The organism is Devosia psychrophila, assembly GCF_000971275.1.
GTDB lineage: Bacteria > Pseudomonadota > Alphaproteobacteria > Rhizobiales > Devosiaceae > Devosia > Devosia psychrophila.
In genome coordinates, this window is the sequence record NZ_LAPV01000126.1 from 1 (window position 1) to 44,625 (window position 44,625).

Annotated in this window: 39 protein-coding genes and 2 pseudogenes; 13 read left to right on the top strand and 28 right to left on the bottom strand. The window is 61.3% G+C overall.

The genetic code is table 11. The features are described from left to right. The 5 genes from WH91_RS25105 to WH91_RS11705 form a co-directional block, all read left to right on the top strand. Positions 1–224 (top strand): hypothetical protein (locus WH91_RS25105; protein ID WP_210165776.1); only part of this gene is annotated, 224 nt, incomplete at its 5' end. Positions 225–285: 61 nt separating this feature from the next. Then, on the top strand, positions 286–1,380 hold the full coding sequence (locus WH91_RS11690) for a microcin C ABC transporter permease YejB (protein WP_046171196.1): 1,095 nt from the start codon (positions 286–288) through the stop codon (positions 1,378–1,380). Next, positions 1,377–2,519 carry an ABC transporter permease gene (locus WH91_RS11695; RefSeq protein ID WP_046171197.1) on the top strand — a complete coding sequence of 381 codons (1,143 nt, stop codon included), beginning with the start codon at positions 1,377–1,379 and terminating at the stop codon, positions 2,517–2,519. The genes WH91_RS11690 and WH91_RS11695 overlap by 4 nt, the downstream gene beginning before the upstream one ends. Then, positions 2,516–4,144 (top strand): ABC transporter ATP-binding protein, encoded by a 1,629-nt coding sequence (locus tag WH91_RS11700; RefSeq protein WP_046171198.1) that lies wholly within the window; start codon positions 2,516–2,518, stop codon positions 4,142–4,144. The genes WH91_RS11695 and WH91_RS11700 overlap by 4 nt, the downstream gene beginning before the upstream one ends. Before the next feature lie 46 nt (positions 4,145–4,190). Further along, positions 4,191–6,038 carry an extracellular solute-binding protein gene (locus WH91_RS11705; RefSeq protein ID WP_052952788.1) on the top strand — a complete coding sequence of 616 codons (1,848 nt, stop codon included), beginning with the start codon at positions 4,191–4,193 and terminating at the stop codon, positions 6,036–6,038. A gap of 183 nt (positions 6,039–6,221) precedes the next feature. Here WH91_RS11705 and WH91_RS11710 read toward each other — a convergent pair whose 3' ends face one another. The 4 genes from WH91_RS11710 to WH91_RS11725 all read right to left on the bottom strand — a co-directional run bounded on the left by WH91_RS11710 (position 6,222) and on the right by WH91_RS11725 (position 15,819). Next, on the bottom strand, positions 6,222–10,559 hold the full coding sequence (locus WH91_RS11710; RefSeq protein WP_052952790.1) for a translocation/assembly module TamB domain-containing protein: 4,338 nt from the start codon (positions 10,557–10,559) through the stop codon (positions 6,222–6,224). After that, positions 10,559–12,442: an autotransporter assembly complex protein TamA gene (locus WH91_RS11715; RefSeq protein ID WP_046171225.1), complete on the bottom strand. Its 1,884-nt coding sequence runs from the start codon at positions 12,440–12,442 to the stop codon at positions 10,559–10,561. Before WH91_RS11715 ends, WH91_RS11710 begins: the two co-directional genes overlap by 1 nt. A 219-nt stretch (positions 12,443–12,661) precedes the next feature. Then, positions 12,662–14,611, bottom strand: coding sequence for a MacB family efflux pump subunit (locus WH91_RS11720; RefSeq protein ID WP_046171199.1), 1,950 nt, complete (start codon positions 14,609–14,611; stop codon positions 12,662–12,664). Then, entirely contained in the window at positions 14,611–15,819 is a 1,209-nt protein-coding gene (locus tag WH91_RS11725) for an efflux RND transporter periplasmic adaptor subunit (protein WP_199533517.1), read from the bottom strand. Before WH91_RS11725 ends, WH91_RS11720 begins: the two co-directional genes overlap by 1 nt. Positions 15,820–15,978: 159 nt before the next feature. On the opposite strand from WH91_RS11725, the gene WH91_RS11730 reads away from it, so the two are divergent. The 4 genes from WH91_RS11730 (at position 15,979) to WH91_RS11745 (ending at position 20,167) form a co-directional block, all read left to right on the top strand. Beyond that, positions 15,979–16,752: an SDR family NAD(P)-dependent oxidoreductase gene (locus tag WH91_RS11730; protein WP_046171200.1), complete on the top strand. Its 774-nt coding sequence runs from the start codon at positions 15,979–15,981 to the stop codon at positions 16,750–16,752. 93 nt (positions 16,753–16,845) lie between these two features. Next, positions 16,846–17,739: an aromatic ring-hydroxylating oxygenase subunit alpha gene (locus WH91_RS11735; RefSeq protein ID WP_046171201.1), complete on the top strand. Its 894-nt coding sequence runs from the start codon at positions 16,846–16,848 to the stop codon at positions 17,737–17,739. Between the two features lie 85 nt (positions 17,740–17,824). Next, on the top strand, positions 17,825–19,522 hold the full coding sequence (locus WH91_RS11740; protein WP_046171202.1) for a Rieske 2Fe-2S domain-containing protein: 1,698 nt from the start codon (positions 17,825–17,827) through the stop codon (positions 19,520–19,522). Positions 19,523–19,525: 3 nt separating this feature from the next. Then, positions 19,526–20,167 (top strand): glutathione S-transferase family protein, encoded by a 642-nt coding sequence (locus WH91_RS11745; RefSeq protein ID WP_046171203.1) that lies wholly within the window; start codon positions 19,526–19,528, stop codon positions 20,165–20,167. Positions 20,168–20,172: 5 nt separating this feature from the next. On the opposite strand, the gene WH91_RS11750 is transcribed toward WH91_RS11745, so the two are convergent. Further along, entirely contained in the window at positions 20,173–21,216 is a 1,044-nt protein-coding gene (locus WH91_RS11750; protein WP_046171227.1) for a lysine-2,3-aminomutase-like protein, read from the bottom strand. After that, complete coding sequence (gene epmA / locus WH91_RS11755) at positions 21,213–22,268, bottom strand: EF-P lysine aminoacylase EpmA (protein ID WP_046171228.1); 1,056 nt, start codon at positions 22,266–22,268, stop codon at positions 21,213–21,215. Before epmA ends, WH91_RS11750 begins: the two co-directional genes overlap by 4 nt. A 127-nt stretch (positions 22,269–22,395) precedes the next feature. Between epmA and efp the strand changes: the two genes are divergently transcribed. After that, the gene (gene efp, locus WH91_RS11760; RefSeq protein WP_046171204.1) at positions 22,396–22,965 is read left to right on the top strand and encodes an elongation factor P; all 570 of its coding nucleotides are present in this window, start codon (positions 22,396–22,398) and stop codon (positions 22,963–22,965) included. Positions 22,966–23,014: 49 nt separating this feature from the next. Here efp and WH91_RS11765 read toward each other — a convergent pair whose 3' ends face one another. The 15 genes and pseudogenes from WH91_RS11765 to WH91_RS26115 all read right to left on the bottom strand — a co-directional run bounded on the left by WH91_RS11765 (position 23,015) and on the right by WH91_RS26115 (position 35,048). Then, positions 23,015–23,236 (bottom strand): DUF2934 domain-containing protein, encoded by a 222-nt coding sequence (locus WH91_RS11765; RefSeq protein ID WP_046171205.1) that lies wholly within the window; start codon positions 23,234–23,236, stop codon positions 23,015–23,017. 47 nt (positions 23,237–23,283) lie between these two features. Next, entirely contained in the window at positions 23,284–23,775 is a 492-nt protein-coding gene (locus tag WH91_RS11770) for a YciE/YciF ferroxidase family protein (RefSeq protein ID WP_046171206.1), read from the bottom strand. Positions 23,776–23,882: 107 nt separating this feature from the next. Further along, entirely contained in the window at positions 23,883–24,851 is a 969-nt protein-coding gene (locus WH91_RS11775) for an acetylxylan esterase (RefSeq protein WP_046171207.1), read from the bottom strand. A 112-nt stretch (positions 24,852–24,963) separates the two neighbouring features. Next, positions 24,964–25,887, bottom strand: coding sequence for a flagellar motor protein MotB (locus WH91_RS11780; protein ID WP_046171208.1), 924 nt, complete (start codon positions 25,885–25,887; stop codon positions 24,964–24,966). A 74-nt stretch (positions 25,888–25,961) separates the two neighbouring features. Beyond that, positions 25,962–26,825 carry a flagellar motor stator protein MotA gene (gene motA / locus WH91_RS11785; protein WP_046171209.1) on the bottom strand — a complete coding sequence of 288 codons (864 nt, stop codon included), beginning with the start codon at positions 26,823–26,825 and terminating at the stop codon, positions 25,962–25,964. A gap of 199 nt (positions 26,826–27,024) precedes the next feature. Further along, on the bottom strand, positions 27,025–27,801 hold the full coding sequence (locus tag WH91_RS11790) for an SDR family NAD(P)-dependent oxidoreductase (protein ID WP_046171210.1): 777 nt from the start codon (positions 27,799–27,801) through the stop codon (positions 27,025–27,027). Continuing rightward, entirely contained in the window at positions 27,798–28,793 is a 996-nt protein-coding gene (locus WH91_RS11795) for an ABC transporter permease (protein ID WP_046171211.1), read from the bottom strand. Before WH91_RS11795 ends, WH91_RS11790 begins: the two co-directional genes overlap by 4 nt. Before the next feature lie 67 nt (positions 28,794–28,860). Next, complete coding sequence (locus tag WH91_RS11800) at positions 28,861–29,901, bottom strand: sugar ABC transporter substrate-binding protein (protein ID WP_046171212.1); 1,041 nt, start codon at positions 29,899–29,901, stop codon at positions 28,861–28,863. 23 nt (positions 29,902–29,924) lie between these two features. After that, positions 29,925–30,701, bottom strand: coding sequence for an ATP-binding cassette domain-containing protein (locus WH91_RS11805; RefSeq protein ID WP_046171213.1), 777 nt, complete (start codon positions 30,699–30,701; stop codon positions 29,925–29,927). Further along, complete coding sequence (locus tag WH91_RS11810; protein ID WP_046171214.1) at positions 30,698–31,864, bottom strand: ROK family transcriptional regulator; 1,167 nt, start codon at positions 31,862–31,864, stop codon at positions 30,698–30,700. Before WH91_RS11810 ends, WH91_RS11805 begins: the two co-directional genes overlap by 4 nt. Before the next feature lie 459 nt (positions 31,865–32,323). After that, positions 32,324–32,914 (bottom strand): DJ-1/PfpI family protein, encoded by a 591-nt coding sequence (locus WH91_RS11815; protein WP_046171215.1) that lies wholly within the window; start codon positions 32,912–32,914, stop codon positions 32,324–32,326. A gap of 73 nt (positions 32,915–32,987) precedes the next feature. Continuing rightward, entirely contained in the window at positions 32,988–33,683 is a 696-nt protein-coding gene (locus WH91_RS26110) for a substrate-binding domain-containing protein (protein ID WP_082102126.1), read from the bottom strand. 85 nt (positions 33,684–33,768) lie between these two features. Then, entirely contained in the window at positions 33,769–34,113 is a 345-nt protein-coding gene (locus WH91_RS25385; RefSeq protein ID WP_082102127.1) for a TOBE domain-containing protein, read from the bottom strand. Continuing rightward, a pseudogene (locus WH91_RS24925) lies at positions 34,087–34,229 on the bottom strand (ThuA domain-containing protein); the annotation flags it as partial. The gene WH91_RS25385 and the pseudogene WH91_RS24925, both read right to left, overlap by 27 nt. Positions 34,230–34,278: 49 nt before the next feature. Further along, positions 34,279–35,048, bottom strand: a pseudogene (locus tag WH91_RS26115) (enolase C-terminal domain-like protein). Positions 35,049–35,133: 85 nt separating this feature from the next. On the opposite strand from WH91_RS26115, the gene WH91_RS11835 reads away from it, so the two are divergent. Beyond that, positions 35,134–35,871: a FadR/GntR family transcriptional regulator gene (locus tag WH91_RS11835; RefSeq protein ID WP_052952794.1), complete on the top strand. Its 738-nt coding sequence runs from the start codon at positions 35,134–35,136 to the stop codon at positions 35,869–35,871. Between the two features lie 6 nt (positions 35,872–35,877). Continuing rightward, complete coding sequence (locus WH91_RS11840; protein ID WP_046171217.1) at positions 35,878–36,795, top strand: phosphotriesterase family protein; 918 nt, start codon at positions 35,878–35,880, stop codon at positions 36,793–36,795. Positions 36,796–36,841: 46 nt separating this feature from the next. Here WH91_RS11840 and WH91_RS11845 read toward each other — a convergent pair whose 3' ends face one another. From WH91_RS11845 to WH91_RS11870, 6 genes are all read right to left on the bottom strand, one after another. Continuing rightward, on the bottom strand, positions 36,842–37,912 hold the full coding sequence (locus tag WH91_RS11845) for an ABC transporter ATP-binding protein (protein WP_244542332.1): 1,071 nt from the start codon (positions 37,910–37,912) through the stop codon (positions 36,842–36,844). Positions 37,913–37,955: 43 nt separating this feature from the next. Then, complete coding sequence (locus WH91_RS11850; protein ID WP_082102130.1) at positions 37,956–38,837, bottom strand: carbohydrate ABC transporter permease; 882 nt, start codon at positions 38,835–38,837, stop codon at positions 37,956–37,958. Between the two features lie 3 nt (positions 38,838–38,840). After that, positions 38,841–39,749 (bottom strand): carbohydrate ABC transporter permease, encoded by a 909-nt coding sequence (locus WH91_RS11855; RefSeq protein ID WP_046171219.1) that lies wholly within the window; start codon positions 39,747–39,749, stop codon positions 38,841–38,843. 62 nt (positions 39,750–39,811) lie between these two features. Next, positions 39,812–41,071, bottom strand: coding sequence for an ABC transporter substrate-binding protein (locus WH91_RS11860; protein ID WP_046171220.1), 1,260 nt, complete (start codon positions 41,069–41,071; stop codon positions 39,812–39,814). 90 nt (positions 41,072–41,161) lie between these two features. Beyond that, positions 41,162–42,055, bottom strand: a complete 894-nt coding sequence (locus WH91_RS11865) for a sugar phosphate isomerase/epimerase family protein (RefSeq protein ID WP_046171232.1) — start codon at positions 42,053–42,055, stop codon at positions 41,162–41,164. Positions 42,056–42,066: 11 nt separating this feature from the next. Beyond that, positions 42,067–43,101, bottom strand: coding sequence for a Gfo/Idh/MocA family protein (locus tag WH91_RS11870; RefSeq protein WP_046171221.1), 1,035 nt, complete (start codon positions 43,099–43,101; stop codon positions 42,067–42,069). A gap of 229 nt (positions 43,102–43,330) precedes the next feature. Between WH91_RS11870 and WH91_RS11875 the strand changes: the two genes are divergently transcribed. Next, on the top strand, positions 43,331–44,362 hold the full coding sequence (locus WH91_RS11875) for a LacI family DNA-binding transcriptional regulator (RefSeq protein ID WP_046171222.1): 1,032 nt from the start codon (positions 43,331–43,333) through the stop codon (positions 44,360–44,362). Positions 44,363–44,474: 112 nt separating this feature from the next. On the opposite strand, the gene WH91_RS23450 is transcribed toward WH91_RS11875, so the two are convergent. Next, the coding region (locus WH91_RS23450; protein ID WP_144408342.1) for an IS3 family transposase at positions 44,475–44,625 on the bottom strand (151 nt) is incomplete at its 5' end.

Sequence of the window (44,625 nt, forward strand, 5' to 3'; positions counted from 1 at the left end):
TATTTGTTCTATTGTTTTTTTTTTTCTTCATCCGTCGTCTCCCCGTATCTCCACTAGTTCGCTCTTCGGCAGCGTCAGATGTGTATAAGCGCCCGGCCATAGGCCTCATGGCCTTCTCACTTCAAATCGCTCCACCGGAGCGATTTGCCCTGCGGGACAGTTCGAAGTTGCAAACCTTCCATCAAAATGATCGAATCCATTTAAACTGTTTCACCGCTTGGTGATTTGCCAGCCGGAACAGCCGAGCGCTGAATTCCAGGCCCAACCCGCCTGCCCGGAGACCTGATGGGCGCCTACATCCTCCGCCGCCTGCTGCTGATGGTCCCAACAGTGTTCGGCATCATGGCGATTTCCTTTGTTATCACCCAGTTCGCGCCGGGCGGTCCGGTGGAGCAGGCGCTGGCCAATATTTCAGGCCAGAATTCGGCGATGACGGAGCGCATTTCCGGCAGCGAAGGCGGCGACTTCACTGCCCAGCCCGGCCAGCGTGGCGGATCGGGATATCGTGGCAGCCAGGGGCTTTCGCCCGAACTGGTCGAGCGTATCGAAAAGCAGTTCGGCTTCGACAAACCACCGCTCGAACGCTTCGGCATGATGCTGTGGAACTACCTGCGGTTCGATTTCGGCGACAGCTATTATCGCGACGTCTCCGTGATCGACCTCATCCTCGAAAAAATGCCTGTATCGATCTCGCTGGGCCTTTGGATGACGCTGATCGCCTACGGCATCTCGATACCGCTGGGCATCAAAAAGGCCATTTCCGACGGCTCTCGCTTCGATATCTGGACCTCGACCGTGGTCATCATCGGCTATGCCATCCCCGGCTTCCTGATCGCCATCATGCTGATTATCGTGTTTGCCGGCGGCAGCTTCTGGTCGCTATTTCCGCTGCGCGGGCTGACCTCGACGGGCTTTGACAGCTTCCCGTGGTGGCGGCAGGTGCTCGACTATTTCTGGCACCTAACCCTGCCCATCATCGCCATGGGTCTTGGCGCCTTCGCCACCACGACGCTGCTCACCAAGAACTCGTTCATCGACGAGATCGGCAAGCAATATGTCACGACTGCCCGCGCCAAGGGACTGACCGAAAACCAGGTGCTGTATCGCCACGTTTTCCGCAACGCCATGATGCTGATTATCGCCAGCTTCCCCGGCGCCTTTGTCGGCGCGTTCTTTGGCGGCTCGCTGCTTATCGAGACGATATTCTCGCTCGATGGCCTTGGCCTGCTTGGCTTCGTTTCCGTCGCCAATCGCGATTATCCGGTGGTGTTTGCCACGCTGTACATTTTCAGCCTGCTCGGCCTCGTCATCGCCCTGATTTCCGACCTCGCCTATATGTGGGTCGATCCGCGACTGGATTTCGAAAGCCGCGAAGTATGAGCGAGATGGCAGGACAGGCCGCCGTCATCGAGGCGCCGCGCAACAGGTTTCTGACGCCGCTCAACCAACGCCGGCTGGCAAATTTCCGCAAAAATCGCCGGGGGTACTGGTCGCTGTGGATATTTTTGGTGCTGTTTCTCGCCACGCTGGGCTCGGAATTCATCGCCAATGACCGGCCCACCATCGCTTCCTACAAGGGCGAGCTGCTGTTCCCGGCCTTCGTCGATTACCCAGAGGAAAAGTTCGGCGGCTTCTTCGCCATCACCAATTATCGCGACGATTTCATCGCCGACGAGATCAAGGCCAACGGCTGGGCCATCTGGCCGCCGATCCGCTTCAACTACCAGACCGTCGATGGCTTCCTGCCCTATTCGGGCGCCGTCGCGCCAAGCTGGTTGATGTCATTCGAGGACAATTGCGCCCGCTATCCGCTGCAGGCCGCCGACCCCAATTGCCACTGGGGCAATTTCCACTGGCTCGGCACTGACGATCGCGGCCGCGACGTGGTCGCCCGCCTGCTCTACGGCTTCCGCATTTCGGTGCTGTTTGGGCTGACCCTGACTATCATTTCATCGGTGATCGGCGTGGTTGCCGGCGCCGTGCAGGGCTATTTCGGCGGCTGGGTCGACCTGGTGTTCCAGCGCGTCATCGAAATCTGGACCTCGATCCCAGCGCTCTACCTGCTGCTGATCATCTCATCGGTGATCGCGCCCAATTTCTGGGTGCTGCTGGGCATCCTGCTGCTGTTTTCCTGGGTGGCGCTGGTCGGCATCGTGCGCGCCGAATTTCTGCGCGGACGCAATTTCGAATATATCGCCGCCGCCCGTGCGCTCGGCGTTTCCAACGCCACCATCATGTTCCGTCACCTCTTGCCCAACGCCATGGTGGCGACGCTGACCTTCATGCCCTTCATTCTCTCGGGTTCGGTGGTGACGCTGACCTCGCTCGACCTGCTCGGCTTCGGCCTGCCCCCCGGCTCCCCCTCGCTGGGCGAATTGCTGGCCCAGGGCAAGAACAACCTGCAGGCCCCATGGCTCGGCCTGACCGGGTTTTTCACCATCGCCATCATGATGACCCTGCTGGTGTTCATCGGCGAAGCCGTCCGCGACGCGTTCGATCCGCGAAAGTCGATGGCATGACCGCACCCCTGCTCTCCATTCGCGACCTGACCATTGCCTTTGGCACCAACGAGGCGACGCGGCGTATTTCGTTTGATATTGCGCCGGGCGAGACTGTGGCGCTGGTGGGCGAGAGTGGGTCGGGCAAGTCAGTGACGGCGCTGTCGGTGCTCAAGCTGCTGCCGCCTTCGGCCAAGCTGTCCGGGCAAATCCTGTTCAAGGGCAAGGATCTCGTGACGGTTGCCCCGGCTGAACTGCGCGCGGTGCGCGGCAATGACATTTCGATGATTTTTCAGGAGCCGATGAGTTCGCTCAATCCGGTCCACACCATCGAGAGCCAGATCGGTGAGGTGCTGGCGATCCATCGCGGCCTTCGCGCTACGGCGGCGCGCAAGCGAACGCTCGAACTGCTGGATGCGGTGGGTATTCCGGACCCGGCGAGCCGGTTGAGTTCATATCCGCACCAGCTTTCGGGCGGGCAGCGCCAGCGCGTGATGATTGCCATGGCGCTGGCCAATGAGCCGGACTTGCTGATCGCCGACGAGCCGACTACGGCGCTGGATGTGACCGTGCAGGCGCAAATCCTGACCTTGCTGAAGTCGCTGCAGCAGCGGCGCGGCATGGCCATGCTGTTTATCACCCATGACCTTGGCATCGTGAAAAAAATTGCCGACCGGGTCTGCGTCATGACCAATGGCGAGATCGTCGAAAGCGGGCCAGTGGCGACGCTGTTCGCCAATCCGCAGCATGCCTACACCCGCCACCTGCTCGCCGCCGAGCCGCGCGGCACCCCGCCATTGTCCGATCCCACTGCCCCCAGCATCATCGATGTGGCTGACCTCAAGGTGTGGTTCCCGATCAGGCGGGGCCTGCTGCGGCGCACCGTCGGACATATCAAGGCGGTCGATGGCGTCGACCTGTCGATCCGCCGGGGCGAGACGCTGGGAGTGGTGGGGGAGAGCGGTTCGGGCAAGTCGACGCTGGGATATGCCGTATTGCGGCTGATCCCGTCGGATGGGCGCATCGTCGTACTGGGTAACGAGGTGCAGAGCCGTTCCTGGAAAGCCATGCGGCCACTGCGTGCCGATATGCAGATCGTGTTCCAGGACCCCTATGGCTCGCTCAGCCCGCGACTGTCGGTGGACCAGATTATCGGTGAAGGACTATCGGTGCACATGCCGCAGCTCACCGCGTCTGAACGCGATGATCGCGTCGTCAAGGCGCTGGAAGAGGTGGGCCTGCCGCCCGCTGCGCGGTTCCGCTATCCACATGAGTTCTCCGGCGGCCAGCGCCAGCGTATTGCCATCGCGCGGGCCATGGTGCTCGAGCCAAAATTCGTCGTGCTCGACGAGCCGACCTCGGCGCTCGACGTGTCGATCCAGGCGCAGGTGGTGGACCTGCTGCGCGATATCCAGCAGCGGCGCGGGCTGACCTATATGTTTATCAGCCACGACCTCAAGGTGGTGCGGGCACTCGCCAACCAGTTGATCGTGATGCGAAACGGCAAGATCGTCGAGCAAGGCGAAGCATCAGCGATCTTTGCCGCGCCGCAGTCCGACTATACTAAAACGCTGATGGCTGCCGCCTTCAATACCGAAGTGATTGCGCCGCAAAATCTTGATCCGGCGCGCCCTGTCACGCCATGACGTTTGCGCCTAGTCTCCCTCCATCAAACCAATCCGGAGCCGTCCGATGAAACTCGCACCCCTCCTCGCCGCCATGCTGCTTTTCGGCCTCGCCGCACCGGCCATGGCCCAGACGCCGACCGGGCAATGGGTCCACGCCTTTGCCATGGAGGGCCAGCCCAAATACGGTCCCGACTTCACCCATTTCGACTACGTCAATGTGGATGCACCCAAGGGCGGCGTGGTCCGCACGGGCGATCTGGGCGGCTTTGACACCTTCAACCCCATCCTGCCCAAGGGCGAGGCGGCGGGCGGCATCGGCCTGCTCTACGAAACGCTGCTGACGCCATCGCTGGACGAGCAGAGCGTTTATTATGGACATCTGGCCCAGGCGCTGATGATCGCGCCGGACTATGGCGCGGTGACCTTCCGCATGGACCCCGATGCCAAATGGCATGATGGCGAGCCAGTGACCGCCGAGGACGTAGTCTGGACCTTTAACAAGCTGATCGAGGTCAATCCCGACCGCGCCCAGTACTACGTCAATATCACCAAGGCCGAAGTGACCGCGCCGGGCGAGGTGACCTTCACCTTCAACCAGACCGGCAATCGCGAACTACCGCTGATCCTGGGCCAGCTCCAGGTGCTGCCGCAGCATTGGTGGGAGGGCAAGGATGCCGCCGGCAAGCAGCGTAACATTGCTGAATCTACGCTCGAGCCGCCGCTGGGCAGCGGCCCCTATGAGCTCGCCAGCTTCGATGCCGGCCGAACCATCGTCTACAAGCGCGACCCCGACTATTGGGGCATCGATCATCCCACCCAGGTCGGACAGAACAATTTCGACGAATACCGCATCGAGTATTTCCTCGATCTGACTGTGCAATTCGAGGCCTTCAAGGGCGACCAGTTCGACTACTGGAGCGAGAACCAGGCCCGACGCTGGGCCACGGCCTATGACTTCCCCGCCGTCGCCGATAGCCGCGTCATCAAGGAAGAATTCCCGCAGGACTATGCCGGATCGGGCATCATAGTCGGCTTCATCCCCAACCTGCGGCGCGAGAAGTTCCAGGACGCGTTGGTACGCGAGGCGCTCAACTATGCCTTCGACTTCGAGGAGTTGAGCAACACGCTATTCTTTGGCCAGTACCAGCGCATCGACAGCTACTTCTTCGGCCTGCCGTTCAAATCGACCGGCCTGCCCGAGGGGGAGGAGCTAGAAGTGCTCAATTCCGTCAAGGATCTGGTGCCGGCATCGGTGTTCACCGATACCTACACCAACCCCATCAGCGGTGACCCGACCAAGCTGCGCGCCAACCTGCGCACGGCGCTCGGACTGTTCCAGCAGGCTGGCTTCTCCCTCGATGGCAACAAGCTTGTCGATGCCGACGGCACCCAACTGGCTTTCGAAATCCTGCTCAATGGCCCGACCATCGAGCCGGTAGCCGCCAATCTCGTGACCAATCTTGCCCAGATCGGCGTCGCGGTGACGCTGCGCACGGTGGACAGCCCGCAATATATCAACCGGGCGCGCTCGTTTGATTTCGACGTGATCTATTCGGGCTGGGCCCAGTCATGGTCGCCCGGCAATGAACAGCGTTTCTTCTTCGGCTCATCGACCGCCAAGGAACAGGGTTCGCAGAACTATGCCGGCATTGCCGACCCCGGCATCGACGCACTGATCGAGAAGTTGATCGGCGCCGACGATCGCGCGACCCAGGAAGCCGTCGTCAAGGCGCTCGACCGAACCCTGCTGGCGCACCACTACATCGTGCCCAGCTACTCCCTGCGCAACTCGCGCACCGCCCGCTGGGACCGCTTCGGCCGGCCCGAAAACCTGCCTGAGTTCTCCTCGGGCTTCCCAACCATCTGGTGGTATGACGAGGCCAAGGCGGCAAAGACCGGTGGGGCGCAGTAGGGTTTAGGCGTTTCCACCATCGCGGCCAAACAACCCCCACCCTTAATCTCTCCCCACAAGGGGGAGGGAGACGATGAACACTGGCATTGGACCTAGCGCCTCCCTCCCCTGAATGGGGAGGGAATGAGGGTGGGGGGATGAGAGCCACAGCGCGAACAGCGTCTGCGCCAATCCCCCCGCGCCTCAGTAGTCCTTCTCATAAAACACCCCGAGGCTTGAATTTCCGTCTTGCCCCGCCGCGCCTGTGACCTTGAGGTCGCCGGTCACATCGAGGTTGATGGTCACCTTGCTCTGGCCGCCAGCGCCAGCCTGGACGCCGAGATACACGTTGTCCTGGATATAGGTGCCGGCCTGGACGGCGACGTTGCCCTGGTCGTCGGTGACGATATCAAGATCGGCGAGGCCCGCGGCGCCGCGCAGGCTATCGACGAGGCCATTGCCGCCGCCACCCACCAGTTCGGCAGCCGCACCGGCCAGCTTGGCCAATTGCAGCGGCGACAGCTCGCCCATGGAGCGCTTGAAGATCAGCCGGCTTAGCACTTCGTCCTGCGGCAGCATTGGGCTGGAGGTGAAGCTGACGTCGATGTCGGAGGCGCGGCCGGCGACGGTCACGAACACTGTGATGCCTTCGCCTTCGGTGCGGGCAACGAAGTTGAGGAACGGGTCAAGATCGCCAACGAGGGTAACCGTGCCGCTCTCGAAGGTGACGCGCTGACCGAGAATGGCCAGGCGCCCGCGGATCAGCTCGAAGCCGCCGACCGGCTGAACATTATTGACCGGGCCGGTGATCCGCACCGAACCGCCCACTTCAGCATCGAGGCCGCGGCCACGCACGAAAATCTGGTTGGGCGCACTGACATTGATGTCGAGCACGACGCCGGTTGGCCGGGTCTGAGGAATTGGCGCTCCGCTCGCATCATCGATTTTGGCACGCTGCAGCGTCTGCTCGACGGCAGGCGGGGTGCGGATATGCTCGACATCGATCAGCTTGGCCCCGCCACCGAAGTTCTCAGGCACCGTAATATTGGCCTCTTCGACCAGCACATCGCCGCTAAGCAATGGCGACCCCGTGAGATTGCCGGTCAGCGCCAGATTGCCGGACAGGGTGGCGACGAAGATATTGCCATCGGCATAGCGCGCCGAATTCAGCGCCACGCGAATATTGGCCGGCAAGCCGCCGCTGAGACCGACCGAGCCCGAGGCCGAAACCGTGCCGCCGGTGGAGAGCCCCCCCGACAGGCTATCGATGACCAGACTGTCGCCATTGAGACTGGCTGAGCCAGCAAGGCCGGTGATGCGGAGATTGAGCTCCGGATCGACATAGCCGGCACCGCTAGTAGATATGCGGCCGCCAAACTGCGGGCTGGCCAATGAACCGGTGACCCGCGCATCCAGGGTCACGACACCGCTGATCTGACCACCGCGATCGGCGACGAAGCGGTTGCCCAGCGCCAGTGGGGCGGAGCCTTGCAGCGAGAGATTGAGCCCGTTGCCAGCGAGCGGCACGGTGCCCGAACCGCTGATGGTCAGCCCGCCCGAGCCATTGGCGCGCAGCGATGCGAGAGTGACCGCGCCATTGCGGAAGCTGCCGCTGGCCGAGGCCGTCAAGGGCGCAACACCGAACTCGCTGATAGCGGCAGCGTTGACGCCCGCAACCTGCGCCTCAAAACTCACCTGCGGATCGCTGCCGGTACCGGCAATGTTGACCCGGCCATTGAGCGTGCCGGCTAGCCCCAGATCGGGCGCGATGGCATTGGCGATAGACAGCGGCAATGCGTTGACATCGAGCACTATGGAAAGGGTTTCGCCGGCCGAACCGGTGGCGGTGACCGAGCCCGATCCGACATCGAAGCGCACCGCGTCAAGCGCGATATCGGAGCCGGCAACCTGCAAGACAGTCGGCTGCGCCAGTCGTGCCGAGAGCGTGCCCTGCTGCAACTGGGCGCGATCCACGGCAAGGCGATAGCCGTCATCGACGGGCGTGAGCGAACCGGCCACATCCACATCGGTGCCGGTGGCGAGGGCCGCCTGTGCATCGAAGGAGGTGGTGGTGCCGCTCTGGGTGGCCTTGGCTGTCAGCGTGGTGACGTCGACGCCCGCCGCCGACACATTGCTGGCATTGGCCGAGCCGTCGATCACCGGAACGCCGAACAGGTCGCCTATCGTGGCGTTGATATCGGCCGCACCGACCGTGATGTCATTGACCACCAGACCACGCACATCACCGCGCACCGTGGCGCCCTGCTTGCCATCGACCGGCGCCAGATTGACCTCGGCATTAACCGCGCCCTTGGCGTCAAGCAGCGCCAGCGCTGCTGGCACCGAAACGTCGGGCGACACCAGGGTCAGCCCGCCATTGATCATGCCTGTCAGCAATTCGCGGGTCAGCCCGCCGGTGATACGCGTGCCTGCGGCCTGGAAGTCGATATCGGCCAGCGCCTGTTCGCTCGGCGTGACGCTGACACCGACGGCCAAAGTGGCGCGATAGCCATCGAGCGCGGCGGCGCCTGAGATACTACCGTCGAGGCGATCCACCGCATAGCGGCCGTCAAAAGCCACCGTGGCATCGCGCAGGGTCCGACCCGCCAGCCGGCCATCGGCCACTGTGGCATCAAGATTGAGATCGATCAGGTTGTCGGCACCCTTAGCAGTTCCCACCACCTTGAGTGCGCCGCTGGCCTGTTCGGAAAGTAGGGCAAGGTCGCTGAGATCGAGATCGAAGGCGAAGTCGGCCACAGCGCTGGAATAAGTGCCGTCGGCGACGACCTGCAGCTGGTCGTTGCTGACGCGGAAATTGTCGGCCAACAGGCCCGCCTCGGTCCGCGCCACGCGGCCACTCAGCGACACGGCGCCGGCCAGCAACCCATCGGCAACCTCGTCGTTGATCGACAGATTGGTGCCAGTGCCGTCGAGCGCGACATCGAAGCCACCGCTCAGCGGCTGGATCGTGCCATTGATCCGCAAGGCGAGGCCGCCGTCGAGGTCACGCCCGGCAAGGCCCGAGAATGGCGCAATGCTGGCGGTTTCGAGATTGATGTCGCCGATGAAATCGAGATTGTCCAATTGTCCGGTCAGCGCCAGGATTAGTGCCTGACCGACCACGCGCAATTCGGCGACTTTAACGGGCTGCCCGGCCTCCCAGAGGCCGGCAATGCCGAGGCCGATGCTGTCACCCAGGGCAGCTTCGATCTCGGCCGAGCCGGCAATGCCCGACAGCGTGCCATCGCCGTTGAAGGTAACGCGACGGGTAGCCGGATCGCTGAGGTTGGCGGCGACGCCACCGAGGTTGAGCGACAGGCTGTTGGCGGCAAATCCGTCGGTCTCGAAGCCGGCAATCGCCAGCGTCGAGGTCCAGTCTTCGCCGGTTTCGCCAAACGACACGGCCAGTTGCGCCGAGCCGACACGGGTGGCGCTGCCCGGCACCGGCAGGGTGACCTTGCCGCCAGAAGGATCGGCGACCACGGCATTGAGCGTCAGGCGGCGCAGGAAATTGTCGGCCGTGGTATCAGCCGCGGCTTCGAGTGACAGTTGCCCGCCGCTTAGGCGCAAGCCGGTGATCGAAATGCCGCCTTCCGAACGAACCAAGGCGTTGACGGTCAGCGAAGTTTCGGCGCCAAAGAAGGGTCGGTAGGTTTCGGCGATCAGCGTGGACAACGGACCGCGCAGGTCGGTGGCTATGGCGATGCCCTCGGGCGTCTGGTTGATCGTCGCGACGCCCGACAACGCCGTTTGGCCATTGGCCTGCAGTTGCAAGTCAGTGCGCAGGTCGGTCACCGCGCCGCTGCCCTTGAGCGTCAGCGTGACGGCGGGGCGACCATCGATATTGAGCAGGTTGGCGATGACGCCGTTCTCGGGCTCGACCAGCGCGAGATTGAGATTGATGTTCTTTTCAGCATTGGCATAGACAACGTCGAGATCGAGCGTACCGCCCGGACCATCGAGACGCACGATATCGAGATTGGTGGTGAGGTTGCCGCCTTCCAGCGTCAGCGCGCCGGCCAGCGAAATTTCCGAACCGAGGCCGAAGACATTTTCGCCGAAAGTCACCTTGGGAATGCTGAGTTCCTGCAGGTTGATGGCCACCGGGAATTCCGGAACTTGAAAGCCGCTGGCTTCGGGCGCCGGCAGGTCTACCGCGCCTTCGACCGGGACGGCATTGCGGATATATTCGATCGAGTCGGCCTTGAGCGACTGCACGTCGAGCCGGCCGAGCAGCAGCGCGCCCTGGTTCCAGGTGAGCGTAGCATTGTTGACGCGCAGCCAGACGCCCTCGGCATCGGAAATGGTGATCTCGCGCACAGAGACATTGGAGCCCAGTGCACCATCGATATTGGACAGTCGAATCTGCCGTTCGGGCGTCGACAGGCGGTCCTGCACGAAATTGGTCAGCCAGTCCTTCTGCTCTTCATTGCCCATGGTGAGCACTTCGACAGCGTCCTGCGCAAGCCCAGGCGCGGCAAGGCCGAAGGTTAAGAGCAGGACGACGATCAGGCGTCGCGCGAGATTGGTGAACCGGGCCATCAGAAGGACTGCCCTATGCCGACATAAATTGCGTAATCGGGATCGCTCGCACGCTTGTTGAGCGGCACAGCGAAGTCGAGCCGCAACGGGCCGAGGCCGGTGTAATAGCGGATGCCGACACCGGCGCCGATACGCAGGTCTTCGAGCGCCGGGAACCGGTCTGCCGCCACATAGCCGGCATCGACGAAGCCGACAACGCCGATGTCCTGGGTGACCTTGGCGCGGGCCTCGATCGAGCCTTCGAGCAGGTAGCGCCCGCCAGTGACCACGCCCGCGCCATTGTCGACGCCAATAGACTTGAACGCATAGCCACGCACCGATCCGCCACCGCCGGCAAAGAACAGTTTGTCGGGCGGAATTTCCGCGAGGCCCGGCCCAAGCAACACACCCGCCTTGAGGCGCGCGGCAAGCACGTAAGGATCGTCTTCGCCGAAGCCGAAATAGGTGCGGCCCTCAACGGTCAGCCGGGCGGCGGTGTTCTGGTAGTTCAGCTCGTAGAACGGCTCAAGATTCACCGCGCCATACCAACCCTGGGTGGCATCAACCTTGTCATTGCGGAAATCCAGCACCGCGCCGCTGTAGAGCCCGATGGTCTTGAAATCGCGGGTGCCGAACACGTCGTCAAAGCGATTGATCTCGAACTGTGCGCCAGCTTCGAGGGTGATCTGGTCGGAGAGGATATGGGTCAAGCCGGCGCGACCAGAGGCCGAGGTCTCGGAATAGGTTGGATAGAGGGTGCGCTCCGCCGCGACCGAGGCGACGAAATCGGTGTCTGGGGTGAAAACGCCCGGCTTAGTGAAGGTGCCACCGAAGAAATAGTCGAACTGGGTGGAATCCAGCGGAAAGCCGATACTGGCGACGCGGGCATCGAGCCGCAGCCGCTCGGCCTGGCCAAACAGGTTGCGCCAGAGATGGAAGCCTTCGACGCCGAGCCCGTCGATGGTGGAATAGGTAGCGCCAGCACCAAAGCGGCGACCGGGCAGTTCCTGCACGATCAACTGGTACGGCAGCAGGGCATCGGCGCCAATGGAATCCGCCGCTTCGAGCCGCGCCGCGCGGAACACTTCGAGCCGGTCGAGCCGCTTCTGCGCCAACGCGACCTCGTCGGGATCGTATTCTTCGCCCACGGTGAGACCGGTCTGGCGCCGTACGAAATCGGGATCCATGCGCTCGGTACCGGTGACAGCCACTTCGCCAAAGGCCGCCTTGGCACCCGGATTGACCGTGATGGTGACATCGACGAGGTTGACCCCATGATCGGCCACCACGTCGCGCGCGGCGATGACTGCCTTGGCATAGCCCTGCTGCCGCCAGGCTTCGAGCGCCAGTTGCTCGGCCTGCAGGATCACCGATGATTTCGCGACAAGACCGGCGGCAAACCCCTTGTTCGACGGCAGGTCGACCTGGTCGTAGGGGTCGTTGCTGACCGGCGCCTGGTTGGCCACGGACACACTGTTGAAGCGGAATTCCGGGCCTGGATCGACCACGATGGCCACCTCGACCGGATCGGGCAACTTGACATCGGGCGCAAGATTGGAGGCTTCGACACCGCCGACGCGTATGGAAACCGTGCCGCCGTAATAGCCTTCGTTATAGAGCGCTGCGATGACGCGGCGGTAGTCGCCGCGCGCCTTGGCGAGCAGGCCAGCTGCGCCCGATGCCGGCTCGCTCTCGTCGGCAATCAGCGCCGAAGCATTGCGGACTGCACTCTCGAGCGCGCCGGTTGCGTTGATGACTACGGTGGCGATGTAGGGCTGCGGATCGGCAATCACAGCCTCTTCGTCGACCTCGTCCTCAAAGAACTTCATGCCGAAGAGTTCAAAGGCAGCAGCCGGCGATGCTGCCGCGCCGAACCCGGCAAGGGCAACACACAAGGCACTCATGCTCATTACCAGACGCACGATACGCAAGTGCACCAATCCCGCCCGTTACGCTTCAACCAGATAGGCAGAAGCTCAAATTGCCCCGTCCGGGCGAAGATTCCGTTAAGGACCTTCGGCCGAAGTGACGATTTTACGACCATCCCATGGCGGGAAACAACCTCTGGTGGAATTTGTCCCGAATTGTCAGGCAGACCGTGGCCGATGAGCAACGCGATATCCTCATTCGCGCGCCAGTGCTTCCACTGGATCCAGCCGTGCCGCCGAACGTGCCGGCATGAAGCCGAAGACCACCCCGATCAGGCTGGCTGAGGCGATGGCGAGGATGATGGATTCGGCAGAATAGCTGACCTTGGCTCCGGTCACCAACGCGGTCAGCAGGCTCCCCAGCCCGAAACTCAGCCCAACTCCGGCCGCACCGCCGACGAAACACACAAGCACCGCTTCGATGAGGAACTGCCGCAGGATATCGCCACGCCGGGCGCCGACGGCCATGCGGATGCCGATCTCCTTGGTACGCTCGGACACGCTGACCAGCATGATGTTCATCACCCCGATGCCGCCCACCACCAGCGAGATCACCGCAATGGTCGAGATCAGCAGCGTCAGCGTCGCCGCCGTCGATTCGATGGTGTCGCGAATGGTAGCGGTGTTCTGCAGGAAAAAATCGGTCTTGCCGCCATGCAGCCGGGTCAGCATTTCGGTGATCTCGGTCTCGGCCCGCGCCATGTCGTAGTCGTCGCTGACGCGGATGGCGATCGAGCCGAGATAGGACTGGCCCAAGACGCGATCCATCGCGGTCGTATAGGGAACATAGACGTTGGCGCTGTTGCCGCCCGGGCCGAAGCCGGTGACATTTTCAACCACGCCGATTACCCGCACCGGCACGCGGCCGAGCATGATGACCTGCCCGATAGGATCTTCGCCGTTGACGAAAAAGGCGGCCCGCGCGTTGCCGTCGATCACTGCTTCCTGCGTGCGCTGGGTGATGCTGGTCTCGGTGAAGCCGACGCCTTCGGCAAACACCCGGCCATTGACCTGGAAGAAGCCCTCGCCGACGCCGGTAATCGAGGCAGTGGACGAGGTGTTGCGGAACAGCACCGTTGAATTGGACGAAACCTGCGGCGTGACGCTATCGGCATAGGGCTGCGTGGCGAGTGCATCGGCGTCTGACGGCAGTAGCGTCTGGATGCGATTGCTGCGCCGGTCACCGAAACCGCTGCCTGGATAGATATTGATCGTATTGGTGCCGATCGAGGAGATATTGGCCAACACGGTTTCCTGGCTGCCCTGCCCCAAGGCCACAACGCTCACCACCGACGCGATGCCGATGATGATGCCAAGCATGGTCAGAAAGGTTCGCAGCTTGTGTGCGATCATTGCGCGCAGCGCCATGCGCAGGGCCTCGACGCTGCGGTCAAAACCTTCGCGCCAGCGCGCAATCCGGCGCATGTTCTCCTTGACGCGACTGGTCTGGATGGCGCCTTGCTTGCGAGTATCGCCAATGATCACGCCATCGGAAATCTCGATGGTGCGCTGTGCCTGCGCCGCGATCAGCGGATCATGCGTAACGATGATGATAGTATGGCCATCGGCATGCAACTCATGCAGCAGTGCCATCAATTCCTTGCCGCTCTTGCTGTCGAGCGCGCCGGTCGGCTCGTCGGCGAGAATGACCTCGCCGCCATTCATCAGCGCCCGCGCCACGCTGACGCGCTGCTGCTGGCCACCCGAAAGTGCGTTGGGCCGATGGTCGAGCCGATCGCCAAGCCCGAGCCGGGTAAGCAGTTCGATCGCCCGCTTGCGGCGGGCCGTACCGTCTACGCCTGCATAAATGGCGGGGATTTCAACATTCTCTACAGCATCGAGATCGGGCAGCAGTTGATAGCGCTGGAAAATGAAGCCGAAATGCTCACGCCGCAGCTCGGCCAGGGCATCTGGTCCCAGCTTGCCGATGTCGCGCCCGTCGAACTTGTAGCTTCCGGCCGTAGCGCGGTCGAGACAGCCGAGAATGTTCATCAGCGTCGACTTGCCGGAGCCGGACTGGCCGATGATTGCCACAAGCTCGCCCTGGTGGATATCGAGGTCGACATCCTTGAGCACGGTCACCGTCTCGGCGCCTGTCTGGAACTGGCGGGTCAGCCCGCGCAGCGAAATGATAGGATCGGCCATCAGCGGCGGCCGCCGAAACCGCCACCGCCAATGCCGGGTATTCCACCGAAGCCGCCGCTTGGCTGTCCGCCGGTCGCGCGTGCAGAGCTGGCAACATTGCTGACCACCTGTTCGCCCTCCTCGAGGCCCGACTTGATCTCGGCCACCACATTGTTATTGAGTCCGACCTCGATGCGACGGGGCTCCTGCACCAGCGTTGCCGGGTCATAGACCATCACCATGGCATTGCCCTCGGGATCGCGCCTCGTAACCAGCGCCGACGACAGCACCAGCGCATTCTCGACCTCGTCAAGCACGATGGTGACTTGCGCCGTCATCGAAATGCGAAGCTTGTGATCGGGGTTGGGTACGTCGAACAGCCCGTTATAATAAATGGCGGTATCGGTCGAGGCGGTGTCCGAACCGATCGAGGTTGGCGCCGGCTCGACCTCGCGCAGCTTGGCATCGATCTGCACATCAGGCTCGCCAAGGATCGTGAAATACACCCGCTGCCCGGCCGCAACCCGCACCACGTCGGCCTCGGAAATCTCGGCCTTGATCACCATGGTATCGAGATCGGCGATTTTAACGATGGTGGGAATGGTCTGGTTGGCGTTGACAGTCTGGCCGGCCTCCACCAGCAAGGCAACGATGGTGCCATCGCTCGGCGCCACAATTTTGGTGCGGGCCAGGTTCAGTTCAGCCGACTCGACGCTAAGTTCGGATTGCGTGATCTGTGCGTCGAGCTGGTCGATTTGCGCCAGCGCTGAATCAACTGCTGCTTGCGCGGTTTCAAGATCTGTTTGCGACACGAGGCTATTGGCGTTGAGCTGCTGATTGCGGGAAAAAGCCGCTTCGGCCTTGGCGAGGCTGGCCTGCTGGTTGCGCTTCTGCGCCTCGATGCCGGCCAGTACTGCCTGCGCCGTCTTGACCGCGTTTTCCTGATCGAGGCTATCGATCTCGACGATCAGGTCGCCCTTCTCGACGCGCTGGCCCAGCGACACATGCACTGAATCGATGCGGCCCGACACTTCGGCACCCACCGCCACCAAGGAATTGGCCTGCAGCACGCCTGAGGCCAGCACGGTTTGCTCGATGCTGTCGCGCTCGACCGGCACGGTATTTGGCACGATGGCCGCTTCCGGCTGCACCATGAAATACCACCAGGCACCGCCACAGGCACCCGCCACGACCACCAGCATCAACAGCCACTTCAGAAAGCTCTTCAACCCGCAAAATCCCGCAATCATTGATGTGCTGCAATGTAATACGCATGGCCCCCGAGTTCACGTTAGGACTTGGTAAGGTTGCAAACCATTTCGCGAGGTTGACGGCAGAGGCCTGCCCGGTCCACCCTCTCCGCCTCCACGACCGTCAGGACTTTTCCCATGTATCAGCTGCTCGATCCCAGCCGCTTCGTCGTCTTCATTACCGGCGCCACCTCGGGCTTCGGCGCCGCCGCTGCGCGCCGCTACGTCGCCGCTGGCGGCAAGGTGATCGCGACCGGGCGCCGCAAGGAGCGGCTGGAGGAATTGCAGGCCGAGCTGGGCGCTGAAAACTGCCACATCATCGAACTCGACGTCCGCGACCGCCATGCCATCGATGCTGCCATTGCCGCCCTGCCCGCGCCGTTTGCCGGCATCAATATCGTGCTGGCCAACGCCGGCCTGGCTCTGGGCCTGCAGCCTGCCGCCGAGACCGACATCACGGACTGGGAGACCATGATCGCCACCAATATCACCGGGCTCGCCTATACCGTGCGCGCGCTGCTGCCGGGCCTGATCGCGCGTGGCGGCGGCCATGTGGTGACGCTTGGGTCGGTAGCTGGCGATTATCCCTATCCGGGCGGCTCGGTCTATGGCGCCACGAAGGCCTTCGTGAAGCAACTGGCGCTCAACCTGCGCGCGGACGTGCAGGGCAAGAATATCCGCGTCACCAATATCGAGCCTGGCCTGACCGAGACCGAGTTTTCGCTGGTCCGCTTCAAGGGCGACGAGGGCAAGGCATCCAAGCCCTATGAGGGCACCAAGGCGATGAACGCCGAAGATATTGCCGAGACCATCTTCTGGAGCACGACGTTGCCCGCCCATGTCAACGTCAACCGGCTGCAGGTGATGGCGACAACGCAGGCGTTCGGTCCGTTCGATATCTATCGCGGCTGAATCCCATGCCCGAGGCGCATGGCCCGTGTCAGCAAGTTTGGGCTGACACTGATCTGCCATGCGCCTATGCTCCAATAAATGTTGAGATCATCCATGTCGTCCATCGATCCCGTCACCCGCGACCTCTGGCAGGTCATCGCCGCCACCGATGAAATTACCGTCGGCGTGGTGGAGGCCACCCTGCTGCTCGATACGCGTATCGCGCTGACCCGCGACAGCGACGGCAGCCCCGTCGTCTGGCTACGCCGCGATGAGGAACAGGGCGACGAGATCGACCCCGCGAGCGTGCTCGACCGCCTGCCGGCCATTACTGGCTACGGCTATATCTGGACCAGCCTGGGCAATCCCCCCAAGGAGCTGTTTCCGATCCCAGAGTATGCCGAAAGCGACCGAGTCAATATGAGCTGCGGCTCGATCGGCATCCATGTTTCTGCACCTAGAGCAGTCGAGAACTTCCTCGACATGGGCCACTTCCCCTACGTCCACACCGACATTCTCGGCGCCGAGCCGCATACCGAGGTCAAGGAATATGACGTCGAGGTTTCCGAGGAACGCGACGAAGTGCTGGCCACCAAATGCAAGTTCTTCCAGCCCCGCGCCGCGCTATCGGCTATCGATGGGATGGAAGTCGAATATGTCTATCGCGTGCCGCACCCGTTCTGCGCGGTGCTCTACAAATCCTCGCCCGAGGCACCCGAACGCCGCGACGTCATCGCGATTTTTCTGCAGCCGATGACCGAAGAACGCTGCCGCGCCCACCTGCTCCAGTCGATGATCGACAGCACCTCGACCATCACCGACCTGCGCCGCTTCCAGCAGACCATTTTCGGCCAGGACAAGCCGATCCTCGAAAACCAGTTCCCCAAGCGCCTGCCACTCGACCCGCGCTCGGAAACCCCGATCCGCGCCGATAAAAGCGCCATTGCCTACCGCCGCTGGCTCAGCCAGAAGGGCATAACCTACGGCGTCATCCCGGTGGCGAGCTAGGATTGCAGCGAACCTCGTACGCCAAGGTTCGCCGAAGACGACCTCATCCGATCGTGGCGCGATCCAATGCTTTTCGGATGATCCCATGACGCTCAGCCTAACCGACCCGACCTGGTACCCGATCGCCTCCAGCGATGACCTGCCGTTTCGCCATGTCTATCAGGGCCAGCTTCTCGGCCGCGAACTCGCCGTGTGGCGGGCCGATGATGGCAACGTCAACGTCTGGGAAAACCGCTGCCTGCATCGCGGCGTGAGGCTGTCCATTGGCGTCAATGAGGGCGGTGAGCTCAAGTGCCAGTACCACGGCTGGCGCTATGCCAACCGCTCAGCCGGCTGCACTTACATCCCGGCCCACCCTGCCGACGCTCCGGCACGCCGCATCCAGAACCGCACCTATCCGGTGCGCGAGGCCTATGGCCTGATCTGGTCCGCCGCCAATGATGACCAGGTTTTCCAGCCCTTCCCCGGCGCGGAAGGCAACGACTGGTTCCCGTTGCGCCCAATGCCGGTCAATGCCGCGCCCGAGGATGTGCTGGCGGCACTGGCCAGCCTGGCGCCCGATGACCAGCCCGCAGATCTGCTGCCCGGTCTGACTCTTCACTTCGGCGACACATATTACTTCGTCCAGCCCGTCGATGCTGGCCGGTCGGTGATCCGCGGCCTGCTGTCGGCACAGCCAGACAGTGCCACGCTGCGCCATTGCAACGAAACGCTGAGCAAGCTGCGGGATCGCGTGGAGCGCGCCGCAGCGAAAAAGCCGGCGCCGGAGCCGCTCAATCCAGCCTTCGAAAAAGTCTCGGCTGAGCTCTCGACCATGCCCGAGATCGCCGTGCCGCGCGGCAATACCTTGACCGTCGTGGTCAAGCGCAAATGGACCAGCGCCGATGGCGTCATTGGCTTCGAGTTGGCGCCGCGCGATGGTCACCTGCCGACCTTCCAGCCCGGCGCCCATATCGACTTGCACCTTCCCAATGGCCTGATCCGGCAATATTCCATCACCAACGGCCCGGGCGATTTGATGAGCTACATCATCGGCGTCAAGCAGGAGAGCGCCTCCAAGGGTGGCTCGAAGGTGCTGGTCGAGAGTGTGCGCGAAGGCGACCTGCTATCGATTTCCGAGCCGCGCAACAACTTCCCGCTGCGCCGCGACGCCACCCGCACGGTGCTCATAGCCGGCGGCATCGGCATCACGCCACTGCTGTCGATGGCGCGCTTCCTCGACAAATCCAGCCTCAACTACGAGCTGCATTATTTCACCCGCGCCGGTGACGTGGCGTTCCGCTCAGAGCTCGAAGCGCTGAACGGCAAGGTGATCTTTCACACCGGCCTGCCGCGCGAGCAGATCGGCAGCACCATTGCCTCGGCGCTCGGTGAGTGGTCACTTGCCCAACACGTCTATGTATGTGGCCCCTCCGCCATGCTGGAAACCGTCCGCGCCACCGCGGCGTCACAAGGCTGGCCAGAAGCCTCGATCCACTTCGAATATTTTAAGAACGACAAGGTCATCGACAACTCTTCGGCCTTCGAGGTGGAACTGGCTCGCTCGGCCATGACGCTACAAATTCCGTCCGGCAAGACCATCCTCGAAGTGATGCGCGACAATGGCCTGACCGTGCCCAGCTCCTGCGAACAGGGCGCCTGCGGCACCTGCCTGACTACGGTCATGGAAGGAGAAGTCGACCATCAGGACGTTTATCTCAACGACAGCGAAAAACGCTCCAACACCTGCATGATGACCTGCGTGTCGCGAGCAAAAAGCGCACGATTGGTTCTGGATATCTGACCCATGGCCATCACCCTCTACGACTTCGAACTGTCCGGTAATTGCTACAAGCTGCGGCTGCTGATGAGCGCACTGAAGCTGCGCTATGATATCGTGCCGGTGGATTTTTATCCCGGCCGCCAGCACAAGGCCGACTGGTTCCTGCGCATGAACCCGTTCGGGCAGTTGCCGGTGCTCAAGGACGACGACTTGATCCTGTCGGATTCGGGCGCCATCCTTGCCTACCTGGCGCGGAAATATGACGAGGCCAGCCTGTGGTTTCCCGATGATCCGGCTGTGACAGCCGAGATCCTGCGCTGGCATTCGGTGGCCGACGACATCACCGCGACATCATCGGCCGCCCGGCTGGCGCTGGGTTATGGATATGATTTCGACATAGCGAAAACCCAGAAGGGCGCCCACCGTATCTTCCGCTTGATGGACGAGCATCTGTGGTTTGGCGAACGCGAGGGGCGCGACTGGCTGTGCTCGCCGGCGCATCCCACCACGGCCGATATCGCCTGCTTCCCCTATGTCATGCTGAGCGAGGAAGGCGGCGTGGGCCGCGAGGATTACCCGGCGCTCCGCCGCTGGACCGATCGGGTGCGGCGGATACCGGGTTTTGTTGTCATGTCCGGCATTTTCCCTGCCGGACGGGCATTGTAGCTAGTCTAAGAATTGGGCGGATAGGCGTGCTCGGTGCCCTGCCAATCGCGTATGGTAAAACAGCCGTCGCCGCCCGAGATGACGCTGGCGCCGATCTCGGCCTTGCCATGGCCGCCCGGGATATCGAGAATATAGGTCGGCTGTGCGAGGCCCGAAATCCTCCCGCGCAGTGCCGTCACCAGCGCCTGCCCCGCCTCGATGCTGACGCGGAAGTGGCTGGTTCCGGGCGCCAGGTCGGGATGATGCAAATAATAGGGCTTCACCCGGTTCTCGACGAAACCCATCATCAGCGCCGCTAGCGTTTCCACATCGTCGTTGACGCCAGCCAGCAGTACCGACTGGCTGACCAGCACGACGCCACCATCGGCCAGCCGCCCCATCGCCGCTCGGGCTTCGGCGGTGAATTCGCGCGGATGATTGGCGTGTACCGCGAGATAGGTGGTCTTTCCGCTAGATTTGAGCGCCGCGACCATCTCGGCATCGACCCGCTCAGGCTCCACCACCGGCACGCGGGTATGAAAGCGGACAATCTTGACGTGATCGATGCCCGCCAGCCGCGCCATGATCTCGCGCAGCCGACGCGGCGACAGCACCAGCGGATCGCCGCCGGTGAGGATGACCTCCCAGATCTCCTCGTGCGCCGCGATATAGCCGATTGCAGCATCGAGCTCGGGCCCGGTTAGCGTGCCGAGCCCCTGCGGCCCCACCATTTCGCGGCGGAAACAGAAGCGGCAATACACCGGGCAGACATGCACCGCCTTGAGAAGTACCCGATCGGGATAACGATGCACGATGCCTTCGACCGGCGAATGCGTCAGGTCGCCGATCGGGTCAGCGCGTTCGTCTGGGGTGGTCACCAGCTCCGCCAGCGTCGGCAGGAACTGTCGTGCGATTGGGTCATTTGGGTCGTTAGGGTCGATTAGCGCTGCGATCGCCGGCGTTATGCCGATGGCATAGCGGGCTGCGACGTCTTCGAGGCCAGCCGCATTTTCCACCAGACCGGATGCCACGAGTTCACCAACGCTCTTGATCGACCGGTGCGCGGTCATTCCGCCACCGGCGCCCATAGCACTGCCTCGATGCGTGGTGCCGCCGTCGCCAGCATGACCAGCCGGTCGAAACCCATGGCAACGCCGCTGGCTTCCGGCATCAGCGCCAAGGCGGCGAGGAAATCTTCGTCCAGCGGATAGCGCTCGTTGTAGATCCGTTGTTTTTCGTTCATCTCGGCAGTGAAACGGCGACGTTGCTCGTCGGCATCGGTCAGTTCGCCGAAGCCGTTAGCCAGTTCGACGCCGCAGGCATATAGCTCGAACCGCTCTGCCACGCGACGGTCATCACCCGTCCGTCGTGCCAGGGCAGCCTCTGCCGCGGGATAGCGATCCAGCACGGTGATGCGGCCGATGCCCAGGTGCGGCTCGACTTTTTCATTGAGCACGCGGCTGAACAGGTAGCTCCAACTGCGGTCGTCGGGCACATCCATCCCGAGTGCCAGCATCTGCGCCGCCAGCTTTTCGCCATCTGTGGTACCGTCATCATCCATCGTTGCTAGCAGATCGATCCCGGCATAGCGCGCGAACGCGTCCACCACGTTCAATCGTTCCGGCTCTGCAAAGGGATCGCATTCCCGATCCTTAAACCGCAATACGCTGACCCGCGTCGCCTTGGCCGCCAGCGCCAGCAACGCCACGCAGTCGCGGATCACGGCCTCATAGGGCTCGCCGGCGCGATACCATTCCAGCATGGTGAACTCGGGATGATGCAGCGCGCTGCGCTCGCGATTGCGCCAGACATGCTGCAGGCTGGCAATGCGCCGCTCGCCCGCCGCCAGCAGCTTTTTCAGGGTGAACTCGGGCGAGGTGTGCAGATACATCTGCGTACCCAGCCCGTCATTGCCGATCATCGTTGCGCCAAAAGCATGTAGATGCGTCTCGTTGCCCGGTGACCGCTGCAGCGCCGGTGGATCGACGATAAGGAAGTCGCGATCAGTCAGATAGCCGCGAATTGCCGCCTCAATGCGATTGCGCGCCAAGAGAATCGGCCGCCGGTCGGCATGGACCTGAGGCGTCCACCACGGCGATGACTGGTTATCGTGCGTGCTCATCTGACCTTTATCGCGGTCGGGCTGGCGAATTTCGCCGAGATAGGATAGTTGGCGCACGAAAGTCTATTCCGCCGCCGTAGATGGCTCTGCCTCTACGACGCGACTACGATATGAACAAGGAAGAATAATGGTCAAGGTCATCGCCTCTTCGCTGCGCAAGGGCAACGTCGTCGAACAGGATGGCGCTCTGCACGTCGTCCTCACCGCCGAAAACGTCCATCCCGGCAAGGGCAATTCCATCACCAACGTCAACATGCGACGCATTTCGGATGGCGTGAAGGTGGTTGGCCGCTGGCGCACCGTCGAAATGGTCGAGAAGGCCGATGTCGACGATCGCGAATATGACTATCTTTATTCCGATGGCGAAGGGCACCATTTCATGGAGCCTGCCACCTATGAGCAGATCACCGTGTCCGAAGACGTCATCGGCGACCAGAAAGCCTATCTCGTCGATGGCATGAAGGTGCATCTCAAGACCTTCGAGGGCACGGCGCTTTCGATGGAATTGCCTCAGCGCCTGTCGTTCGAGATCGTCGAGACCGAACCTGTAGTGAAGGGCCAGACGGCGTCATCGTCCTACAAGCCCGCTATCTTGAACAACGGCCTGCGTGTCATGGTCCCGCCGCATATCGGCACCGGCACCCGCATCGTGATTTTGACTGAAGACAATTCATACGTAGAGCGCGCCAAGGACTGAAGGGTAGAATGCCCCTTGCACAACAAAACGGGCCCTTTCGGGCCCGTTGCTATTTGTCCCCGATCTCTCCGGTCGCTTCACGCCAGTTTTCGTCGGCGCGATCGACAGGCGTGCCTTCAGCCAGCCATTTGTCATAGGCGATCTGCCGCAGCAGCTTGTCTTTTGCTCTGAGCCAATAATCGAAAGCGCGACCTTCCGGCCGCCCGTCATGTTCCCAGAGAAAATATGCCGTTTGCCGCAGACGTTCGGCGACCTCGGAATTCTTGATCATTATGCTACCACAAGAAATTGGCGCGGGAGTTACCCCGCGCCCGGCGCTTACGCAGCCTTCTGGTTCACGTTGCTGGTGGCGACCTGGCTCAGCTTCTTGTCGGTCGCAATTTCTTCCTTCAGAGTTGCGTCGAGCAGCGCCACTGCGTCCGTCATGCCGAGCTGGGTAGCCCAGGTCTTGAGCGTGCCGTAGCGGGCCATTTCATAGTGTTCGACAGCTTGAGCCGACGATACCAGGCCGGCGTCGAGCGCCACGGTGCCCTTGTACTCGTCCATGATCGACTTGCCTTCTTCGATGATCCCGAGGATGGCATCGCAGGTCTTGGCTCGGGCCGGCTTGCCGAGCAGCTCGAAAATCTGTTCCAGGCGTTCGATGTGACCTTCGGTTTCTTCGGCATGCTGTTCAAAGCCGGCCTTGAGTTCCGGCGAGGTCGCAGCCTTGGCCATCTTGGGAAGGGTCTTCACGATCTGCTTTTCGGCGTAATAGATATCTTTGAGCGTATCGAGAAACAGATCGTCCAAAGTTTTTTCGGCAGCCATCTTGATATCTCCAGTGAATGGGTAAGACGCTGGCCGGAGAACGGCTTTCTTTCACCAAGGTTCCGCGCTTTTTGAGGACGCCTGGCACTGGGTGACTTTGGCTTAACCTAGGTGAATCTCTTGCCGAGCCACACCATCTGCGCCCGGTCCTGAAAGGCTTGGCCACCCTCGTGATTATTGTACTCGTATTCTTCCATCGTCTTGTCCGTCCCGGCATAGGCGTTATAGGCGCCATAGACGGTCGATGGCGGGCAGACCTCATCCATGACGGCCACTGAAAACAGGGCCGCTGCTTTTGACTGGCGCGCAAAATTGACGCCGTCGAAATAGTTCAGCGTCTCAAACACCTGAGCTTTCTTGTCGCGATGCTGCGCCAGAAAACGCACGATCTCGCCATAGGGATCGCGGCTGGCCTTTGCCATGGCCCGGCGATAATCGCAAAGAAATGGCACATCGGGCATCACCGCCTTGACGCGCGGATCGATGCCCGCCACGGCCAGCGAAATGCCGCCGCCCTGGCTGCCACCGCAGACGGCGATGCGGGCGGCATCAACGAAATCCTGCGCCACCATGGCATCAATTGCCCGCACCGCATCGGTGAAGACGCGGCGATAGTAATAGTCGTTTTTGTCGAGGATGCCCTTGGTCATCATGCCCGGAATCGATGGCGTGGTGCCTACCGGGTCAGCCGTGCCGCCGGTCGACCAGCCACTGCCCTGCCCGCGCGTGTCCATGCGGAAATAGGCATAGCCCGACGCCGCCCAATGTAACTGCTCATGCGGAAAGCCGCGACCGCCGCCATAGCCCAGAAATTGCACCACCAGCGGCAGCTTGCCGGTCCGGTCAGCCGGCAGCACCAGCCAGCCCTTGATCGGATGCCCACCAAAACCCGGAAAGGTAACGTCGAATGCTTCGACGGCTTTCAGCGTCGTATCCGCAGGGATAAGGCTGACCGCCCCACCGATGGCGCGCGCCTCGGCAATGGTGGCCTCCCAGAATGCCGCAAAATCGGCAGGCCTCGTCACATCACTTTGGTAAGCACCCAGCTCAGGCTGCGTCAGATCGGGAAACGGCACGGCAAATCTCCTCGCGTTGCGAGCGAGAATGCACCGGCCGTGACGGCCATACTAGGTGGCTGCATTATCTTGCGCAAAAAAAAGCCCCGCTCGATGGCGGGGCTTTTGCAGATCAGGGCGCCAGGCCCGCGGGCACCGGCGGCGTTTCATAAAGCAGCGTGATTTCGATCCGCTCGTTGGCAGCCATATAAGGGTCGTTGGGGAAGAACGGTTGCGCAGTGGAGCGACCCACCACAGAGTCGATCTTGTCGTCCTTGAGGCCGAATTCACCCATGATCTGGCGCACGGTATTGGCACGATCGGCCGACAGTTCCCACGAGCCGTAGCGCGGATTGGCATAGACGCCGCCGGCCGCCGTGTGGCCTTCGATGCGGACGGGATTGGACAGTTTCTGCAGGATCGGCGCGATGGCCGCGATGGCCTGGCGCGTCGACTCATTGGGGTATTTCGACCCCTCCGGGAACATCGGGCTGCCTTCCTGATCGATGATCCGGATATTCAGCCCTTCCTCGGTCTCTTCGACCAGCAAGTTGTCAGCAATCTCGGTGATATCAGGCAGCGCTTGCCAAGCCTGCTTGATGCTGGCTGCCGCGCTGTGAAAGCCTTGGTCGTCCTTGGCCTTGAGGTCATATGACGAGGCCTTGGCGGCATCGAACTGGTTGCCGCTCTTCTGCTCGCTGCCGGTCATGGCGCCAGACATGGTGCCGAATTCGGTGCCCTTGGGCGTGACCGACGCGTCAGGTCGCTCCTTCGGCGTCGCGCCGGCCATCAGCGAACCATCTGAGTTATCCAGCGCCGTACCGCCCATCAAGCCGCCCGAACCACTGGTGGTGGGCGCGATATTGGGGGGCGCGAAATAGGTGGCGAGGCCTTCCTTTTGCTCGGGCGTGGTCATGCTGATCAGCCAGAGCAGCAGGAAGAAGGCCATCATGGCGGTCACGAAGTCGGCGTACGCGATCTTCCAGGCGCCGCCGTGGTGGGCGTGCTTGTTCTTCTTGACCTTCTTGATGATGATCGGCTGGTCGTAATTGGCCATTCTGGCTTCCTAATCGGCGCCCCGGAGTGTTTTCCAGGAAGGGTGACTGGCGATTTCCTCGTAGAAACCAGAACTTAGGTCGCAGCAGTCAGATTAGCCGTTGCCTCATCGACTTCGGCAAAGGTTGGACGGTCTTCCGACAGCAAAGCCTTGCGGGCGAATTCGATGGCCATCACCGGCACTTGGCCGGAAATGTGCGCCAGCAGCCCCACCTTTAGCGACAGGAAATACTTGGACTCGGCCTCGTAGATATTCTTCAGCGACTGCGCGAAGGGTGCAAAGAAGCCGTAAGCCACGAACACGCCGAAGAAGGTACCCACCAGAGCGCCACCGATCATGTGACCCAGCACTTCGGGCGGCTCGCTGATGGCGCCCATGGTGTGAATAACGCCAAGCACGGCGGCCACAATGCCCAGCGCCGGCGTGCCGTCGGCCAGTGCCTGCATGGCGCTAACGATCCGCTCCTGCTCCTGATGGTGCGTCTCAAGCTCTTCATCCATCAACGCTTCCATTTCATGGACGTTGTTGGAGCCCAGCGTCACCATGCGCAGGTAATCGCAGACGAATTCCACCGCGTGGTGATTGGCGGCAAACTTGGGGAAGCGGTTGAACAGCGCCGAGTCGTGCGGGTTTTCGATATGCTGTTCGAGCGCTAGGATGCCCTTGGCCTGCACCAGCTTGTACAGCGTGAACTGCATGCTCAGGAGCTCGACATAGGCGGCCTTGTTGTATTTCGGACCCTTGAACAGAGTCTTGAACGCCCCCAGCGTGCCCTTGATGATCGGGCCGGTATTGCCGATCAGGAAGGCACCGAGGGCAGCGCCCAGAATGATGATAAATTCGAAGGGCTGCCAGAGCACTGCCATATGGCCGCCCACACCCAGATACCCCCCGGCCACGCAACCGATAACAACGAGAATGCCAATAATAAGACGCATTAGACCTGACACTCACCTAGGGACAACATCGGCTGCAGGTCTGCATTATGGGTTGGTTTACCTTAACAGCCGGTTATCCACGGTGCGTCACCGCTGGCACCATGGATCACAAGCTTGCGACCAATCCTAATGGCGGTTCAGGTAGTTAAATCAAATGCGACGCGCCCTCGCGCATTGACGCGTGAAAAGACCCGGCGCCTCACACTCCGGTGGGCACGATGCGGAAGTCATGGCCTTCAGGCAGCAACTGCCCGCCATCCACCACAATAGTCGTGCCGGTAATGTAGCTCGCTTCATCCGACGCCAAAAACAGGAATGCATTGGCGACGTCGCGCACGCTGCCTAGCCGTCCGAGCGGAATGGCAGCCACCATCGATGCAATATGAGCGTCGCCGCGCTGCTCCTGGATGCCCTCGGTCAGGATATTGCCCGGCTCGACGCCGTTGACGGTAATGCCATAGCCGGAAAACTCCAGCGCCGCCGATCGGATGAAGCCGTTGATGCCCGCCTTGGTCGCCGAATAGTGGCCATGGCCGGGGCTGGTCACATACGGCCCCGTAATCGACGAAGTGAACAGAATGCGGCCATAACCTTCCGCCCGCATCGGCGTCAGCGCCGCCTTGGCGGCGTGAAAACTACCGCGCAGGTTGACCGCCATTACCTTATCCCAGTCATCCGACGAGGTATCCTCGATCAACTGCCACGGATAAATCCCTGCATTCTGCACGATGATGTCCAGCCTGCCGAAACTTGACACGGCCAGTGCAACGGCTGCTTCGGCATCCTGATATCTCGAGATGTCAGCATGGATGAATTTTGCGCCCAATTCATCGGCGCTGGCCTGACCGGTGTCGGCGTCCCAGTCGGCCAGCACGACATTGGCGCCTTCCTCGATAAACCGCAGCGCCGTACCCTTGCCGATACCGCGCGAGGCGCCGATGACGAGTGCGGTCCTGCCTGCGAGACGGCCGGTCATGCCAGTTTCTTCCGAATGGTTTGTTTCAGCGTATCGAGCAGCACAGCCGCCAGCACCAATAGGCCGTGGATGACCTGGGTGTAGTGTGGCGGCAGGCCCATAAGGTTGATCGCCGTATTGATCGAGGACAGCAGCAAAACGCCGGCATAGACGCCGGGCAGCGCGCCGACCCCGCCCTTGAGGCTGACGCCACCGATCACCACCGCCGCAAAGGCATTGAACAACATGCCGGTGCCAAGGTTTGCCGTGGCGCCCGAGGTGCGGATCGCCAACAGCCAGCCCGCCAGCGCGGCGATGGTGCCCGACAGGATGAAGGCGATCATCAGCACCTTGTCGACCTTGATGCCGGCACGGAAAGCCGCGGCTTCGTTGCCGCCGATCATCAGCAGGTGGCGGCCAAAGCGCGTCTTGGCCATCATGAACGAGAAGCCGACAAAGCACAGGATGGCGATATAGGCGGTCAGCGGAATGCCGAGAAAGCGCTGGATCGCGAGGAAGCGCACTTCATCGGCAAGGTTCTGCGCCGAACGACCACCGGAGATGGCGACCACCAGACCACGCACCCAGATAAAGCTGGAGAGCGTCACGATGAAGGCGTTCATCTTGACCTTGATCACCAGGTAGCCGTTGAGCGCACCGATCACCGCGCCGACGGCCATGCCGGTCAGCAGCGAGGCCGGCACGACCAGCCAGCCTGGCGTGAAGGTGATGCCCATGCCGATGCCGGACGAGGCGAACAGGATGCCGGTGGCCATGGCGCTGAGCGCCGCCACCGATTCAACCGACAGGTCCATATGGCCGGCGATGATCACCAGCGCCAACCCGATCGACATCACACCAAGTACCGAGGACTGTTCGATGATATTGGCGAAGATGCCGGGCTGGAAATAGTTTGGAATGGTCGCCGAGAAAATGGCGAGCACGGCCAGCAGCATGAACCAGACCAGGTTATCGAGCACAAATTCAAGGCTGCGGCGTTGACGAGGCTGCATCGCGGTCTCTCGGGCTTGAGGGATTGGCAGCTCCCCCCGCCGCAGCGGGAGGACTGGTTTTGAGAGTCTATTCGACCGAGGTCACGGCTTCGGTCGGCGGCTTGAGATTGCCCCAGAAGGCTGCGTCATCGACATTCTCTGGCGTGATCGCAGCGCCCGGTATCTTGATGGTTGGACCCCATGCTTCCGTGGTCACGACCGATGGCAGGCCGAGCACGTCGTATTCGCCAGGTTTGATTTCTTCCTTGGCGACAATTTTGTCCATGAACATGGCGACTGCTGCCGCCTGCGCATACAGCGGCTGCTCCACCTCGACCTGCATCCAGCCATCACGGATCAATTGCAGCGCCACCGGCGCTCCGTTCGAGCTCATCACATAGACTTCGCCCGGCTGCTTGCCGGCCGATTCCAGCGATGCGACTGCGGCCACCGACAGATGTGCCGCGTGGCTGAAGATGATGTCGATATCGGGATTGGCCAGCAACTGGTCGGACACAATGGTGCCGGCGTTACTGGCTTCCCACATCATCGCAGGCTGGCTGATGATGGTGACCTCGGAAAAGGCCGCCATCTTTTCCTCGAAGCCCTTCTGGATATCGAGCGTGTAGGGGTCGCCGGGGTCGCCCAGCACCTGCAGGATCTTGCCCTTCACCGAACCGTTCTTTTCAGTCAACAGTTTCTGCACTTGTTCGGCGGCGACATAGCCGATCTCGACCGTACCGGCGACCGAGGTGAAGTCCGACACGGTGGAGGAAATCTGGCGATCGAATTCGATCACCGGGATGCCCGCAGCGCGCGCCGCATCGACCGATGGCGCCAAGGCGTTGAAGTCGACCGCAGCAAGAATGATCGCCTTGGGCGCCAGCGCGATGACGTCGTTCATCTGGCTCTGCTGCAGGTCGGTCTTGTTGTCGGCATTGAGCGTCGTCATCTCGTAGCCGACCTGCTCGAGGAACATTTCCAGCGCACTGACCGAGCCGGTCTGGAACTCGTCGAGCAGGGTGGGAACCATATAATAGACGGTCCCCTTCTCCTGGGCGTAGGCGGGGTGCAGCATGGCGGTCGAACCGGCCAGCAGGACCACGCTGTATTTCAACAACTGCCTCATATCTCGCTCCTTTCGCCGGATCGCTATTCCCCCACGCCCGCAACCGGTCCGGCGCCGGTCAGGGTTTCGCCAGTGATCATGCCGATCACTGCGTCCGCGTTTGTCTGTTTCGTCGGCACATCTCCTGCGACCACGCCCTGACGGATGACGACCATTCGGTCGGCCACCTGGAAGGCCTGCTGCATGATGTGGGTGATGATGACCACGCCGATGCCCTGTGCTGCGACTTGGCGGATCATCTGCAGGCCGCGCTTAGTCTGCTCGACCCCGAGCGCCGCAAACGGCTCGTCGAGCAGCACCAGCTTGCCGCCCCAATGCACGAAGCGGTTGAGCTCGATCGCTTGGCGCTGTCCGCCGGAGAGATGCTCGACCTTGGTGCGGAGCGAGGGTATGCGCGTACCGGCGCTGGCCATGGCCTTGGCGACATGGGCCTCCATCGTCGCCTCGTCGAGCACATTGATGCCCATGACCTTCCTGGTCAACTCGCGCCCCATGAAGAAATTTGCCACCACATCGACATTGGTGCACAGCGAAAGGTCTTGGTAGACGGTCTCGATCCCGGCAGCCTTGGCTTCGGATGGCGATTTCGGGCGGAAGTCGCGGCCCTCAAAACTCATAGTGCCAGAGCTGGCGTCGAGCCCGCCCGAGATGATTTTGACCAGGGTCGATTTGCCCGCGCCATTGTCGCCGAGCAGTGCGATCACCTCGCCCTTGGCGATGGAGAAGGACACGCCCCGCAGGGCTTCCACGGCGCCATAATTCTTGGTGATATTGTCGAGAACGAGCAGGGGTTCACTCATGCGGCCATTCCATTCGAGAACGGATCGCGCTGGCGCGGACGATCGGGGGTGAGAGCGGGTTCCTGTCGCGGCGACAGCACGCCGGACACGGCCATCGCGGCAGCGCCGCGCAGCAGCGACTGGTGCCCGACCGAGGCGGTGACGCGCGGCGTCGTGCGGTCGTAGCGGCTGGAAATCGAGGTTGGCAACGTACTGGTGGTGGCCACCAGCGCGGTAATCAGCTCATCGGGCGCCAAGCCGCCCAGCACGATGGTCTGTGGGTCGAACAGGTTTTCGATGGTGCAGATGGCGCTGTGAAAAATCGGCGCGACCTCCGCCACCCACTCTCCCTGGCTCTGGCCCGCCGGCCGGTTGCTGAAGCTGTCGAGCGACAGGTAACGTTCGAGGCAGCCTCGATTTCCGCAGGGGCACGGCAGCCCACCGGGCACGATGGGAATGTGGCCAATTTCGCCGGCATTGCCCCAGGCGCCGCGCACCGGTGCGCCATCCTGCATCATCGTACCGCCGAGACCGACACCGAAATACAGATAGTAAAACTGCGGCATCGCAGCGCCTTCGCCATAGAGCCGCACGCCTATCGCTGCAGCTACCGTATCCGCCGCGATAAAGGCCGGCAGCTTGGTAACCTCTTCGAGGCGCGCCCGCACCGGCACGCCCGACCAGCCATCCAGCGTCGTCGGCCCGACAAAGCTTATCGCCTGCACGTCAAACGGACCCGGCATGGCAAAGCCGACGCCCAGGATGCGCCCGTCGGGCCGCAGCGCCCGCATCTCGGCACAAAGTTCCTCGATCAGCGCAAAGGCCTGACTGGGGCTGGGGCGCACGCATGCTCGCGCCGCGCTGCCCAGCATGTCGCCGGCAAGATTCATCAGGGCGGCATCGACGCCGAGCGGCGTCACGGAAATGCCAATGGCATAGCCGCCGTCCGGATTAAGGTGCAGCATGGTCGGTGGTAGGCCGCGACCCTTGGGCGCTTCCTTGCTCGACAGCAGGTAACCCTGCTCTTCCAGTTCGCGCACGATGGTTGAAACGGTCTGCACCGTCAGGCCGACCCGCTTGGCAATATCACCACGGGTGGCGGGGCCATGGTTGCGGACGTATTCGAGGACGATGCGCCGGTTATACGGTCGCGCCTTCTCCTGATTTGTCCCACGCAAAGCCATCGTTCAGCCCCTCAGCTAAAGGGAGATTGGCAGGCAGGATTTATTATGTCAATTGGAATTCAAAAATGATGACGACGTCACAATCAATGCGAAATGGCACCCGATTTTGCCCGCTGGTAGTGCGAGTAACCGATCATCGAATGTTACAACGATAAGTTCTACCGGGGCAGTACGGCTGCCGTCGCACGCCGCAACGCTTGCGCTGCTCAAAAAACAAAGAAACTGGTTCCGGGGGGCTTTGAATGGTAGCGAAGGCCAATGATGTCAACTCCAGCGGCCGTAATGGAGTCGGAAGCTGCCCGTCAGATTTGCGGCAGTGATTAGCGCTAAAGGACGATGACGCGCATTGCTGTTCGCAAAGGCACATGCCTGGGCCAGACTACTACAGCAACGATCGCAATGCCGAATGAGTGAAGGCTGCCGAAAAAGGCCGGCCCCTTGGCCGGCCCCGCTGGCAGACTAAGCCGCTTTTTCTATAACGTCGTCGCTATGGCGAATTTCGGTGCCGAGAACCATAAGGCATTCACGAATGAAGGCGGCGAGCGCCGTCCATCCCTTGGCTGAAACCATGGTATCATCGACATCGGCGTCGGTCGGCGACAGGTCGATATAGGTACCGCCGGCCAACGTCACTTCGGGTTCGCAAGCGGCGAGCGCCGCAACTTTTTTCCCGCTTACAACGCCATCGACGGCGATTACCATCTGCGCGCCGTAACAGATGGTAAAGATGGGCTTTTTGGTCTCATGGAAATAGCGAACCATAGCCTGGACGCGCTTGTCGGTGCGAATGTATTCCGGACCACGGCCATCAGCGGCATAAGCAGCGTGATACTCCTCGAGCCGAACTTCGCTGAAGGTCTTGTTGATCAGCGCATTGTGGCCCGGTTTTTCGGTATACGTCTGGTGACCTTCGAAATCGTGCAGCGAGGTTGCTATGACATCTCCCGCGTTCTTGTCGGGACAGACGACGTGGACGGTATGGCCCACTGCTTCCATGGCCTGCTGATAGACAAAGATTACGTATTCTTCGGTGAATTCACCACACAGCATCAGAATCTTTTTACCGGGTACTTTGGTCTCCAGATTGGGTTGATTGGGGCCGGCGTGAGCCGACCCCGCGTGATCAGAATGGGGAATCGGGAAAGTAATATTCGGCGGCATTGTCTTTGGTGATCAGGGGTGCGTCGAGCTTGTCGGTACCACGGACTGGCGCCTGCCCATTGAACTGGGCTGCCGTCATGTAGATGGCCGTCTTGATCATCGATGGCGGATAAGGTGTTTCAATCGGGGTCATGGCATCGCCTGTCATCACTTTTTCGATGATTTCCTTCATGCCATTGCCACCGAGCGCATATTTGATCTCGGTGCGGCCGGACTGTTTGATAGCTTCAACTACGCCCAGCAGCATATCGTCGTCGTTGGCCCAGACCGCATCGATATGGGGATACTTGGCCAGGTAGTCCTGCATTAGGCTGAAGGCTTCGTCGCTGTTCCAGTTGGCCGCCAGCATGTCGTCGGTCAGCTTCGAGACGACTCGTCCGGCGGCGTGTGGCTCGACCAGAAGCCGAAGTTCGTAAAGCTCGCCAAACTGGCGGGACGAAATCTGCGGCGCAGCGCTGAAGCCGATCAGGTGGGTCTTGTGCACCAGCCCCTCACCCTCAAGACGGCCCAAGGCTTCACGGATGGGGGTCTGGGAAACGCCCAGTTCGCGCGCCAGATTGTCTACGGTGATGCGAGCGCCCGGCGCGATCTTGAGCGCCATCAGCTGGGAAAAAATGGTCTTATAGACCTCGTTGGCAAGGCTGATAAGCTGGCTCACGGCTCATCGCCTTGATCCAGAACTGATCCTGTTTTCGCGTGGCGATGAAGTGCCTTTGCGCCGCTTAAACCAGCGACCTACTTCTCTAGTTTTCGCTGATCCGGTGACCGGTCTCCGCATCGAAAACATAGACCTGCTGTGGCAGGACAAACAGCGTCAAGGTCGAGCCCATCGGGACCATGTCGTCGCCGCTCACAGTCATGACAGTTGGTTTACCGGCGACCTCCATGGTGAGGAATGTCTGTCCACCTGTGGGTTCGATAATGCTGATCGTACCGGTCGGACCCGAACCTTCACCACTGCGCTGGAAGTGCTCGGGACGTATTCCGACCGTAACGGCTTTCCCCTCGGTTAGAGATCTTGCGGGCCGGAAAACGAAGGTTTCACCCGAAGCGGTTTTGGCAACACCGTCGTCGATCGTGGCGCAAATAGCCCCCTCGAGGCGAACTGAGAAACCATCCTCATCGAGAAATCACGGATGATTTCGGCTCCCTGCTGAGGCTCGTGGCCGTTCCAGCCGCCCCAGACGATTAGTGCTTCGCGCATTCTTGGTCCTCATGACACTTGGTGACTGTTTTGGATTGGGCGCACAACGCTACCAATTGGCGATCCTCCCGTCGGGCAGGATGGCGTGCAGCGCCGGGATGATTTCGGGCGCATAGGGGTGCCTGGCCGCTTCCGCTTCGTCGATCTCGATCCCCAACCCCGGCGGGTCCGGAATAGCCCAACCCCCATCGACCAGATCGAGTGGAAAGCTGCTGCAAATGTCCTTCAACCAGGGCGCGAGGCCGACCGCTTCCTCCTGTATGACGAAACTAGGGGTCGCGGCCGCAAACTGCAACGCCACCGCACCAGCCACCGGGCCCATCGGATTGTGCGGCGTGACGCCCATCGATGCAGCCTCCGCAATCGCGGCGATCCGCCGCCCGCCGCTAAGCCGCCGCAATGGCTAAGATCGGGTTGCACATAAGTGACCGCACACAGGCGGGCGAGTTCTGCATATTCCTGGACGGTGAGTAGACGTTCGCCCGTTGCCAAAGGACAATCGACCAGCCGCGACAGCTCCGCCAGTGCCGCTGGATCGCCCGGCTGGATCGGCTCTTCGACGAACATCGGGCGGATCACCCCAGCCATACAGCCCCCCTGGTCAGTGATGACTTTCACAAAAATCCAGTTGCGATGAACGGCGTTGACCACGACGGTTTCGATGGACGTGATCTTCATGACGGACGCATATCCGTATGGCAGGTGAGGCACAAAGCCAGTTCGCCCAGGCAGTTTGGCTCTTCCGCAGCGGCGATCATCAAGGCAATGTCCTCCAACACGGTCAGGCTCGAACGGCATGATTGATGTGGAACGAGACATCGCACGTCTTTACATCATATGTAAGAACTAAATTGAGTGCTCTTAAATGTTAAATGCCGCATCACGAACGCTGCAAATGCCGGTCATGCCTGGCGACGCGCTTCCCAAAGGGGCGGCGAAGCAAGCAGTCGATATCCTGGGGCGCAGGATCGCAAATGATGCCTATTTGCCCGGTCAAATCATGCCCACCGAATCGGAACTGGCCGATTCGCTTGGCGTCAGCCGGGCGACGATCCGCGACGCGATCAAGGTATTGTCGGGCAAGGGGATGGTTCGGACGGCACGTCGCTATGGGACGCGGGTTCGCCCGATTGACGAGTGGAACCTGCTCGATGCCGACGTCGTCACATGGCATGAGCATGGACATCCACGGCTGGCGACCATGTTTGCGGAAACCACGGAATTGCGCATTATCCTCGAACCGGCGGCGGCAGAACTGGCCGCTCAGCGCGCCACGGCGGCGCAGGTCGAAACCATACTCGAGGCAGCATTGGCGCTGCACCCGGAACAAAACGACGTGCAGGCGATATTTGTCGCCGACTGCCGGTTCCACGCTACCATTCTGGACGCAACCTGCAACGGCATGATGCGCCAGATGCGCCCGCTGATCATCACCATGCTGCGGGTTTCGTATGAGTTTGGTGTGCTGCAGCGTGTCACCGAGCCGGTATCGAAAGATGGCCATATTCGCGTCGCGCAGGCGATTAGGGCGGGCAACGGGCCGCTGGCACGCCAGGAGATGGCGCGAATGCTGGAGCTCAACCGGCGCGATGCGATTATCGTCAGCCCGCCCATCCGCAACAACCAACCGCAGCAAGCTTGAGCCACCATGCGTTATCTTTATACCACCCTGGGAAAACTGACTGCGGATCAACTCGGCATGATCCTGCCGCACGAACATGTCTTCGTTGATCTGCGGACGCCCGATAAAGAAGGCTATGCGCAGGCCGATACCGCAAGCGTGCTGGCGCTCATGGTGCCGCAGATCGAAGCCATCAAGGCGCTGGGTGTGACTGCGCTGGTAGAGTGCTCCACCGGCGGCGTGGGGCGGCGGGCGGATCTCGATCTGGCCGTCAGCCGGGCCACGAATTTCCCGATTGTCGTCCCGACGGGCAACTACCGCGAGCCGTGGATTCCCGCATGGGTGCGTGACGCAGATGAGAATGCTCTGCATGACTGGATGCTGGCTGAACTCCAAAACGGCATCGAACAGACGGGCTTTCAGGCCGGCTGGATCAAGCTGAGCGCAGGCGACGATGGAATAACGCCGCTGGAAACCCGTATCCTGCGAGCCGCAACACGCGCGTCCATGGCCACTGGAGCCCTGATCGGCAGTCATACCATTCGCGCTTCCGTGGTCATGGACCAACTCGACATCATCGAAGCCGAAGGCGGTTTAGCCGAGCGTTTCGTGTCCATCCACACCCATGCCGAACCCGACTTCGCCCTGCACAAGGCAATCGCAGCCCGTGGCGCCTGGATCGAATATGACAATATTGGCGCGGTCCCTGTGGAAGAAAGCGCCGACCTGATCCTGCGTGCGCTTGATGCAGGCCTTGGCAGCCAGCTTCTCATCAGCCACGATCGAGGCTGGTATGATCCCGCCCAGCCCAATGGCGGCGTACCCAAGCCTTATACCGTGGTCAGCACGGAACTGATCCCCTTACTGAATAAGCGTGGTGTCTCACAGAACACCAATGTCGAACTATTCCACCGCAATCCCTTCACCGCCTTTTCTCGCCCCTGATGCGCTGGTTCGAAACTTCCTACGGTCATCACTCACAAGACCAAGCCTAGATCGCTTTTTCTGACACCGCGTCGAACAAATGCACGTGCCCGGGTGCAATGCTGACGCCTATCGTATCGCCGGCCTTGGCATCGATCCGGCGGGTTTCCACCACGGTCAGTTCCGGCACGGTGGCGGTGGTCAGGTAGGTCATGGACCCCGTCGACTCCACAACCGCTACGGGCAGCCGAAGCGCCGCTACAGCGGGGTCAGCGGCAACCAGGTGCTCAGGCCGCAGGCCAACGGTAACCTTCTGCCCAGCCTCGGCTTTTCGCCCAAGCGGGAGCGACGGCGCGCCTTCTATATCCAGCCCCACACTCATTCCATCGGCGCCTATGGTGCCCGGCAGGAAGTTCATTGCTGGCGACCCGATGAAGCCCGCCACGAATTTGCTGACTGGCCGGTCATAGAGGTCCAGCGGCGAGCCCTGCTGCTCGATCACCCCGTCGCGCATCACCACCACATGGTCCGCCATGGTCATAGCTTCGATTTGGTCATGTGTCACATAGACCGATGTCGCGCCCAGCCTGTCGTGCAAGGCCCTAATTTCCTTGCGCATATGCACGCGCAGCGCGGCGTCAAGATTGGACAGCGGCTCATCGAACAGGAAGGCCTTGGGGTTGCGAATGATCGCCCGGCCCATCGCAACGCGCTGCCGCTGACCGCCGGAAAGCTCTCGGGGGTACCGATCAAGCAGGCCGGTCAGACCGGTCGTCGTTGCAATCTCTTCAGCCGACCTGCGGGCAACGTCCTTCTTTATCCCCTTGATCCGCAGCGAATAGGTCAGGTTTTCTGCAACCGTCATATGCGGATACAGGGCGTAGGACTGAAACACCATGGCCACGTCGCGCTTGCGCGGCGGGACGTTATTGATCACCTCGCCGGCAATCTTGATAGTGCCACCGGAGATGCTCTCGAGCCCCGCCAGCGAGCGCAGCAGAGTGGACTTGCCGCAACCGGACGGCCCAACCAATGCGACGAAACTGCCTTTTTCGATAGAGAGGCTGACATTCTTCAGCGCATGGAAGGCGCCGTAGTGCTTGTCGATATTGGCAAGCTCGATCTGGATTTCGCTCACGGGAGGTCCCCAATATGATGGCATTTGGTTAGCGTTTGGCGGCTCATTTGACCGCTCCCACGACAACGCCGCGTGTCAAAGTGCGCTGGAAGATCAGGAAGAAGATGAGGGTGGGTGCCATGCCGAGCAGTGACGCGGCGGCTTGAAGCGTCGGGTCCGACATGTTCTGGCCGCGCGTCAGGCCCATCGCCACTGACACGGTCTGGTTGTTATTGGATACCAGCATGACCAGCGGGATCAGGAACTCGTTCCAGGTCCAGATGAAGAAGAACGTCCCCACCACCATGAGCGACGGTCGGAGCACCGGGACCACCACCTGCCAAAGGATTTGCCACCGATTGGCGCCATCCATTTCGGCGGCCTCGATGATTTCCCTGGGAAAGCTGCTCAGCACCGACGACAGCAGATAGGTGCCAAAGGCGCTCTGGATCACCGCAAAAATGATGATGACGGCCAGTTGGGTGTCATAGAGGCCTGTCGCCTTGGCCATATAGTAAAGCGGGTAGATGATGGATTCCTGCGGCACCATGATGCCGAGCAGCAGAACCACCAGGATGACCCGCGACCCACGCACTTTGCCGATGCCGATGGCATAGGCATTGAGCAGGCTTATCGTCACCCCGACAACCGCGACCGCCAGGCTGATGATGGCGCTGTTAAGCAGCTTGCGGCTGAAATCAGCCAGGTTCCAGAATTTGACGAGCGCCGAGAAATCCAACGCCGTCGGCAGCGACAGTGGTCCATTCATCGCGTAGTCGACACTGGACTTTACCGAATTGCTGAGAGCCAGAAAGAACGGAAACAAGACCAGCAATAGCAGAAAGCTCAGGAGCGCGAGCACGAACCAGCGTCCTGTCCCATGCCGACGATAGTCATGCACCGCATGTGGTACGGCGGCAACAGACGTGAGCGTTGTATCGGCCATTGTCTATTCCCTCCCCGCCTGTCGCGACTGGAAGCGCAGGAAAATCACAGCAAGGCCGATGGTGAGGATGGTCTGAACCACAGCAATCGCCGCTCCATAGCCAACGCGCTGGGTGGTGAAGAAATGATAATAGGTCAGGTAGGACGGGACCAGGGTGGCATTGTCCGGTCCGCCCGCCGTCAGCACGAAGATCGGTGCGAACACTTTGAGCGCGGCGATCAGTGTCGTCAGGACCACGACGAAAATCTCGGGTGCCAAAAGCGGAATGGTGATGGTCACCAACCGCTGCCACCAGCCGGCGCCGTCGAGTTCAGCCGCTTCATAGAGCGCCGGGTCGATGCGCGAGAGGCCAGCCATGAAGACGACAAGGCAGTAGCCGACCTGAATCCACACGATGACCAGCGACACGGCCGGCAGCGCGTAAGTGGCATCCCCCAGCCAGTTTTGCGACAACGCGCCCAGACCTACGCCCTTGAGAATGATGTTGATCACGCCGACCGGGTTGAAGATCCAACCCCAAAGCACGCCCGCAGCAGTGATCGGCAGGATTTGCGGCAGGTAGAATGCGGCGCGGAACAGGCTCGACACCGTCTCGCCGAACTGGTCGCGGATGTAGTCGAACAGCAGCGCCGCCAGCACCAAGCCGAACACGACCGGGATGATCGTCATCGAGATGACGAACAGCAGCGTGTGGCTCATCGAGCCCCAGAACTGGCCGTCGCTCAGCATCCGTTCGTAGTTTTGCAAGCCCACGAAACGCGGAATGCCGACGCCCTTCCAGGCGGTGAAGCTAAGGGCGAGATTAGCAATCTGGGGCAGCAGCACGATGGCGCAAAAGCCCAGAACGCCGGGTATCAGATAGAGATAGTAACTGCGCTTGTCTTCCGTGGAAGCAGTGTTCGGCGTGGCCATTTTCCCCTCCACGATCGATGGGGCCGCGCCTTGGATGAAGCGCGACCCGACGAGATCAGTTGTTACTGGTTGGCCTGTGCGTCGTCATAAGTTTGCTTCAGCTCGCCAGCGAACTGATCGGGCGTCAGGGTGCCCTGCAGCAGGCCAGCGACCTTCTGGATCAGCACGTCGTAGAAGCCGGGGACCGGCCAGTCGGGATAGAAGCCGAGACCCTGCTTGTCAGCGATTTCCTTGAACACGGCAGCCGCGTTCTGGCCGACCGGATTGGTCACCGTAGCCGGGTCAGCTGCGATCGAAACGCCGCCATTATTGGCCTGTTCGGTCTGGTACTTCGGCGACAGCAGCAGGCTGATCCACTGCTGAGCAAGTTCGGCGTTCTTGGAGGCCTTCGGGACCACCCAGAGGTTGCCGGTCGAGCCGACCGAGTACTTCGGCGTCGGTACCAGGAACTGGCCCCACTTGAAGTCCTTGATCGAGGAGCTAAAATTTCCCAGGTTCCAGGTGCCCGAAATGTAGATCGGCGCCTGGCCGGAGGTGAACTGCAGCGCCGCATCGGGATCCTTGATGCCCGTCGAATCCTTGCTCACATAGCCCTTGGCCACCCAGTCGATCATGGTCTGGGCCGCAAACAGATAGGGTGCGGTATCGAGCGGGGCCTTGAGGCCCTGATAGTTCTGGACCCAGGTGTCGTCGGCCTTGGTATAGGCCAGCGAGGCGAGCACGTGCTGGCCGCTGGTATCGGCGCCGCCGAGCGCCAGTGGCGTGATGCCAGCCGCCTTGAAAGCTTCGAAAGCGGCAGTCAGTTCTTCGAGCGTGGTCGGAACCTTCAGCCCGGCCTTTTCGAACATGTCGATATTGTAGAAGGCCGACACATACTCGCCATAGGTCGATATGCCCCAGATCGAACCCGATCCGTAAACACCCAGATCGTCATAGCGGCTGAGCGTGAGCTGGCCTTCGTTGAGGATCTTGTCCCAACCCTGTCCGGTGTAGGCGTCATCGAGCGACTGCAGCAGGCCCTGGCTGGCAACGAGGCCGGCAGTGGCATTGCCCTTGTTGTATTCCAGCACGTCCGGCGCCTGATCGGAATTGAGGATCATGCTGCCCGAAGCCTGCAACTGCGCGAAGGTCTTCTGCTCGAAATTGACGGTCACGTCAGGATTGCTGGCCTTGAATTCCTCAAGAGCCTTAGTCCAGGTAATGCCCTGGGCCGAAGCCGCGTCCTCGAACCACCAGATATTGAACGTGTTTTCCTGGGCATATGCCAGGCCGCTCGTTAGCACCACAGCGCCGATCGCCATGGCCAATGTCGAAAGTTTCATCCTCAGTCCTCCCATTGTGCGGCACGGGCCGCGGTTATGCTAAATCTCGCCGGAGCTTCTTGCGGAGCCTGTTGCGGCGATCCGACGAGGTTAGGCGATGTAGTCGCCACCCCGGCAATTCTTGAGATAGTTGAGCCCGCGCACCTGACCCGTCATTTCGAGGTCGCCGCGATAGACCGGGTCATGCCAGCCTTCGATGTCGATGGAGCCGGCATAGCCAGCGAGCCGTAGCTCGGAGATCACGTCGGTCCAGTTGGTGTCGCCGAAACCCGGCGTGCGCATGAACACGAACTTCTCCTTGCCGAAGACGCCATGCTCCTTGATGACCTCCCAGCGGATGGTCGCGTCCTTGCCGTGCACATGGAAGAACTTGTGCGCCCATTTGCGGATCTGGGGCATCGGATCGATCAGATAAACCATCTGGTGGCAGGGCTCCCACTCGAGCCCGATATTGTCATCCGGCGTCTCGTTGAAGATCAGCTCCCAAGCATCGGGATTATGGGCAATGTTCCAGTCGCCGGTCGCCCAATTGCCATCCATGGCGCAGTTTTCGAACGCCAGCCTGACGCCCTTGTCCGCGGCGCGCTTTGCCAGTTCGCTCCAAACTTCCTTGTAGCGCGGCAGGCTGTCGGTCAGTGGCTTGTTGCGGATGCGACCGGTAAAACCAGCAACCGTCGTGGCGCCGAAGTGATGCGCGTTGTCGATGCAATCCTTCCAGCCCTGCAGGGTCTGGCGGTCCATTTCCTGGTCTTCCAAGGGGTTGCCGAACATGCCCAGCGTCGAAATGGTGATGTCGCGATTGCCGATCGCCCCAACGCTGCGCTTGCCGAGTTCGGCTAGGTTCTGCCCATTGGTGGTCTGCCAGAAGAACGGCTCGAAGCTCTCGAAGCCCAGGTCAGCGATCGCTGCGATATTCTCGGCGGCCTTGCCTTCGGTAGCCTGGATCATGGTGCCGATGCGGATGGCCTTGGCGGGGTTGGTCAACTCGGAAATCCTCAAACTGCAATGGTGACGCGCTGGCGGGTCTTGGCGCTTTCAATCGCGGCAAACACCATCGCCAGGCTCTTGATATTGTCGTTGCCGGCAGTTTCGGGCGGCCTGCCTTGCTCGATGGCGTCCAGGAATTCCGCGATGACGCTGGCATGGCCATGCGTCTGCTCGATATCGGCCGGAGCCGGAACCTCGACAGATGCGGCCTCGCGCAATAGGCCCGAACCGTCGACAGCCACCTTGGCGTCGAAGTTTTCCTCGCCATCCCAGATCAGCGTGCCCTTGGTACCAATGATCCGCCAGGCGCTCTCCCAGCTCGTATTGGCGCCCTCGGCGCACCAGGAGCCGCGATAGTTGAACACCACGCCTTCCTCGAATTCGAAGATCGCATTGGCGGCAGCGCCGTGCCCATACCAGGAGCCTCGGGGATTGTTCTCCAGGCAATAGACTGCCGTCGGCGCCGCTCCGGCCATGAAGCGCGCGGCATCCAGGGTGTGTATCGCCATGTCGAGCAGCAGCACATTGTCCATTTCCTCGCGGAAGCCGCCGAAATGCGCGCCGACGAAGAAGTCGCAATGCAGCGCCGTGAGCTCGCCGAGTGCCCCGCTTTCAAGCAGCCGGCGAATGCGGCGAACGCCGGAAATGAAGCGCCGGTTCTGCACCACGGCGTGAACACGTCCTGCCGCATGCGCCTGCGCGATCATTTCCCGGCCAGCCGCAAGAGTGGACGCCATCGGTTTTTCGCTGAGTACGTGGCAGCCGTGGCGCAACCCGGTGGAAACGACCTCGTCTCGGGCCGCCGGTATCACGACGTCGAACAGCAAGTCAGGCTTGGTGGCCGCGAGCACGGCATCCAGATCGGTCCCGATCGTGATGTTGGAGAGACCAAACTCCGCGGCCCGCGCCTCGGCGGTGGCACGATGCAGGTCGACTAGGCCGACAATCTGCACACGGCCCTTGAGCAAAGGATGATTGGCTAATGCCGACAACCACCCCTTTGACATGTTTCCGCAGCCCGCAATAACGGCCGTAAACGTCACTCTAAAATCCTCCCGGTAACATGTGCGTGCCCATCTACGCGGGTCGGAGGCGCATGTGCCGTAAACGTTTACGAAATTAAGTGTGATAATTACCGCTTGTCAATAGCGCTTGAGATTGCTCGCCCGCCCTGTGGACGAGGTCGCTTGCAATTGTCGTCCATCAAGGTCCATTGAAGCGGCTGCAGACGGCGTTCGATGGCAGGCTCGTGAAAACCGGAAGGTCTATTGAATGAAGGGTATCCGGCGCCTTGCCAATGAGCTCGATATCTCTATCGGCACCGTTTCGCGTGCGCTCAACGGCAAGCCCGATGTCAATGAACAGACCCGCCAGCGGGTCCTCGATGCCGCCGCCGCCATGGGTTATGTTCCCAATCAGGCCGGTCGCGCTTTGCGCAAGGGCTCCACCGGCGTCGTCGGTTTCATGATGCAGACGGGCTCGCAGATTACCGGCGAGGGTGACGTCTTTTTCATGAGCGTGTTCGATGGCGTGCAAACGGTTTTCGCGCGTCACCAACTCGATCTGGTAGCTTTGCTCTGCTCCTCCGAGGAGGATCCGGATGCTTACCTGCAGCGGGTGGTCGCCCGCGGTTTTGCCGACGCGATCATCATTTCGGCGACTAAGCGTTATGATCATCGGATCGAATATCTGGCTGTGCGCAACATTCCCTTCATCGCTCTTGGCCGCAGTTTAACGGATGCGGGGCAGCCCTGGCTCGATCTGGATTTCGAGGGCATGGCAGAGGTCGGCGTCGATAGGCTGGTCGCCAAGGGCCATCGCCGCATCGGTGTCTTTGCGCCCTACGACGATACAAATCTCGGTTTTGTCTTCCTTGAAAGCTATCGTAATTCACTGAATAGGCATGGCATTCCGTTCGATGCGGACATGATTTTCCGCGCTCATCCCAACGAGCGCGGTGGGTATGAAATTGCCGAGCGCATCGCCGCCATGCAGGATGGAAAACGACCGACCGGCTTTGTGCTCACCAACGAGGTGATGTCGGTCGGACTGTATCGCGGGCTATACGATTCCGGGCTGCGTCCGGGTAAGGATTTCGCTGTGATAGGTCGCGATAGTCCCCACGCACACTATCTTTCGCCCAAGCTGACGTGCTTTGCACTCTCGCTCCGCGACCTGGGGATCGCTCTGGCAGAATCCCTGCTCGCCACCATGCCGGCCTTTGCGCCCCAATATCCCATCGGCGTCGTCCGAAAAGTTCTGCCGATGACGCTAATCCAAGGCGATAGCGACTGCGCCGTGTGACACTGGCAGGACCTGCATCGGTTCGGTGCTGTAAACCTTTGGCGAGACTGCGTTCCGTTTTGCGGAAGCTGGCCTTGCTGGACTTGCCCCGCTTTAATGGAGAGGCATTAGCTCATTTAAGTGCCCGGTTTTCGAACTGCACAGGACTTTGGTAGTCGAGGGCGGAGTGTCGCCTCACAGGATTGTAGAAGCCGTCGATGTAGCGGGCAATGGCCTGTTCGGCATCGTGTCTGGTCTGGAAGCGTGTGCGCCAGACGAGCTCG

What these genes read in the sequence shown, in the direction of transcription:
- WH91_RS11690 (WP_046171196.1), top strand. Translation starts at nt 286, where the DNA reads ATGGGCGCCTACATCCTCCGCCGCCTGCTGCTGATGGTCCCAACAGTG.
- WH91_RS11695 (WP_046171197.1), top strand. Translation starts at nt 1,377, where the DNA reads ATGAGCGAGATGGCAGGACAGGCCGCCGTCATCGAGGCGCCGCGCAAC.
- WH91_RS11700 (WP_046171198.1), top strand. Translation starts at nt 2,516, where the DNA reads ATGACCGCACCCCTGCTCTCCATTCGCGACCTGACCATTGCCTTTGGC.
- WH91_RS11705 (WP_052952788.1), top strand. Translation starts at nt 4,191, where the DNA reads ATGAAACTCGCACCCCTCCTCGCCGCCATGCTGCTTTTCGGCCTCGCC.
- WH91_RS11710 (WP_052952790.1), bottom strand. Translation starts at nt 10,559, where the DNA reads ATGGCCCGGTTCACCAATCTCGCGCGACGCCTGATCGTCGTCCTGCTC.
- WH91_RS11715 (WP_046171225.1), bottom strand. Translation starts at nt 12,442, where the DNA reads ATGAGTGCCTTGTGTGTTGCCCTTGCCGGGTTCGGCGCGGCAGCATCG.
- WH91_RS11720 (WP_046171199.1), bottom strand. Translation starts at nt 14,611, where the DNA reads ATGGCCGATCCTATCATTTCGCTGCGCGGGCTGACCCGCCAGTTCCAG.
- WH91_RS11730 (WP_046171200.1), top strand. Translation starts at nt 15,979, where the DNA reads ATGTATCAGCTGCTCGATCCCAGCCGCTTCGTCGTCTTCATTACCGGC.
- WH91_RS11735 (WP_046171201.1), top strand. Translation starts at nt 16,846, where the DNA reads ATGTCGTCCATCGATCCCGTCACCCGCGACCTCTGGCAGGTCATCGCC.
- WH91_RS11740 (WP_046171202.1), top strand. Translation starts at nt 17,825, where the DNA reads ATGACGCTCAGCCTAACCGACCCGACCTGGTACCCGATCGCCTCCAGC.
- WH91_RS11745 (WP_046171203.1), top strand. Translation starts at nt 19,526, where the DNA reads ATGGCCATCACCCTCTACGACTTCGAACTGTCCGGTAATTGCTACAAG.
- WH91_RS11750 (WP_046171227.1), bottom strand. Translation starts at nt 21,216, where the DNA reads ATGACCGCGCACCGGTCGATCAAGAGCGTTGGTGAACTCGTGGCATCC.
- epmA (WP_046171228.1), bottom strand. Translation starts at nt 22,268, where the DNA reads ATGAGCACGCACGATAACCAGTCATCGCCGTGGTGGACGCCTCAGGTC.
- efp (WP_046171204.1), top strand. Translation starts at nt 22,396, where the DNA reads ATGGTCAAGGTCATCGCCTCTTCGCTGCGCAAGGGCAACGTCGTCGAA.
- WH91_RS11765 (WP_046171205.1), bottom strand. Translation starts at nt 23,236, where the DNA reads ATGATCAAGAATTCCGAGGTCGCCGAACGTCTGCGGCAAACGGCATAT.
- WH91_RS11770 (WP_046171206.1), bottom strand. Translation starts at nt 23,775, where the DNA reads ATGGCTGCCGAAAAAACTTTGGACGATCTGTTTCTCGATACGCTCAAA.
- WH91_RS11780 (WP_046171208.1), bottom strand. Translation starts at nt 25,887, where the DNA reads ATGGCCAATTACGACCAGCCGATCATCATCAAGAAGGTCAAGAAGAAC.
- motA (WP_046171209.1), bottom strand. Translation starts at nt 26,825, where the DNA reads ATGCGTCTTATTATTGGCATTCTCGTTGTTATCGGTTGCGTGGCCGGG.
- WH91_RS11790 (WP_046171210.1), bottom strand. Translation starts at nt 27,801, where the DNA reads ATGACCGGCCGTCTCGCAGGCAGGACCGCACTCGTCATCGGCGCCTCG.
- WH91_RS11795 (WP_046171211.1), bottom strand. Translation starts at nt 28,793, where the DNA reads ATGCAGCCTCGTCAACGCCGCAGCCTTGAATTTGTGCTCGATAACCTG.
- WH91_RS11800 (WP_046171212.1), bottom strand. Translation starts at nt 29,901, where the DNA reads ATGAGGCAGTTGTTGAAATACAGCGTGGTCCTGCTGGCCGGTTCGACC.
- WH91_RS11805 (WP_046171213.1), bottom strand. Translation starts at nt 30,701, where the DNA reads ATGAGTGAACCCCTGCTCGTTCTCGACAATATCACCAAGAATTATGGC.
- WH91_RS11810 (WP_046171214.1), bottom strand. Translation starts at nt 31,864, where the DNA reads ATGGCTTTGCGTGGGACAAATCAGGAGAAGGCGCGACCGTATAACCGG.
- WH91_RS11815 (WP_046171215.1), bottom strand. Translation starts at nt 32,914, where the DNA reads ATGCTGTGTGGTGAATTCACCGAAGAATACGTAATCTTTGTCTATCAG.
- WH91_RS11835 (WP_052952794.1), top strand. Translation starts at nt 35,134, where the DNA reads ATGCCTGGCGACGCGCTTCCCAAAGGGGCGGCGAAGCAAGCAGTCGAT.
- WH91_RS11840 (WP_046171217.1), top strand. Translation starts at nt 35,878, where the DNA reads ATGCGTTATCTTTATACCACCCTGGGAAAACTGACTGCGGATCAACTC.
- WH91_RS11850 (WP_082102130.1), bottom strand. Translation starts at nt 38,837, where the DNA reads ATGGCCGATACAACGCTCACGTCTGTTGCCGCCGTACCACATGCGGTG.
- WH91_RS11855 (WP_046171219.1), bottom strand. Translation starts at nt 39,749, where the DNA reads ATGGCCACGCCGAACACTGCTTCCACGGAAGACAAGCGCAGTTACTAT.
- WH91_RS11860 (WP_046171220.1), bottom strand. Translation starts at nt 41,071, where the DNA reads ATGAAACTTTCGACATTGGCCATGGCGATCGGCGCTGTGGTGCTAACG.
- WH91_RS11875 (WP_046171222.1), top strand. Translation starts at nt 43,331, where the DNA reads ATGAAGGGTATCCGGCGCCTTGCCAATGAGCTCGATATCTCTATCGGC.